The organism is Gracilibacillus thailandensis (assembly GCF_010994055.1).
GTDB classification, from domain to species: Bacteria; Bacillota; Bacilli; order Bacillales; family Amphibacillaceae; genus Gracilibacillus; species Gracilibacillus lacisalsi.
Genome location: NZ_WJID01000001.1, coordinates 173015 through 230685 on the forward strand (window position 1 = coordinate 173015; position 57671 = coordinate 230685).

Consider the following 57671-nt stretch of genomic DNA (forward strand, 5'->3'; position numbering starts at 1 on the left):
TTCTCCTACTCCTGGCTGGTGACCTGTAAAGCCAATTTTTAACCAGCCACTGTTATCAAAAACTGCATGAGATGATAACGTTCTTTTTATAACAGCTGTTAATGCTGCTCTCACTTGCCCAGCAGCTAACTCAGACGGTAGTTCATGTCGAAGTACTTGATTGGCTAAATGATGAAAAGCACCAAAGCGATATGCCAAAGATCGACCAATCGGCGGAAATGTTCCTTCAGGGGAAATCATCCGTTCTTGAATTCGAGCATATTGAACAGCTCTTTTTCGGATTTTTTCAGATTTACTCGACCAATCACTGTATGTATGTCCGCTTGTTTCTACGATGTCCAACAACATCGGATGGATAACGTAACTATTGTAATAATCAGCATGAAAAGACTTACCATCGCTGTACAAGCCATCACCGACATACCATTGTTCAAATTGGTTAAGGGCATAATCAATGCGCATTGGATCCCAGTCTTCCTCACCTAACTTGTATAAAGCTGTCTCAATAATAGCGGAGAATAGTAACCAATTAGAAAAGTAAGGTTTCCTGCTTCTTGTAGCTTTCAATGCGTTGATTACATTCTTTTTAACATTATCCTCCAACTCAAACCATAAAGTCTGTGGAGCTCTTAATATTGCTTGCGCCAAAAAAGCTGTATCCACGATGGGTTGATCACCCTCAGAAAAATTCATATAATCTTTTGATTCAGGGTTTGTCGCATGATCCATGCATACTCTTACTCGTTGGACATATTCCCTTCTACATTTCTCCTCTGCTTCATTTTCAGCATACGTTTCTAACCATGGGGCCATCCCATTTACTAAGCGAGCAAAAGCTTCTAAATGAGAATATGCTCCACGGTTAGTGTTTTTTTGTTGTTCGACAGGCATTTGTTTCTTAAGTTGTTCATTCTCCAATGCGAAAAGGAGAGGCTCCGCAATTGCTAACATCGTTTGGAGCCAATAAGATCGATCGTCCGTCATTCATGACTCACCTTCCATATAAAAAGAAATTTTATTTTCGATTTTTTTCAAAGATTGATAGGAAAACCACATCGTGATAAAAGTTAATCCACTTCCTGCAAACACAAATACAACACCAGGAAAGTAATAACCAATAAAGAAAAAGGCTCCTATATTGATCAAAATTAGTAACGTATTTAATGGGGATACAAGCGCAACGACAAACGCATAGGTTAAATAATCAAAGAATGTAGCTCTAAAATGAACAAATGTTGGGAAGATATACACAAAAATAATGGATACTAAAAATGCTAAACCAAATAACAAAAACAACAGTAACAACCGGAGCCAATGATCCAACGATTGAACAAGTGTTATATTGACATATAATAACATTAGCAAAAAGGTGAAAAAATAGCCAATTACATTTGCCTGTATGAAATGATCTTTAAACTCCGACCAAAATTGTTTGAATAAAGGAAAATCTTGATTACCACGAATCCACTTCCTCTCAATGGACAGTGCAGCAACTACCGAAGGAAAAACGCCCAAAAACAATAACCCTATCATACTAAAGAGTAGCCACAATATATTTAGATAAGCAAGACGCGAAATCCATACCATCGTCTTGTATAACAGCCCCTCATAATACATTTTTCGTTCACCCCTCTTTCAGTTGATTTGCTTTTTCTTAAGTACTATTTAGCGACTTAGGATAAAAAATGCTAAGTCGATTTACTATTCCTCTGAAATATATCGACTCTTAACCACCACTCCGGCTGCCCACTTCCCTTTCCGTGGGGTTTTCCCTTCAGCTAACTTTTTCGAGCCAAACCCGCTCGAAAAAGTGGATCTTCAGGCCAAACGATTCCCACAGGAGTGAAAGTGGGCGGCCTTCGCTAGGATCTGCTCTACAACGCAAGCAGGAGGTAACACGATTTTTTTACTCACAAATAACGATTTCCAACTTGACTATTACTTACGACATGAATTGTTGCAACTTCTCATAGCGAAGACTCCTGTGGGAATAGCACGATCCGAAAATCCTCTTTGCAAAGTTAGTTGAGGCCATGCTCGCGGAAAGCGAAGTAATTAGTCGTAGTTAGACAAATTCCCAAATTCTATTTTTATGCTTTCTTTCCATACGAAAAAGGAGGCTTCTCCTCCTTTTTCGTCAAAATCACTTTTAATTTCGGTTTTCTAACCATTCTTCACTCTCTTTTTGTGCTTTTTCCACTGCCTCTTTCGCTGACCTTTCACCAGTTAGAGCAGCTTCCACTTCAGATGTTAATATAAAGCGTGGTTGTGACGATGCCCATGGATATCTAGGAGTCCACGGTGTACTCATCGCTTCCATTGTCGGTGCCATTAAGTTTTCTACCTCTGCATAACTTTCCCACGATTCTGCTGCTTGGATTGCCGGCATGCCATTCGCTTCTTCAAATATATATTGTTGAACCGTTTCACTCGTTGCAAACTTCATCCATTCCCAAGCTAATTCTTTATTGTCGCTATCCTTTGCCATTGTGATCGGACTTCCTGCGAACATACCTCCTACACCTTCATCGTTTTTAAACTCTTGGACAATTCCAATTCTTTCCCCTAGTCCTTGAGCATATGCCGGCATAATGGTGTCACCTGGACCTTGATTAAGCATAATCGCAATATCGTTATCTTGTGTTAACCATTTTTCATTACCTTGATCACTTACTAACCCTTCCGGTGCATACTCTTGCATCTCTAATAGCCATTCTAGGCCGGATTCCATTTCAGGACTATCAAAATTAAATTCAATTTCATCCCAAGCAAAGCCAGAACCCCAGCTGCCATTTTGACCTTCAGCAAGATTAATTAACGTAAAAGCAGAAGACCAATCACCACGGAACCAGATACCATAGTTTTGTTCACCTGTTTCAGGGTTCGTTCCGGTCATCTGCTTTGCTTTTTCTGCTACTTCTTCCATCGTAGGATATTCTGAAAGGTATTCTACTCCCCATTCATCAAATAATTGCTTATCATATGCAATAAAGCGAGCATCACCTAAGAAAGGTAAGCCCCATATCCCCAATTCATCACTATCAGGACCTAGCGCTTTCCAACCTTCCACTTGATTATCAATAAATCGATCCAAATCGAAATCTGGGTCCTCTTCAATATAAGGCTCTAATGGTTCTAAAACTCCTTGTGCCGCAAAATCAGCAATACCTGGCATTTGATAGACGTCCGCTTCACCAGAGGTTATCATTGCCTGTGTTTTTTCTGTATAACCTTCCCATGGCATAATCGTAAATTCAACAGTAGCACCTGGATGCTGACTCTCAAATTCATCTTTAATTACTTGAAGACCTTGCGTTTTTTCTCCAGTAATAGGGTCAGTGGAGTCCTCCATATCAAAGTCACCAATTAATTGTACATTGATGGTTTGCCCTTCCCATTCCCCTTCCACAACATCATCATTCGATTCACTATCATCCCCGTCTCCGGCTGTATCATCAGGACTACAACCTACTGTAACGATAGCCACCATTAGTAAAAACAATAACATCAACAAGAAATGTTTAACTTTTTCCATAGTTCTTACCTCCTTATTGAATTAAAAATCATTCACCTTTGACACCACTTAGTGCAATACTTTGAATAATGTATCTTTGCAAAAAGAGATACAATACAACAATCGGTAAGATACTGACGGTAGCAAGTGCCATCGTTAATCCACCTAGGCTTGTTCCGTTTTCAAGAGAGAAGCTTGCGAGGTATAACGGAACCGTATGGAGATCTTGATTATTTAATACAACTAACGGCCACATGAAATCATTCCAGCTCCAAATAAAGGAAAGAATAACCATTGTTGCGGCAATCGGGCCAGCTAGTGGTAAATACACAGTGAAAAATATTCTAAATTCCCCTGCTCCATCAATTTGTGCTGCTTCTCGTAACGTTCCAGGCAATTGATCAAAGAATTGTTTACAGAGAAAGATCAGCATACCATTAATAACAGTTGGCAAAATCAGTGGCCAAAAAGAATTTAATAAGCCAACACTATTAAACAACGTGTATAACGGAATAAGTCTCGGTTCCATTGGGATCATTAACGTACATAATACTAAAACAAAAAGCAGTCGTTTATATTTGAAGGTACCTTTTGAGAAGGCGTATCCAGCTAATAATGAGGCGGATACTTGTAAAAAGACTGAACAAGTCGTCACAATACCAGAGTTAATATAAGATTGAATCAATCTACCATTCTCAAAAACGATGCCAAAATTAAAGCTTGATATCGTTTCCGGTATTAGTCGTGGCGGAAAGGGCATCGTAATATTTGCTGTTCGATCAAACCCAACACTTACCATCCAAATAAACGGCATCATCAGTAATATCCCACACACTAACAAGACAATAAACTTTACGCTGTTCGAAATTCTTTCACTTGTTTTCTGATCCATGTTCACCCCTCCTTCTTGCTCAAACGCTATAATTGCATCTTTGAAACTTTCAAATTAATGAAAGTAAATATTAAAATAATGACAAACATAATGTACGTTGCTGCTGAGGCTATCCCGAATTCAAAGCCTGTAAAACCTCTTTCATAGATAAACGCCCCCATTGTTTGAATCGATCTTGCTGGACTACCATTGGGTCCTCCTAATACATACACTTCATTAAAGCGTTGCAAGCTCCCAATCCAACCAGTAATTAGTAAGAAGGCGAATGTTCCAGACATGTTAGGAATCGTAATAAATAACCATTGTTGAAGTCCGCTAGCCCCGTCAATTTTAGCCGCTTCATACATTTCCGGGGAAATAGCTTGTAAATTTGCTAGACAAATAATGATGACGAAACCGATCCAATGCCAGACTGCTAGTAGAATCACGCCCCATTTGGAAGTAGATGGATCAGAAAACCATGTAGAAGTAGGTAAGCCAATCGCATCTAATGCATAATTGACAACACCCATTTCAGGATGTAGTACGAATTGGAAAATCATAGCTGCTGCAACAATAGATGTTACATTCGGTAAGAAATAAACTACTTTGAAGAAATTTTGACCACGTCTAATAGAATTGATTAAGGAAGCAAAAATAAACCCTAGTGGTATGGTTAGAAAAATTTGAAAGAACCCGATAAAAAAGGTGTTCCATACCGTATTCCAAAAAGTCTTAGAAGTTAAGACCAATTGAAAGTTACTTAAACCGATAAACGTTTCAATCGTTCCATTTGATCTAAAGAAACTCAGACGAAATGACTCCACAATCGGATAGACCATAAATAATAGAATACCGATAAAACTAGGTAACAAAAATATATACCAAGTTAATGTTGCTTTTCTTTTTTTACTTTTGATTGTTTCCACATCATCATGAATATTCACCGTATCTTCTACGCTGTTCTCATTAAGGCTAATCTTACCTTTAACCATTTCTCTCCCTCCTTCTTACCAATATGATAGCGTTTACATTTAATCAAAACTCGCTCTGATGCCTATTACGATCTCATTTAGAAAAAATGATTAATCAATGTATGTTGATCATTATCATCTCGATTCCGATATTCAGTAGGTGTAATTTGATAATGCTTACGAAATTTTCTGCTAAAATGAGAAGCACTTTCAAACCCTGACTCTAATGCAATATCAAGAATCGACTTTTCCGGATGCATTTCCAGTAAGTACTTTGCTCGTAACAACCTGCGTTGCATCATGTACTGCATGACAGTTACACCCGTAACGTCTTTAAAGATTCGCGACATATAATATTTGCTAATATGCAATTGCTCTGCTATTTCGTCTAATGTTAAATTTTGATGGTAATGATAGTCAATCCACGTAATAATTTTATTTACATGCTTCATTTTGCTCGTATTACCTATCGGCGTGCTTGTTAATTTAGATTTACTTAAATCATAGATAATAAATAATAGTTCAATCAATAAAGTGGTAGTTTCTCCTTTGAGCATGCGGTTCTCTATTGACTGTTTCGCTGAATTCTTCAAATTTAATTGCTTTAAATATAGTTTTTGCAGCAATGACTGAATTTCTTCAAATTTCTGTGGCTCGATATCGCGTAATAATATATTACCTAGTTGATCAAAAGGAGTTAATATTTCAGGGACATTTAACTGATGAATAATCGACCGCATCCATTCAGGAGAGAATTCAATGACCGTTCTTTCATACGGCTTGCCCTCTGTAGGTGTCGGACCATGTAATGCGGATCCATTCATCACAATAATATCGTTCTCATGCAATTGAATGACATGGTCATTAATTAAATATTTACATTCTCCCTTATGGAACATATAAATTTCAAAATAATCATGTGAGTGAACAAAAAAATCGCTTTTTCGAAAATCTACATCTATATTCCTGTAGTAGAAATATAGATTTTCAATTGATTTATTCATCATCGTCACTTCTAAAATATTTATTTAAAAATGAATAACTGTCCATCGCTTCTGTTTCAAAATTCCTCCATTCACATTCAATCGATATCCGCTTACGATAATTCACATCCTTCAAATAATGGACAAATGTTTCATAAGGATATGTTCCTGTTCCTGGTGCTAGCCGATCGGAGTCAGCTACATGAATATGTCTTAAGAATGGACCTGCTTCCACAATATGTTGTAATGGCTCCCGCTCGACCTCCATATGATAAAAGTCAGCTAATACTTGAATAGATGGATGATTTACTTTCTTCGCTAATTCCACTGCTTCTGGGACACTGTTAATGATGTTACTCTCTTTTTTGTTTAACGGCTCAATCACAATCGTTATAGCATGTTGTTCTGCATATTCTGCTGCCATTTGCAAAAATCGGATCACCTGTTTTTCCGCTTCTTTTTTGGAAAAATACTTAGGATATGACCTTGCCTCACCACTGCCAAAAACAATGGTATCTGCACCGATTTCTTTCACCCGCGGAATTGCTTTCGCCAGATACGTTTCGATTGCTGTTTCATCTACATCGTTTCCTGTAATCTGTAGGTGACCTGGCAAAAAGACATTGCACACTTCTATCGGCAAATGACTATCTTGATACTTTTGACGAATTGCTTCATATTCCGCATCATTGTCTGGGACAAGAGATACTACGGTACATTCCAGAAAATCAAATCCTGCTTGACCAGCATTATCAATCTGATCGATACTGATGCAACATCCTATTTTCATAGTCCCCTCCTATAGTCTGCTTTTAAGCCAGTCGATATTGTATTGCAATATTTCTTTTGTAGCCTTTTTCCCACTAAAATCCTCTAAACCGATATACCCCTCATAATGAACAGCTTGCAAATCCTCGATCACCTGCTCCCAATCTACAATTCCTTCGTCTACTAGCTCCCAGACTACTTTCCACTTTTTGCTTGCTGAATCTTGCACCCATTTCGCATTCTTCACATGAACATGCGCTAAATATGGACCTAATAATTCCAACCCCATACGATGATTTTCATATCCTTCATGAACCATATTTCCAGGATCATATAATACACCAATTGCCTCTGGATCAAGGTCTTTTACTAATCGATAAGCAGCACTTGCGCTTGCTGCAATGGTTTGATGATGTGTTTCAACAAGACCCTTTACACCATAGCTTTTGCACAATGCTTCACACTCTTTTAGATAACGCTTACAACTATCGAATAAAATATGAAAATTCGCGGAGCGATCATATCTTGGTACCCCTAGTCGAATAAAACTTGCACCAAATGCTTTTGCAACTTTGAGGACTTGTTCTGTACCTGCTAAATCACCTGAAGTTAAATACGGTGTGATACTTACAGTTTCAATATTTGCCGTTTCACTTATTCTTTTTAGATGATTGATTTGCTCTTCTGAAATCTCTGGGGTGAGTGTACATTTGTTATTTCCCCAAAAACTAATTGGCTCTTTCCTTAGTTCAGTCGGAATATGCTTATAACGCCACTCTACACCATCAAACCCTTGGTGCTTTAACTCCTCAATCAATTCTTCTGGTTCAAAATCCGGTGCCATTACTGTAAAAACAGATAACTTCATGATTAATCACCCTTAGTATATGAATATTAAAATGCTCTTTACTAAATTCGTATACTAATCATAACACTTACCTTTTCATCCTTCTATAATATGATTGATTGCTTTTTGTCTGAAATTGCTTTTTATGATCAAGGTAAATGACTGTACCCCCTAATCCAGCGCATATGTAGCCATATCATGAATGAAATACACAACAATTTTAATCAAGAACATGTATCTTCACTAAAAAAAGAGCTAGACTACTGATAAGAAAATTTGGAAAGGACATGATGAGATTGAAGAAAATTACCATTATCGGAGGATCAGGTACAGTTGGTGATATCCTTGTTGAAGGGCTACATCATAGCTATGATGTTCTAGTTTTGGACAAACATATTCAGAATAATACAGCAACAAATCTCTACGTGGATGCTACTCATTATGACGAGCTCCGTTCTACAATCCCCAAGGATACAGATGTTATTATCAACCTGCTCCGAATAGATACTGCTCAAGCCATTGAACCTGTTGAAGTGTTTGACCAAATGACAGACGTCTTTTTTAAAGCAACCTATTATATTATGTTAATTGCAAAAGAACTCCAGATACCTAAGGTCATTTTTGCCAGCAGCAATCATGTTACGGATTATTATGAGGAAAATGGCTACTCCAAACTGCAACGTGAAATCACAACGAATGATTATCCATATCCTAAGGGATTATATGGTGTATTGAAAATCGCTTCAGAACAAGCTGGCTTTATCTTTTCTCTGCATTCCGACCTATCTATTATTAATATTAGGATTGGCTCTGTACCAGCCCAAAATGAAAAAGATGCTTTAAAAGAGAATGATCGTTTAACACGAACCTTGTTATCAAAAGAGGATCTTATCGAGCTTTTTTCGGTTGCAATTGAAGCAAAAGTAAACTTTGGTACTTACTACGGAGTATCCAATAACCCTGACAAACCTTGGGATATATCCAATGCTATAGAAGAGCTTGGATATTCGCCAAAAAGGATAATAAAGTGAAACTAAGTTCTGGGTGAGCGCGTCTGTTTTCCCCACTTAACTTCTTTGTGTACTTGAAGCTTGAAGTGGGGAAAAACAGACTGTTAGCAATAGTTGCGAGTATGAGGGTTATCCCCTATATATTTTAATGTTGTGCTTCATTTTTTAATTCGAAATACCTATGTCTAGCGGTTTGTTTAGGTATTTACAATCAATAATACTTTTCCAGCAGTAATCAGAGTTGAAACTATATTACCCTTTAATGTCTATTAATGTCGAAAGTATGGATAATTATGTAATGACATGGTATTTTATAATTTGTATGCAATTTTTTCTATAACTCTGGAACTTTCATTCTAGGTCTCTATGAATATTTTTTAAACAAATAATGATGAGTTATAGATATAAAATTGTAGATTCATTCATTGAGGAGGAACATTTAATGCAGGAAGCAGTACAACAAGAAGAAGTGAAACAGAAGAAAAGCAAATGGATACCAATAATCGCAGGTATTGCGATTATACTGATAGCAGGCATTGTGACAGTTCAAGCTTTTCTAAATACTTCTGTTAAAGAAGACTATTTCTTAGCCGAGAAGAACACTATAGAACAGCTACAAGAAACGTTCGAATCAAGATTTGAAGAGGAGCTTGCTTGGAAAGACCATACCGATGAACATGCGATTGAATCGGTTTATGAAATAACAGGACAAATGAATGACCCGAACATGGCTGGAATGGGATTTGACCAAATGATCAACAATGCTAATATTACGGTTGAAGCAGCCTTGGATAAAGCAAACAAAGTATCATCGACAAATATTTCCGCTGGAATGGCTGGTGTTGAAATAAGTGGACTTGAAGCATATATTGATAATAATGACTTATATGTTGGTTTACCATTCTTAGATAATATCATTCAACTAAATGGTGATGATCTCGGAAGAATCTTACAGGAGATTGACCCTGTTACATTTTCCGGGGAAGAAAACTTTGATTTCAGTACACTTTTCAATGAAAACCCAATCCCAACAGAAGATATCGACTACATGAAAGAAGAATATGCAGAATATCTATATGATGAACTTCCAGAGGATGCATTTGAAGCAACATCAGAAGAAGTAACAGTAGGCGACAACAGTGTTAATGCCGACAAAATCTCCTTTAGCTTATCTGAAGAAGAAACCAAATCACTCCTGAAAAACGTGTTTGATAAAATGGCGGAAGATGAAAAACTAAGAGAAATTATCATTGATCAAGCTTCTTATATGAGTTTTGCTGAAATGGAATTAGCAGAAGATGATATCGCTAATTTTGAAGAAGAGTTTGTAACAGCTATGGAGGAAGCATCTGCTAATGTAGATGACTTAACACTTCCAGATGGTTTTAACTCTACGATTTGGGTTGATGATGATATCATTGTCAAAAGAGAGCTATCCTTAGCAGTGGAACGTGAGGGAGAAACAGCAACGTTCAACATCGATGGAACGAATGAGATAACGGACGGAGATCAAGTCATTGACTATAAATTTACAGTAAGTGATGGCTCTTCCGAAGAAACCGTTAATATTCATGCAGATTTTGCTGAAAATGACGGAGAAACAAATGACACGATTTCACTTACCGCTGCTGACGTAGCTTTTACTATTGAATCAAACCAAAGTACTCAAGAGGAAGGTAGTAAAAACTTTGAACACAGTCTTTCTTTTGAAGAACAAGGTTTGCAAATGTTTACCATTCATTGGCTAGGTGAAGCTCAATACGAAGAAGACCAAATGACCGTAGACCATACCTTCTATGCAGAAGATGGATATACTCTTAATCAAGATGCATTATCCATTTATGTTACAGAAGAAGGTTCAACGATTGATCAGGTAGAGATTCCTAGCCCTGAACAAGTACAGAATTTAAGCGATATGAGCGGAGATGAAATTATCGAGTACTTTGAAACAGATGTAGCGAACCAGTTTCAATTATGGATGGGCAATATAATGGGGCCTGGTGGCTTCTAATTGATTTTGTAAATAAAGTAGGTGGCATGCATGCAATCTCTTAAACATATAGCCTTGTTTACAAAAAATAATCTGATCCAACTCGGGAGGAAGTGGTTATCACTTCCTCTTCTTTTGCTGTCTCCGCTTATACTCATCGGACTGTTAGCACTCACTGTGATTTCCATGTTAGATGTGACAAGCACAGATACTATAGAAGTCGGACTTGTCGATCTTGACCAATCAGAGGAAACAGAAATGATTGTCGAATTACTAGAAGAATCTTCACAACTCGGCAATCATATTGCTATGGAGAAAGTTGAAGAAAACCAAGCTATCGAAGCTATCGAAAACAACCAACTCAGTTCCTATATTATGTTTCCAGATCATTTCTTTCAAAAACTAATGGACGGGGAACAGTCTCAACTTTCCATTATAGGCAACCCCAAGCAACCAGTTGAGAGCCAGCTTATTAAAGAATTAGTCGAGACTGTTACCCGGCATATTCGAGGTTCCCAGGCAAACATTCTGACGATAAATCATTATGCAAAGCAATTAAATATGGATAATGAAGAAAGAAACACCTTATTATTTGAACAATTCACCAATTATTTCTTTTATGTACTAGGCGGTGATCAAGTAGTCAGAGAGGATCAAGTCACAAATAACGCAACTGCTTCGCCAATTCTTTATTTTAGTTTAGCAGGCTGGTTTACTCTAGTAACAATCTGGTTATTTATTATTTATACGATGTTACACCAAGATAACAGCTTAAGAATGAGACAACGGATGAAACTCTATGGTGTTACCGATCTCCAGCAAGCTATAGCAAGTGGTGTTCTGACCCTTTTAGTAACGGCAGTTTTGACTGCCCTCTCCTTCGCTTTTCTTCCATATTTCTTTGACGAAGTAATCATTACAGGGGAGAACTATATCCGAATTAGTTTGTTACTACTGTTACACAGTATCATCTTTTTACAATGTATCATTCTCATAGATTGGTTGATTTCATCTTCCAAATTAACAGTCTTGGTGCAGACATTATTCACCGGAATCACCATCTTATTCAGTGGCGCCATTATTCCAAAAATATATTTTCCTATCTACTTGGAAGATTATTTTTCCGCTAGTTTTTCTCATCAATCTTTTTATTGGATGGAACAAATTATCTTAAATGGTCGTTTCTATGCGGAATTACAACCATTAATCTTGACAGCAATTATCGGTGGGTTACTACTGGCTACATTCTCATTCGGAAAGGAGCGTGTTCATAAGTGAAAGAAATTATTTACACACGCTCCCTATTACTAAAAAAACAATGGCTCAGCCTTAGTTGCTGGATCTTACTTCCGATACTGATCGCAATTGGATTTGTTTCCACTGCTGAAACGGTACAAGATGATTTCAGAGTTCCAATCGGAATGGTGTTAGAGGAAGAGTCAGAATCAGCCTTTGCGCTATTGGAAGAAATCAACGACTCCTCCCTTGTTTCTGCTTTCCAACTATCAGAAAGAGAAGCAATACGGAAATTAGAGCAGCATGAACTAGATAGTGTATTTATTATTCGACAAGGTTATCAAGATAATCTGCAGAGCGGAAATAGAAGAAACCTGTTAGAAAGTTATTATTCTGACCGTTCTTTCGCCTATAATCCTGTAAAAGAGATGATAGTATCGATCATTCAACAAGAAACAGGACGGATTAAAGCGGCCAACACCGTTATTAACTTAGAAACGCAATTAAGCAGTGATCAACATTGGACGATCGAGGAGATTATTGCAAAGTCCAGAGAAATTCAAAAAGAAGAAGATTTATTACATAACCAATTTCGTTATCATGGTGATTCAGACCTGACAGATAACTCAGGTGTCCAATGGAATCCATGGATGGTTTGGGCCTTTGCAAGCCTACTAGTCACGATCTTCATTTTCGATTGGGTTATCAAAGAACGAAAAGCAAGTGTCGCTGTTCGCTTTCCGTTTATGAAAATAAAATACCCCACATATATGCTTGTAAATGTATTGGTTTATATACTGTTGCTACTCATTATTGATTTGGTAACCGCGGGTATTTTTTACTTGCTTTATCAGGAAACGATCAATATCTTATCACTCGTATCATTTCGGATTATGGTCTGTTTGTTTGCCTTTTTATTTGTAAGCATGATAAGGAATGCCTATTTCAGTTATGTTGCCGCCATTATATGGACACTTGTGGTGATTGTGATCAGTGGTACAGTATTACCATTCGGAGGCCTCGGGAATATTGGAGGCTGGATCAATCTCTTCAACCCGTTATACCGCTTCTTAACTGGCGAATGGACAATTGGCTGGCTCGGCTTTTGCATCATTGGTATGGTGATTTGGTATGTACGAGAGGAGAGAAAATATGCTTAAGGTAGAAGGATTAAATAAACGTTTTCATAAAAAAACGATACTAGACCATTTATCTTTCAACATCAATCATGGTGAAATAGTAGGATTAGTTGGTGAAAACGGAGCTGGTAAATCTACGTTGCTTCAAATATTGGCTACAACGATGAAGCCGACTTCGGGAGAAATCCTTTTAGGCCAACGGAATTACCAAAAAGATAAAGCAAAGATACGCAAACAAATTGGCTTTGTCCCACAGGATATTGCTGTTTGGGAACAGCTTACAGTGGAAGAAAATATGGTTTTCTTTGAAAAATTATCGTGGACCAAGAAATCTAACGCTCAATTAAAGGAAATCTGTCAGGATATGAATTTAGACCGATGGAAAGAACCTGTGAAGAATTTGTCAGGCGGCATGAAACGGAAGCTCAATTTAGCAATAAGTTTAATTCATGATCCATCGTTGTTATTACTGGATGAACCAACAGTAGGGATAGATTTAAAGTCTCGCAAAGAAATCGGCGCTTATTTACGAAAACAAGCAACTGATCATAACAAAACGATTATTTATACATCACACGATATGGATGAAATACAAGAACTGTGTGATCGAGTAATTACGATTGGCGAAGATTCCTTTTATAAAAACCTATTACAAGAGGCAGATAAAGAGGTTCTTTCCTTTTAATATCTGCCTCTTTTTTATACGAACTAATGATACATCTATGTTGCGTTTTCACGCTTGTTATGTTCAAGTATATAATACATGAGAAATCGAAAAATTATAGGGAGAAGAATATAAATAGGAAATGAGTAAATCGATTTCCAATAAAATGTTTTATAAATGCCCATTTTGGTTAAAATAGGCTCTGTTATAAATGCAGCTAATATGGCAATAGCTACGTTAGCAAGGATAAAATGCTTCCACTTTGGGAAATAGTAATAAGCAATCATATAAGCTACTGGAATAAACGAGAAATTATACGGATTCAACCCTCTGTTTAATTGTGTTAGCTGGTATGAATAAGCCCATGCTCCTGAATTAATTCCTATTTCATCTAATTGACTGGCTAAAAAACCTAATAAAAGACCATATGATAAACACTCTGCTTTCTTTTCCTTGGGAATGACCTTGTACCAAATTACCCACGGAATAATAAACACCAAAAGTAATAGCCACCATTGCCATGTAAATAAATCATGCTCAATCCAATATTGTTTTCTATATTCAGCTAATTTGTACTGCAAATCCAAAATTTCTTCAAAAGGTGGATAATTCATGGTTTTCCTCCTATCGGTAATGGCTATTTATTTTTCCTCCGACTCCATACTTATATACTATTTACTGAAAAAGCAGATATTTACATACTCTATGTACATCACCAAATGATGATAAGTGCTGAACTAACTATAGTTGTGCAAGCCTAATCCTGTTTCATCATTTTGTCTTGCCATTTTTGATACATATAAATGATAACAGCTAGCATAATCATGATGATAAAAATGCCAAACGCCCCCATATTTTTCAGTTCATAAATTTCTAAGGATAGTAAAAAACGGAGTCCAATAAAAGCATAAAGGGCATCTATGATTACATTGGCAAAAAAATAAATCAAAAAAGACTTACTAAAAGTAAAATGAAAAATCCATATAGTACCCACGATAAACACACCATACGTTAAAGGAAAACTAGTGATATGTCCCCATGGTACAATGTTCTCGTGCACAATCCACCACTCAAAAACATAAGCCATTTCAAAAACGATAGTCACTAAAAGAGAAGCAAATATTGCGACAGGCATAAACCGCTTCACCGAATGTTTGTTAATAAAAATAACGATAACCACGGTATAATCATCATAAGCCATAGAATCATTTGCGCCATTAATAAACCTCCTTTGTCTTGATAGCTTTTGAAATTCTGATGAATTTATACTTATAGCCTCTTGGCTTTCTAAGATTTCCCACAAAATTCCTTTTCACTTTATATTAAAAGGCGTTTCTTCATTGGAAGAAACGCCCAAGCAACCTACTCTTTTTTTGCTGTTTAACCTATCCATTTTGGGGATAATTAATTCTGCAGTTGATTTAAAATCAGTTCCAATACATCGTCTTGTGACATATCATTAGTCAGTATCATTTCTCTGTCCACGCCCAAATAATCATTTGGCTTCCACCAGGAGCACAAAGATTCTTCTCCAAATTCCATCTTTTTTGAACTAGAATTGTGACGCTTGACTGTTTCTTTAAAGGATAAATCAAAATAATAAGTATATGTCTTGTGGTTAAAGAACTCGATTAAGTTATACAACATTTCACCATAACGATGTTTATACAAGATTCCTTCCACAATAACAAATTTACAGTTATTTTTACCATATTCAGCGATCTGTCGAATCAAATCAATGGAAAGGTTCCCATCTCTATCGTGAACCTTCAGCATTTCACGACGAATAGTATCCTGAGAAACCAAGAGCGTTCCACGGCCCAAATGACTTTGAAGATTTTTGGCAGTCGTTGTTTTTCCACTCCCAGAATTTCCTCGTATAATAATTAGCTTTGATTCCATATTATCCCCCTACACGAATCTGCCATTTACTTTTATTGTTCAACTAAAGTACCGTATAATGGTTGAACAAGACATCCTACCTATTTAATAAAATATTATAAAACAAAGAAAGAGAATCAATTTTTGAAGATTCCCTTTAGCTGTTCATATTCATTTCAAGTTTAAGTAAATCTATATTAAATCTAGCTTTCATTAATAAATCTAATCCAAGTAATCCGTATCGACTAAAAGCAGTCCATATTCATGTCTGATTTTCATGATAGTCGAGTCTCCTAAGACCTACATCTTGACGAACTTCAAGTACAATATTTTCATTTGCAGTATGGTACACTAACTCGTCTCCTTTTGATTGAAGCAGCTCTTTAGTTGCCAATTCATCTGACACAGGTTCGATGACCGCAATATCCTCAATAAACTCTTGCCCACTTTCAATGTAAGACGACAGTACTTTTAACTTTACAAACTGATTAGGGTATATTTCTCTAACCTCTGACCATTTCATAATTTCACCGCCTCTATTTTATTACCTTAATTATATCATTGTTTCAGACTCCAATAATATTTTATCTATTAATTAGACAAATAAAGGTTTTATTTTTATCTTGCATATTAGCACCCTTCACTTTAAGTGAGACTCCTCACAATACTTTGCAATTACCTAATAATCATTTAATAAAAATATCTATTATTTCATCTGATATATTCATAAGAGGTAATTCACTTGTTCCCGGAGGGAGGTGGGCTCTTCCAGGGATATTTGCCTCTCTTCCATGGATATCATCGGTTATCCTCGGAAGAGAATGACTTTTCCCCGGAAGAAGATGGGCTCTTCCGAGGATATTTGCCTCCCTTCCATGGAAGAGTCACCCCCGCTTTTTTCCAAGAACTCATCATCCATACACATACTAAAAACAGCTATTCCGCTCATTAGCGAAATAGCTGTTTAGCTTCTAGTTATTTTTTATCCAACGGTTTCTTCCAAAAACCAATCATTAATGCCGAAATAATGGCACCAATAAGAATGGAGACGAGATACATCAAGCCGCTTCCTTCAACCGTTGGAATAACAAATACCCCTCCATGTGGCGCTGGTAAACCAACACCGAATAATAACGAGAGTCCCCCTGCTACCGCAGAGCCAACAACAATCGAAGGAATAACACGACCAGGATCAGCTGCTGCAAATGGAATCGCACCTTCTGTAATAAAGAATGAGCCCAAAGCATAGTTTGTCTTACCAGCATCACGCTCTTCTCGCGTAAACTTATTTCGGAAGAATGTAGTAGCAAGTGCCAACGCTAATGGTGGCACCATACCTCCTGCCATTACTGCTGCATGTGGTCCTAAATTTCCAGCCTCGATCATCGCAATACCAAATGTGAAGGCTGTTTTATTAATAGGACCTCCCATATCAACTGCCATCATACCACCTAAAATAAGACCTAACACCAAAGCATTGGTTCCAGTCAAACCACCGAGCCACGATTCCAGACCTGACATAATCGTAGCGATCGGTTCGATGATTACATACATGACAAGACCAGTAACAAATATGTTAATAACCGGATAAAATAAGATTGTCTTGATACCATCAAACGCTTTCGGTAAACCCGCTAAGAGTTTCTTTACACCAACTGCAACATAACCACCTAAGAAACCTGCTATTAAACCACCAAGAAAACCTGCTCCACCAGTAGAAGCCATAAAGCCACCAATCATTGCAGGTGCAAAACCTGGTCGATCAGCGATACTCATTCCAATGAAACCTGCTAAGACGGCAACCATTAGACCAAATCCGTAATCTCCACCAATAGCTTTTAAGGCAGCTGCAAATGCATTATATTGCTCGTGATCTGGTTCTGCTGAGTGAATACCAAAGAAGAATGAAATGGCAATCAGTACACCGCCACCAACCACAAATGGCAGCATATTGGATACACCATTCATTAAGTGTTTATAGAATCCTGTACGCCCTCCACTTGAACTAGACCCTTCACCACTACCTTCACTTTCATAAAGTGGTGCGTTACCACTTAATGCTGTATTGATTAACTCTTCAGGCTTACGAATACCGTCTGTTACCCCACGACGTAACACTTGCTTACCTGCAAACCGATCTAACTCTACCTTTGTGTCTGCCGCAACAATAATTGCTTTAGCATTTTTGATTTCTTCATCAGTTAAACGATTTTTCACGCCATCTGAACCGTTTGTTTCCACTTTAATGGAGACACCTAACTCTTTAGCCTTATCCTTTAAAGCATCTGCTGCCATATAAGTATGGGCGATACCTGTTGGACAACCTGTTACAGCCAAAATTTCCGGTCCTGAAGCTTGGTTGTTTCCTTTTTCTTCTTCCTCTGCTTGTCCCAGTTTATCTTGCTCTTTTGCATCAATAATATTTAAAATTTCTGTATCGGAATTCGCCTTCATTAATTGGTTGCGAAAGTCTTCATCCATCAACAATGTCGATAATCTTGACAGTGTTTGTAAATGATCATTATTCGCACCTTCACTGGCAGCAATCATGAAAAATAAATGTGCCGGCTGACCATCAAGTGAATCATAGTCTACACCTTCTTTTGATCTTGCGAAACAAATAGCAGGAGTGGAGACAGCACTTGTTTTCGCATGTGGAATCGCTACGTTCTCCCCAACTCCTGTACTGCTTTGATTCTCGCGGTCCCAAATCGCTTTGGTAAATTGTTTTTTATCATGAACATAATTGCCTTCTGCTAATTTATTTGTCATTTCATCTATGATTTCTTCTTTTGACTGAGCGTTTGCTTCTAAAATAATAATGTCACGCTTCAAAAGTTCCGTTATTTTCATAGCCCCTCTTCCCTTCTTTTTATATTTATAGATGTGCTACCTGAACCTGTGAGAGCAATAATTCTACTTCTTCTTTCGTACACAATGTTTTAGAAAATGCGGTAGCACTCCCTGCTGCAACTGCATATTTAGCGGCTTCTTCAGCATTATCTGATTTTTGCCAACTGTAAATAAATCCAGCAACTGCAGAGTCGCCAGCACCAACTGAATGTATGGCTGTTCCTTTTGGTGCACTTAATTTCATTACACCTTCTTTACCAACATAAATAGCTCCTTCTTTCGCCATCGATACTAACACATGATCAATCTGCTGCTCTTGATGAAGCCTGCTAGCTAATTGAACTACATCTTGATCATCCTTTACCTCTGTATCAAATAGTTCCGCTAATTCATGATGGTTCGGCTTAATAAATGCAGGACTTGCATGAATTGCTTCTTCTAAAGGTGCTCCACTCGTATCTAAGATTGTCATGGCTCCTTTTTGTTTCAGCATCGCGACAATTTCTTTGTATACGCTTGTTGATAACGAACTTGGTAAACTTCCTGCCAATACCACGATGTCCCCACTTCGTAATAGGTCAAACTTAGTGAGAAATTGCTTGTACGCTTCCTCATCTATCGTTGGAGAGACACCATTTACTTCCGATTCTTCCCCATCAGCTTTAAGTTTTACATTTATTCTTGTATCTTGTTTTAAGGAAACAAAATCATGTTTAATCTTCATCTCTGTTAAATAATCCGTAATAAATTTTCCAGTAAACCCACCAACAAAACCTAATGCTGTCGATTGAACACCAAAGCGATCCAATACACGAGAAACGTTGATCCCTTTACCACCAGCTTCCTTATAGTCTGACTGACTTCGATTCACTTCTCCTGGGTTGAAGGCATCAAGACTGACTACATAATCAATGGCTGGGTTGAATGTCACGGTATAAATCATAACGGCACCACCTCCAAAGTTGTTTGCTTACTAATCATTTCTTGTTGTTCGTCTGATAAACCGTTTGTCGTAATGATATGAACACTTGCTAAATCGGCTACATTAGCGAAAGATACTTCTCCAAACTTAGATGGATCTGCTAATACATATTTTGATTGGGATTGTGACAATGCTGCTTGTTTGACACTTGCCTCTTCTGGATCCGGTGTTGTTAAGCCTTGTTCAGGATGGATACCGTTAATACCTAGAAAGCATTTATCAAATTGATATTCTTTGATGGCTTCGACAGCTTTCGTTCCTACAAGCGCAGCAGTCCCCTTTTTAGCCTTCCCGGAAATACAATACGTTTCGATCCCGTATTCAATAAGTAATTGCACATGAGGAATTCCATTGGTAACAACCATGACCGATTTATCCTTTAAAAAAGGAATTAATTCTATGGTCGATGAACCCGCATCCAAATAGATGGAGTCACCTTCTTCTATAAAAGAGACAGCTTTTTGCGCAATTGCGCTTTTTTCTTGTTGATTGATCGTCGACTTTTCGAGTAGTGTTGGTTCTTCTCGTTTTTTCTTTAATAATGATGCGCCACCATGAACGCGTTTAATATATTGGAGCTTTTCTAGCTCTGTTAAATCTCTACGAATAGTTGATTCCGAAGCATTGGTAACTTCACACATTTCTTTCACTGTTACGACATCTTTTTCTCTTAATAAAGATAATATGATTTCTTGCCGTTCAATCGTCAACATAAGTCACTTCTCCTATTAATAGGTTAATCGCTTACAATCATTTTACAACCATAAACAATCATTGTCAATCAATTTTGATCATAAACAATCAATAACAATCATCCCCCTCTATTGCACCATATGTTATGATAAGTACAGTACATAAGAAAGAAGGTTCATCTCATGAAGAATCTTTACATCTTTTTTGCTTTTATTTTTCTCTTACACATCATTTCGGTATTTTATCCAAACCCTTATCTATCATACGTATTAGGAACTCTGTCCATCGCCATGCTTGCTATCAGTTATGGAAGAGCCTCTCGCTTGTTTCAAATTTTAGGTTTAGGCTTTTCTATTGTGGGGATATTGTTATTTTTCTCTACTAATTTAACAGTCTGGGAAGTTGTCCCTATGCTTGCGGGGAACTTATCTTTATTAACATTGCTTGCCGTACTACCTTGGATGAACAGTGCCGTTGCAGCGGGACGTTTTGATAAACTAATGCAGCATTTGTTAAGAGGAAATGTGCGTGATTTGGGCCAGTTGTATCAACGAAGCACAACAGCGATGATGTCATTAACAGCTTTTTTAAATGTATCTTCTGCAACGATTGCCCAGGATGTTTTAGTCGATAATTTAAAGCCGATTCAAAAGAAAATAGCTAATAAAATTATTATGATGGCAACGTTGAGAGGGTATTCGCTGGCATTACCTTGGAGTCCTTTAGAAGTGTTACTGGCTATGGGGATTTTTATTACCGGAGTCAATTACGCGACATTATTACCATGGATGATTCTTATCACCGTTTTCATGTATGGTCTCGATAGCTTGTGGGGGCGATTATATTTTAAGCAATATCCTTATCCGGAAGACAATCATACTGCCCTTCACCAACAAAACAATCAAAATCGGTCAAAAATCATTCAATTGGTGATTGCACTATGTTCTTTTCTCCTATTAGTAATCATGATTGGTAATGTATTTGAATTAGAATTTATCTTGACTGTAACGTTATTAGTATTTCCTTTCGCCTGTTTATGGACACTTGCGATCGGCAGGTGGAAAAGCTTTTGGACAATCGGCTGGAATCGCTGGAAGAACAGTATGAATAATATGGATAATTTTATTGTGTTATTTGTCACTTTAGCACTTTTTACTAATACATTAAATGAATCACCTGCCCTGTTGATGTTACAGGATCCGATTTTATTAGTTGCTGATTATCCAATTTTAATTTTAATCATGATTCAATTTCTTTTCGTCGTATTGAGTATGTTTGGTGTTCACCCTGTTGCAACAATGGGAATTTTAAGCGGGATCAGCCCGATGTTAATGGATATTTTAAGCCCGTTAAGTCTTGCTGTGAGTTTAATTATTGGTGGAGTCTCCACTGTACCAATTGGGACATATGGACTTGTCGTTACGATTACATCAATGAGTTTGAAGCAAAGCCCTTATTATATTACCTATTATAATTTGAGTTATTCTTTTGTGTTTGGTGCGCTTGGGATTGTGCTCTCCTATTTGTTGATTTAAATAAAGACTATGTCAAACAAGATGAAAGGTGTTATGATAATTTCAGGAGGGTTTTACCATATGATGGATAGTGAACAAAATGATGTATATATAAAGGGAACTATAACTTATGAAGATTTCAAGAAATATAACCTCTATCATACAAAAAAGGGAAGAAGCGGATTCTTTATTTTCGGCGTTCTCTTTAGTTTATTTTTGGTGCTGTATAATATCGATGAACTTTTATTTCTTATACTTCCTCTTTTTATGATTTTTTCTATCATAGTAACAGGGCTTGCTACTTTAATTATAACTACTGCTGTTCGCATTCGAGCTCGGAGAGAATTTAATAGTGATCCCTTTATCAAAAGTGAAATCAGATACATAATAAACGAAAATGGAATTACTCAACAAATATCGAAGAGGGTTAATAATTATCTGGAATGGGACTATATTTTAAAGGGGTATGAACTTGACGATATGTTCCTTATCTACGTTTCTAAAAATAAGGCTATCATTATACCAAAAAGGTTTTTCGCTTCGAATGATGACTTGCATGCATTAAAAAAAATCATTTCTCGAAATACTAACAGAATAAAGCTAAAGTAAAGAAGAATTCGAGAGAACAGCAGGTAATTTGTCTTATAATCACTACATGAATCTTCTAACATATCACCCATTAAAAAATAGCCTTAACATACTTTTATCCACAGTATGTTTTATTTTGGTCACATTTTATAATGTTTTTTAATTGATTTTACAACCTCTATCTTAATCAAAAATTGCGACTCATAGAATAAACTCAAAAAGTACAGGATAACGGTAATAGGGGGAGCGCCTATATTAATAGAACATTGGGTAGCACATGATCAGAAGGGGGGTAATTAGAAGAAGAATTCATGAAAATGAAAAAAACAAAAGAGACTCTCAAAAATAGATAATAGACTAATACTAATCCGAAGAGGTGTCTCTCTTATGAAACAAATCATATCATACCCCTGGAAAATATTATTAACTCATTAACAGAAATTAAATATTGTAATTTGAATAAATTGTTATAGGGGGTGCTTATTATCTACAAACTAATGATAAAAAATCAATTAAAAACAGAATTAAAATTGTATGGGATTGGTTTTGCTGGTGCATTAATTGCTTCTACTTCTTTTCTGATTCGGCCGTCTGAACCGGAATCTTATTTGTTATATTATTTTTTATGGATGATACCATTGTGTGATACATTCATACATTTTAATGCTTCAGAGCATGTAGCAAAAGTTTATTGGTCAAAATATGCTAATCATACACTATTATACTTTAGAATCCTATTTCTCTTTCGAATGGTACACGCTTTGGTACATATGTTATTTATAAGTATACTGAATCAAGCACATGTTTTTATTTTTGAATCTGATTTTACCAGCAATTTTTGGGGACTTCAAATTTATCTTGCTACCTTTCTTTTATACGGCTTTACTGTTGGTGCAAGTACATCCATTCGGCAAGCTAAACTTTCGCTAAAGAGAATCCAGAAACTCTCGCTAGGGTTGCTCCGTTTAATAGTCCCGATTATGCTGACAATGATAGTATCAAAGATAACTGATATCATATTTGATACAACTGCTTCCTTCACCTTATTAGGGACTTTTTTGAATATTATATTGGTTATTTTAAACTATTACTTTATCAAAACATTCATCGACGAATCAGAAAACATGTAAACAATTATATTATACGTTAAAAAAGGAGCCTTTTCATGTCTTATGCTGATATATTAAAGAAGGAATGGAAAAATGAAAAAAGGTCATACATCATAGGCTTTGTGGGGGCTATTGTACTCTCGCTGTATTTCTTTATCTTAAGAACGGATTCGGTAATGGTATATTTTCTTTTATATCTTTATCCTATGTTATTATGTATACATCCCGTACGCTTACAAAAACCTTACGCACAGACTTTTTGGTCAAAATATGCAGACGCTTTTAATTTTTATAAAGCCAAGGTTACTCTACGATTTATTCAATTATTATTGCACATGCTTTTAGTGACCTTATTAAATCAAATTTACTTTCAATTCACTCATTCAAACTTTACATTTCATTTTTGGAATCATCAACCCTTTTTGATTTTCGTGATGCTTTATTTATATATGATAAACCTCGGTCTATCATTAAAAGAAACAGTTGTGTTGCAATCTAAAATTAAAAAAGTTTTTATTATAATATTCCAATTATTCGGCGTTATCTTTTTGGGAATATTTGCATCTTGGGTATTCGATTTTGTATACTACCTTATAAATTCTTCTTATATTGAAATAAAATTTATGAGGCCACTTATGTTCATTCTATTTTCAATCATGCAACATCATTCAAATAAAATGTGGATCCGTAACTTACCGAAGTCTTTCGATGATTGCTCCTCCAATGGAATAAGAAAAGACGCTGAGTAAATACCCAACGTCTCTTCCGATTCTTATTCAACAAAACTCTCCAACGCATCATCAATCATTTGACTGTTCGCAATCGGACCTGTGTACAACCAGCTGGAATCCTGACCAAATTCATAAATATTATCATTTTGGACAGCCGGAATGTTTTGCCAGATCGAATCTTCTAATGCACTTGATTCACCATCACTATTGACTAAGATGATATGATCTGCTTCTAACTCTGCTAGTTTCTCCATGGAGATTTCTGTCCAGTTTTGTGCTGATGTTTCTGAAATTTCCGATACAACACTTGGTGCTGTTAATCCTAACTCATTATATAATAAATCGCCACTCGACAAATTCTCACTTACAATATAAAAAGTATCGGCAAATAACCATAAAGCAGCAACCGATTCATCACCAATAGCTTCTTGAATTTGCTCTTTGGCATCCTCTGCTTTCGTATCATACTCTGCTAACACTTCATCTGCTTTCTCTTCCATACCAAAGACTTCAGCTATAATTTGAAATTTTTCTCGCCAGTCGTTGACCTCTTCTGTTCCAACAACAAAAGTTGGCGCTATTTTATTATATTGATCATATTTATTATCCTCCACCATTCCGGCAGAATCCATTAATAACAAGTCTGGTTCAAATGAAGTAACTGCTTCATATGGTAACTCACTTGGAATGGTAGGGATGCCGTCTAAATCATCCTGCAAATACTCTTGAATATCCTCACCATCGCGAACAGACCATTGTGCAACTGGCTCTATACCTAAAGCGACTAAATAATCTTCTAGATAAGATCCGATCACTCGTTCCGGATTTGCTGGAACCTCTACTTCATGCCCCATTGCATCTGTTACAGTTCTTGTATCTTCCTCAGCTGATTGCGTATCATCAGTATTTTGATTTTCTGTTGCTTCCCCTTCTTCTCCAGAAGGTTCTGTATTTTCACTATTACCACAAGCCGCTAACAGAAACAAAAATGCAGCAACTAGACATATGAACCAACTTTTTCTATATGCTTTCACTGACCATTTCCTCCTTATGCTATGTAACACGATTTATTCTTTTAAATGATAACAATTTTCATTTTCACTTACAAGTATTATTTTTTGGCAAATTAAAAATAACGATACTACCAATCTCTTGTTTTTTCCCTTATACTAGAATGATAATAGTTCTCAAGTTTATTAAGGAGCATCTTACGCATGTCTTTTTCAGGAAACAACAAACGAACTTCCCGACCACTAATGGCATTTTCCGTCATAATCGGTGGTTTTATTATACTACTACTCTCATTAGTACTTTCCATTATATATGGTGCGGCAGAAGTTGATCTACCAACAACTTGGAAAGCACTAACACAATTTGATCCAAATGAAACGGCGCATCAAATTATCCGTAATTTACGGCTCCCACGTGGATTAGCTGCTGCCCTAATTGGTGCAGCACTTGCAGTCTCAGGTGCGATTATGCAAGGAATGACTAGGAATGCCTTGGCATCCCCTTCTATTATGGGAGTTACCGCTGGTGCTAGTTTTATGATCGCTGTTGCCATGGCGATCACGCCACAAGTTACCTCTTTAGCTATGATGATCTGGGCATTCGCCGGTGCTGGATTAGGTGCTGGTATTGTCTTTGGTGTAGGTTCTATTTCGAAAAGTGGGCTTACCCCTGTAAAATTAGCATTGGCTGGGACCGCTGTGACATCGATGTTAAGTACACTTTCTTCAGGAATTGCAATTCATTTTAATATTGCGAAGGATATGAGCTTCTGGTATGCAGGTGGTGTGGCTAGTGTTCAATGGATTCATGTTAAATTACTGGCACCAATTGTTATTATCGGACTGATTATCGCTCTTCTACTAGCCAAATCGATTACTGTATTAAATTTAGGGGAAGATGTTGCGAAAGGGCTTGGACAACGAACGGCTATTCTAAAGATTACGGCAATGATGGTTGTGCTGTTATTAACAGGAGCCGCTGTTGCTGTCGCAGGAACGATTGGATTTATCGGCCTTGTCATTCCACACATTACCCGTTTTCTTGTCGGAGTGAATTATCGCTGGATTATTCCGGCAGCAGCTGTCTTAGGAGCTCTATTACTTGTCCTTGCTGACACTGCTTCACGCATGGTCAATCCTCCATTCGAAACACCAGTAGGAACAATGACTGCATTAGTAGGGGTTCCCTTCTTCCTCTATCTTGCTAGACGTGAAGGGAGAGGATTGTAATGGTATCACCAAAAAGAAAAACAGTATTATTAGTGAGCGGGCTTCTCCTTGCGATTATGGTAACCCTATTAATTTCACTTAACACCGGAACAATGACAATCGGCCCTTTAGATGTATGGAAAACATTAATAGGGCAAGGCAGTGACCAGAATGAACTTGTCTTATTTGATTTTCGTTTGCCACGAATGGTGATTGCACTTCTAATTGGGGCTGGCATGGCAATATCCGGAGCGATTTTACAAGGAGTAACCCATAATGAATTAGCCGATCCGGGTATTTTAGGTATTAATAGCGGGGCAGGTTTTGCTGTTGTATTATTTATCTATTTATCACAAGGAAGTACAACCTCCCAAGTATTTATACTTCCATTAGCTGCACTTGCAGGAGCGGTGCTAGCTGCGATATTAATTTATTTGATCTCCTGGAAAAATGGTGTCTCTCCAATTCGATTGATATTAGTTGGTATTGGTATTAATGCTGCTTTTTCGGCTTTAATTATTGTCTTTCAATTGAAAATGGACCCGAATAATTTTACGCAGGCACAGATTTGGCTATCGGGTAATATCGCAGGAACGGATTGGACGTATACTCTCGCCTTATTACCATGGATTCTAATTCTTCTGCCAATTACCTTTTATAAAGCAGGAACATTAGATACGTTACACCTTGGTGATGAAACCGCACAAGGTCTTGGAACACATGTGGAAAGAGAAAGGTTACTGTTACTTTTTATTGCTGTAGCGCTTGCCGGTGCCAGTGTTGCTGTTGGAGGAGCAATCGCATTTCTCGGTTTAGTTATTCCACATCTGGCACGAAAATTAGTCGGAGCACGACATAAACATATGTTGATTACTTCTGCATTATTAGGGGCACTGGTATTACTCGTAGCGGATACATTAGGTCGAAATATCCTTGCACCTTCTGAAATACCTGTTGGGTTAATCGTTTCCCTGATAGGTGGCAGTTATTTCGTCTACCTTTTAATGAAATCTTAATCGTTATTAAATGAAAAATGAGAGATAATTTGTTATTTTTAATGTAGTACGTACTATTAAACAGGAGTTGATGAACGGTGTATCGTAAAGTAGATGATTTTATTACTGATTGGAACAATGGGGCACAAGGTACTATCCAAGTACTCGAATCATTAACAGATGAGAAACTGGACCAAGCCATTGTAGAGGGACACAGTACACTTGGCTGGATAGGCTGGCATTTAGCAACAGCTCCTGCCTTTTTCGCGGGAATTGTCGGTTTAAACGTGAAAGCTTCCGGGAACCCAAGTGAAGTTCCAACAAAAGCTGAAACGATTGTCCAAGCATATAAGACAATAGTAGATGATGTACAAAAAGAAGCTGAACTTTTAACAGATGAGCAATTAGCCGAAGAAATCGAAAGCTTCGGCAATAAAACGACTCGTGGCGCTATGCTGCGTACGTTAATTGATCATCAAACACACCATCGCGGGCAAATGACGGTACTGCTTCGCCAAGCAGGATTAAAGGTGCCTGGTGTAATGGGGCCTACCAAAGAAGAAAGTAACTAGTAAAACAAGCACTTAAGACCTATCTTAAGTGCTTGTTTTATATTTATTCTGTATATTCTCTATGTGCTTCTGTTGTTAACTCAATTCCACCGCGCGCTGTCTGATAAACGGTAACTTTTACTGAGGCAGGTTCGATCGCCCACACTATATCATCCGCTATTTGAGCTGCTAATGATTCACAAAAAGCACCGTGATCACGGAAAGACCACAAATAAAATTTCATCGATTTTGACTCTATACACTTGTGACGTGGTGTATAGGAAATTTCCACCTTTCCGAAATCTGGCTGACCTGTCTTCGGACAAACCGCAGTAAATTCTAAGGCGCGAAACGTTATATTTTGTACATTTGGTGCATCAAATGCTTCTTGTTTTAAAACTTCTTTTCCTTCTTCGACGCTACTTGGTCTAGGCATTGGACCTGACCTTGGTAAGTAATAATTCTCTGACATTTAGATTCCTCCTAGTTTTGTTAAAGCAGGATGGTTGCGAACTGCTTAAATTAGTCTAAAGAAGCATTATAGCAGAACTTATGGGAATTGCCAATCTGACCATTCCCATCTAATTCTTGGAGGAATCTCTACTACGCTATAGCAATTTACTTTTACTGATGTTCTTTTTCAAATTTTTGCATAAAAGTAATCAAATCTTCTACACCTTGTACAGGCATCGCATTATAAATACTTGCACGCATACCACCTACAGAACGATGGCCTTTCAACGTTTCTAGCCCCTCAGCTTGTGCTGCTTTAATAAATGCAGCATCTAGGTCATGATCTGGAATGACAAAAGGAATGTTCATAAGTGAACGACTATCTTCTTTTACTGGTGAACGGTAAAAATCAGATTGGGCAATATAATCATAAAGTAATCCCGCTTTTTTTTCATTACGAGCTTGCATTTCTTTTAACCCACCTAGTTCTTTCAACCATTCGAAAACAAGCTTTGCTATATAAACGCCAAATGTAGGTGGTGTATTATAAAGTGAGCCACTCTCACTATGTGTCTGATAATCCAGCATGGTTGGACATTGTTCAGAAGCGTTGCCGATTAAATCATCACGAACGATCACGACAGTCAAACCAGCAGGACCGATATTTTTTTGTGCACCAGCATAGATTACGCCAAATTTAGAAACATCGATCTCTTCAGATAAAATATTAGAAGACATATCCGCAACTAATGGCACATTACCAGTATTAGGAATCTTGCGGAATGCTGTACCTTCAATCGTGTTATTGGTTGTAATATGCACATAATCCGCTTCTGGATCAATGGTGCTTGTACTAACTTCAGGAATATAAGTGAAGTTCTCGTCCTCAGAAGAGGCAATCTCTTTTACGTCAATGAATTTCTTCGCTTCTTTCATTGCTTTTTTAGACCAAGAACCAGTATTCACATAATCTGCCTTACCATTTTTCTTTAAATTCAATGGAACTGCAGCAAATTGCTGAGAAGCACCACCTTGGACAAACAGTACTTTGTAATTGTCAGGGATATTCATTAATTCACGCAAAAGCTTCTCTGCTTCGGTAATAATATCGGTAAAAAGACCTGATCGGTGACTTAATTCCATCACAGACATGCCAGAGTCTTGGTAATTTGGTAATTCCGCTTGTGCTTTTTCTAAAACTTCTAATGGTAACATGGAAGGCCCTGCTGAGAAATTGTGTACTCGTTTCATCTTTAACCACACTCCTAATTAAAATTAAATAGAAAGAGGTAAGGAATAATTCCTTACCTTTGCCCAGGCGAGCGGCTATCGATACTACGTGCTCCCTTGCGGTTGATCCGCACCCTCGCCAGTTACACGCAGCCTTTAACTTTGTGAAAATTATAACAATATTCACACAATTTTTCAATTAAATTTTTCGTAAATTTTCAAAATAATACTTAGCTAAATTCTCTAACAAAAAATAAGTAAGAAAATCGTAACAGTTTCCGTTTGAAAAGTGTGATAAAATGGCTAAAGGAGAAAAAACGCTAGGAATGATAACATGCAGACAATTATCTTTGATGTCGATGACACATTATACGACCAGTTACAATCTTTTCGTAATGCTGTTTATCAACAATTAAGCACATCTTTCACTGAGTCCGAAATCGGACCTTTATATAAAGCCAGTAGAAAGTATAGTGATGAGGTCTTCGAACCATATATGAACGGCGAAATCACTGTACTTGAATTACAAACCTATCGCATTACGAAAGCCTGTGAAGATTTTGGAATAAAGCTTAGTTATGAGCAAGCGATTCGGTTTCAAGAGGTTTATTTGGCGGAACAGAGAAACATACAATTATTGGAGCCCATGAGACAACTGTTAGACCAATTGTGCGAGCAAGATAAACAGTTAGCAGTTTTAACCAATGGTGAGCTTAATCACCAGATGATGAAAGTCAAGCAACTGCAACTCACCAACTGGATTCCTGCTGAACATATTTTTGTCTCAGGAGATATCGGGCACTCGAAACCGAGTATTGAAGTCTTTGAACATATTGAAAGAAAACTACATTTAAATAAACAAAAAACACTGTATATAGGCGATTCATTTGAAAATGACATCTATGGCGCAAAACGAGCAGGTTGGAAAACCGTTTGGATGAACCATCGAAAACGAAAAGTACCACAACAGGATATAAAGCCTGATTATATCGTGGAAAGGCCAGATGACATTTTAACAATTGCCAGTCAGTGGCAAAATTAAAAGCGTGTAAAATATCGTGAAACATCATGATTGGTGGCTTTCATTTTTGGAGTGAGATTGTTGAATTCAAAAAAAGTATTAGGTATATTGTTTGCCGTCATGTTCTTTGTGATGGTTGGATTTGGGATTATTATTCCTGTCTTGCCTTTCTATGCAGAGGAACTTGGCGCATCACCATTTGAGTTAGGTTTATTAATGGCAACTTATTCTGTCATGCAATTTTTGTTTGCCCCGATGTGGGGGAGAATTTCTGATAGAATTGGACGCAAGCCGGTATTAATGATTGGAATCGCCGGTTTAGCCTTATCCTTTTTCTTACTTGCTTTAGCAACTCAATTATGGATGTTATTTGCTGCCCGTATTATCGGTGGCTTATTATCCGCTGCCAACATGCCGACTGTAACAGCATATGTGGCAGATATAACGAGTGAAGAAGATCGTGGAAAAGGAATGGGAATTATCGGTGCAGCTGTAGGGCTTGGTTTCATCTTCGGACCTGCAATCGGAGGAGTCTTTTCTTCTGGCAATTTAGCTATTCCGTTTTATTTATCCGGGATATCTTCCTTAATCACCTTTTTACTAGTTGCAGTTGTGTTAAAAGAATCCTTAACGGAAAAAGGCGCTTCTCAGGAGAAAAAGCGTCCATCCTTACTGGAAGCATTCAAATCACCAAATGCGAATCTTTTTATTTTGCAGTGGTTTGTATCCATATCGCTAGCAGGGCTTGAAGCGACATTTGCCTACTTCGCATATGACCGCGCCGGTCTTGGCACTGTAGAACTTGGCTATATCTTTATGATTATGGGGTTGGCAGGCGCAATTGTTCAGGGCGGTTTAGTTGGTCAAATGACGAAAAGATTAGGCGAAGGAAAGGTTATTCAAATCGGTATCATAGGCTCTGCTGTCGGTTTCACCCTTATTTTATTTGTACAGGATTTCCTTACCGCAGCAATATTTCTAACAGTTTTCGGTTTAGGAAATGGATTGATTCGCCCAAGTGTATCTTCCTTATTAACAAAAAAAGCAACATCTGGCTATGGACAAGTTACTGGTCTGTTATCGTCCTTCGATTCTTTAGGTCGAATTATTGGACCACCACTTGGCGGAATGTTGTACGGCATTGCAATTTTTATGCCATACGTATCTGGAATCATTTTATCCGTTCTTGCTTTAGGCATTTATTATCTTTATATGAATCGTACAAATGCTCTAGAAGGACACGCATAATACGGAAAGCATGTTATCTGAAAGGATTACATGCTTTTTTTGTATTCAACTTGAGTCCAATTAAATGTATAATAAGAGTTATAGTAAGGAGGGATTCAAATGTCTATCCCAAAACCACTTGTCCAAATGAATCAAGCATTTATACTGATCACGGCTTTGTTAGGATTGTTCGTTCACCCAGTCATTCTCATACTGCCCTTTATCACCGGTGTACTTACATTAATAACGAAAAACAATCCAATAATATAGGAAAAAACTTTTTAAAGAAGCCAGCCAGTTCTTATCCACCTGAAGATAAAGCACAACAACTTTTCAATCAGTGGATTGCTACAATTTGTATCGGCTTATCGTTATTATTCTTCATCCTGCAGATCAACTGGCTAGCTTACACCTTCAGCATAATGGTTGCTATAGCATCTGGGCTCGCCCTTGCTGGATACTGCATTGGGTGTACGGTCCGTTACCGGTACATGATGTGGAAACATAGAAGCAGGTCAGAGAGACAAGGTTAGCTGTCTGTTTTTCATCCAAGCATGCTTGCAATATAAGATGGCATGCTTATTTCTCATTGCCTGTTGTACAAAGATATTTCTTCTACCTGAAGCAACGAAGAGAATATCCTCATAAAGACCTCATAACGATCTTCTTCATCATAGAGTTGTTCCTGGTAATGTCTTAAATGTTGGGCAACATCTTCTCTAGCACTCATATCAAATTGATAAAACAATCCAATCGGGAAATATAAAGAATCACAAAAGGGTAGTAACGTACTAACTGCGATGGAACCTGGCTTTGGAGCAGGAAATGTGGGTAGTGGAAGGAAAATTTCTAATGTTTTCTCTGTCTCAATATCGACTGCAACAAAGGCATTTGCACCAAATTGATTACCGATAAAGTAATATTTTGGCATTACCGTTCGCCACTCCTGAAACCATGATCTTAAAATGGGCCATTTTTGAAAGTATCGCTTATTTTCATTGACAAAGTCTTGGAAACAATTAAAGGAAGGATTTAACTTTACTTCATAGGCGAGGCGCCACCAAAATAAATTTTCTATAATAGGATCTTGTTTATGGAAGGGGACATGATAATCATTAGCAAATTCTTCGAAAGCTGGGATAAGGTCTGGCAAATATTTTTCATACGCGTATTTCACAAACTTCAGATAAACATTCGTTAGTAATTCTCCCCGAAGTTCTTCTGACATTCCTTTGTTATGCCGGAACTTAACAGTCCTTGCTCGCGATTGTGAAAACTGGATGCCATCTTTTTCATTTTTATCAGGCATTTCATCAATCCTCTCTTTTAATATTTTTATGCACACATATATTATTCGAGGTAATCTTGCAAATTCCTGCAAAAAATATAAAAAGGTAGAGTTGATTATATCTCCTCTACCCCATTTCCATCCAACACTCTCAGCCGATAACTATTTTTAGCGGTTTGCCCGAGTTGATCGAGAAGATTATAATTGGCGTAAGCTCCAACGATTGCTCCTAAACCTGGTACCATTTGCAGCAATTTAACGAGGTCGATGTAGTCTCGGTATTCCTGCTGAAAGACACGCCAATCCATATCTGCCAAGCGGTCTTTCTCTTCCTCCCAATGCTTAATCAAATGATATACCTCTCTCCTTTTATCATCATTGGAAAAAGCTAGTTGAAATACATGTAAGATAAACAGCCTTTCCTCATAATTCGATGTATCAAAGCCATAAATTGTTGCTACTTCAAATAAAAATTTCATCTTAATGGATAGTAATAGTGGAAAATCCGCCAAACCTAAAAAGATACCACCTGCTCCAGTTCCGGCACCTTCAATCATAGCGGTCTTGCGGTAGTTCTCTAGTTTCTGTTGCATTAATTTTTCCTTATCCTCTAACAAAATCCCAGAATCCTGGCTCTTTCTTGTGGTAAAATCTGAACCAACCAATGTTGTTTGAACCATATGCTTAATCGCTTCTGTCATGATTTGATGTGCTTTCTCCGGTATATAACTGTTGATTTTATTTTGGGCTTTTTTCGATAATTGTTGAAAGGTACTTTTTTTCTTTAAAATTTTTAATTCCCAATCAAGCATTTCTTGGTATGCTTGTTGTTCATATTGATTCATGTCGCATCTCTCCATTTTTATTCTTAGTCATTCATACGCACAGATGCTCAAAAAGTTTCAAAAACCTCTTGACCCTCCCGTTACGTTATAGCTTAAGCTTTACTTGAAAGGGTGATCAGTATGCAAGTGAAAGAAGTCGCTGCATTAACTGGTGTAAGTGTGCGCACCTTACATCATTATGATGAAATCGGACTATTATCGCCAACTAAATCCGCGGAAAATGGCTATCGGATCTATTCCGATGAAGATCTGGCAACCCTTCAACAAATTTTATTTTTTCGAGCATTAGATTTTCCTTTAAAGAAAATCAAAGAGATCATGTCTAGTTCACATTATAACCGATTAGAAGCACTAGAGATGCAACGAAATATGTTATTGGATAAACAAAAAAATATTACAACTATGCTCGAAACCATTGAAAAAACGATTGAGAATGAGAAAGGAGTTTACCACATGAGTCAAGAGGAAAAGTTTCAAGGCTTTGATTTCAGCCACAATCCCTATGAAGAAGAGGCAAGAAAACGCTGGGGAGATAAAAAAGTAGATGAAGCAAATCAACAAGTAAAAAGTATGACGAAGGAACTGCAAGATGAAATGAATCAGATCTACAAAGACTTAGCGGATATCCGCCATTTAGATCCCACTTCAAAAGAAGCACAGCAAACTATTAAGAAGTGGTATGATTTCTTAAATAACCATTTCACTACCTATACACCTGAAGCTTTTGAAGGATTGGGCCAGATGTATGTTCAAGATCAACGTTTCACCAAAAATATCGATCAATTTGGTGAAGGTCTAGCTCAATTTATGAGCAAAGCTATGACCGAATTCGCAGACAAGCAAAAATAAGCTAAACATCCAATCCATTCTGATCTAACAGAGTAAACACTTATTTGGTGTTTACTCTGTTTTTGCATTCTACAACATGTATTTATTGATAAAGCATGGAAAAGATAACCTTAAATCTTACTTATTTGAGGTGTTTGTATATGTCTGATCTTCTGATTATCGTTGGCAGAGTGCTTACCATACTCCCTTTACTACTCATCGTCACTCTCTTCATGGGAAAAAGGGCAATTGGAGAGCTTCCTGTATTTGATTTCCTAGTAATCATTACATTAGCCTCTGTTGTCGGAGCAGACATTGCCGATCCAAACATTGATCATTTCCCTACTATCATCGCTGTGATTTTGATTGGCCTTTTACAAAAAATCGTATCCTATGTCAAACTTGCGAACAGACAGGTTGGCAGATTAATAACATTTGAACCAACCATCGTGGTATATGAGGGTACATTTCTTCAACGAAATCTAAAGGATACCGGCTTTTCCATCGATAACATATTACAAATGCTAAGAGATAAAGGTGTTTTTGATGTCAATGAGGTTGAAATTGCGATTATCGAGGCAAATGGTTCATTAAGTGTGTTAAAAAAACCAGAGAAAAATCCTGTAACTGCTGAAGATTTACAAATTAACCAACCACCCTCTAAAATTTCCTATCCAGTTATAGTGGAGGGAGTCATTCATAGTAAAGTGTTAGAAGCAAGAAATCTTAATGAAGAGTGGCTGCAAGCAGAACTCCGAAACAAAGGTATAACAAATCCAAAAGATGTGTTTTTTGCCTCCATAAACCTCTTAAATGAAATTGAAATTTCGACTTATGAAGATCAGTTTAACGAGATACCTCCCATTCAACATTAAAAGCCCACATCACCTAGTGGGCTTTTGTTGATGTTTCACATAGACATCTTTTAATTCTTTTGTACAACTAACTGCTGTTCCTCTTGTTCATACATGACTTGATTTTTGCCATTTCGTTTTGCTTTGTACAGTAATTCATCTGCTTGTTGAAAGAAGAGCTCTTTTGAAATATCTGCTGTTAAATTTTTCAACCCGATACTTACAGTAATATTTTCGTCTAATTCTTCATGGTATTGATTAGCTATGTACAAGCGAAGACTTTCAACCATTTCATATGCTTGTTCTAAGCTTTTATTTGTAAGAAGAATGGCAAACTCCTCCCCACCATAACGTGCCACAATATCATCTTCCGTCACCTGTTCTGATATTGCATCTGCCACTCGTTTCAACACTAAATCGCCATTACTATGACCATAAAAATCATTAATCATTTTGAAATTATCAATATCAAGTAAAGCTAGTTGTAGTGGCATTCCTTGGGAAACACTTTGTTCATACAAAAAATCTAAATATTCATGGAATGTCTTATGATTATAAAGACCTGTTAACGCATCAACCTTTGATAATCGCTCCATCATAGCACTTTTTACAATTAATTCTTTTTCTTTTTCTGCTGCCCGCTGTAGGAATTGGAACACTTCATTTCCTCTTTCAATAATGATGAGATAGGTCATGTAGCCAGCCAATAGTACGAAATGATAGGAGAAATACTCATAGAAAGTAATTGCTTCTCTTATGGATGGTATTGCAATTAGAGAGGTTAAAGCGACTAAATTAACCATTAAACTAAAGCGAAGTTTCTTTTTGTCAAAGTAAATTAAAACAACTGCCATCGATAATAAAAAAAGAATTTGTAATCCATTCACTTCAGGATGGCTAACAATGGTTACGAGTGCCACAACTGTTCCGGAAATCGTTAATAGTTTTGAACTGTATATTTGTTTATGATTCATTAAATAATGCATAGTCCATAAAATCCCAACTTGAATAGAGGAAGGGATGATCATTCTATGTATAATAAAATAACTGATATAATCAGGGTGATAATAAATGGTTACACATAAGCCCATTATTTGGCCTAAAAATGCCATTATCACCATTAACCAATAGATATAAAGGATTTTCTTTGTCCACAGCTTATTATTTAAGCGTGTCGGTCTAGTGCCTACCATTCTTTACCCACCTTTGTCATACCCCAGTTAATTCTATTATACACAGATTATTAGGACTATTCACCCATTATTTTCAAATAGTTAAGATTTTTTGGAAGACTGCCTAACAATACCTACAAACTTTCCAGCAAAACACCCCTCTGACTCAAGACCTAATTAAAACACATCTTTTTCCATTGATCAATATAGACATTACAATCAGTTTTCAAATTCACCATTTATGTTTAGTTAAGTTTTCTAAAGGTTATCGTCAAATAGAGGCAACTAAACTTTAAAGGAGGTTATATTCCATGAATGTAATGAGAGCAAAAGAAATTAAAGATGATCCGGTTATGAAAGATGTCGTCTATAATGGTAAATATGTTTATATTGAGGATGTCAATGATGAAACGCAAAAGGCTCTAGTGAGATATACCAAACATGAAGAAGGACATTTTGAAGTAGATGTTACCAATTTAGTCGAGAAATAAATGGAGGTAGATTATGTTACCAAGTAATATGCAAAAAGAAGGCACACCGAGGCAAAAACAAACAAAGCAGCCGGGTTTGGAATATTTAATGGAGCCATTACCACATCAGCCATTAAATTATACCGGATCTGGTAAATTATCTGGTAAATCAGCATTGATTACTGGTGGTGATAGCGGCATTGGCAGAGCAGTTTCAATCACCTATGCAAAAGAAGGCGCTAATGTGGCTATTTCCTATTTAGATGAACATGAAGATGCTCAAGAAACAAAGAAACTAGTAGAAAAAGAAGGCGTTCAATGTATCCTACTACCTGGTGATATAAAAGAACCAGAGCATTGCGAAACGTTAGTAAAAGAAACGGTTGAAGCCTTTGGTCAACTCAATATTCTAATAAACAATGCTGCAATACAATATGTAAGTGAAAACGTGGAAGATATCTCGAATGAACAATTGGAAGAAGTATTTAAAACAAACTTCTTTTCACAATTTTATTTAACAAAAGCAGCGGTTCGTCATATGAACACTGGAGATTGTATTATAAACACTTCCTCTATTAATGCTTATAAAGGAAATGGCATATTAATGGACTACTCAGCTACAAAAGGAGCCATTACTGCTTTTACAAGAAGTATTGCCCAAAGCCTTGCCAAGAAAGGTATAAGAGCTAACTCAGTAGCGCCAGGACCGGTTTGGACACCGCTAATTCCTTCTTCTTTTGATGAGGAGCAGGTTGAAAACTTCGGGCAGGACGGGTTAATGGGACGACCAGGTCAACCGTCAGAACATGCTTGGCCATATGTCATGCTTGCTTCAGACGATAACTCTTATATGACAGGACAAGCCATTCATATCAATGGTGGTTCATGGACATCCTCTTAACAGAGAAAGCTGAAACACTTCATTAAGGTGTTTCAGCTTTCTAAATTTACTTGTATTACAATTTCATTACAATAGTTTAAATTTCTCTTATTCAAGATTAAAACTTTAATTTAGTGGTATTTGATAGTTAACATATTCATATAGATGAATTTGTAAGATAACTATCGGAGGAATCCTCAAAATCTTACACAGGTATTATTGGATATGTTATTATTTAAACGAGTGGAGCTTAATAAAAAGCATCTCACAACCAGTATCAACTACCCTAAATAGTTATTGCTCCAAAAAAATTAAGGAGGAATTCTGTATGAGGTGTAAAAGTTGTAATGGTGAAGGGCTAATTCGTTGTCCGGAATGTTCAGGTGAAGGAATTGATTATGGTATTCACAAATGCGAAACTTGTGCTGGTGAAGGAGAAATGGCTTGCTCAACATGTCAAGGAAGTGGAAAAATAGGCTTATTTGAAAGACTAAAATCAAAAGTATAGACATAAAAAACAAAGCCCAAGGTAAATTGAATGCTACCTTGGGCTTTCACTTTATAATTTCAAACCACGTCTCTGTTCCAATGTCTGTGTGCTGCTATAGCATTGATCAAATCCTTGGAAAAGTCAGATGAATGCTTACTTAGAACAACTCCTGGACTATCTTTCATATCATCGACACCTAAAAGATTCTCTCCGATTTTAATAGCACCAATCGGTTTGAAATGAGAGTAAGCTTCATGTACAAATAAAGTTGCTTTCTTATAAAAATCTTTCTTTTCTTTGTTACCTCCAGCGATTAAAACAGCATCAAATAATACTGAATCTGCTGTTAAAAAAGTATGATGAACTTCAATTGTTTCACCATTTTTACCTTTTATGGATCCTAACTGATTACTAATAAATTCTATTTTAATCTTCTGTTTTTTCAGTTTACCAAGTATTTCCTTTAATTCTGTTTCATCAAATCCTTCACCAATAATCACAGCTACTTTTCTTGTTGCCACTGATTTTACAGTGTTTTCTTGGCTAAGAGCTGGTGAAGATTTCTTCAGATTAGTCTCTTTCAGCTCAGGAAGTTTAACACCTATTGCTTTTGCAACATTCTGTGATAGTTCTGTACTTACATTGGAAAACATCTCGACAACCTGCTTCTGAACAGATTTACTTTCTACTTTCCCTAATTCAAAACTAAACGCATCAATCATATGTTGTTTTTCAGCGTCACTCATACTATTCCAAAATAAAGTTGCTTGTGAAAAATGATCCTTAAAGCTCTTGCTTCGGGCGCGTATTTTATATCCATCTACTTTTTCTTCGTAATGCTTATAGCCACCTTCTAGCTCTGTTGATGTTTCTGGTGTATTCCGAGCCAATGAGTTGTTGTGGTAGCTGACTGATCCCTGGTTAATTGTTTGTCTACCATATCCATCGCGTTGGTTATTATGAAACGGACATACCGGACGGTTAATTGGTATTTCGTGGAAATTAGGGCCACCTAAACGAATCAATTGTGTATCTGTATAAGAAAACAAACGCCCTTGTAACAATGGATCATTGGTAAAATCAATTCCCGGAACAACATGACCAGGATGAAATGCGACTTGTTCCGTTTCAGCAAATACATTATCAACATTTCGATTCAATGTCATTTTCCCGATAATCTTTACGGGCACGTCTTCTTCCGGCCACAACTTGGTTGGATCTAATATATCATAGTCAAAATTAAACTCATCTTCTTCCGGTATCATTTGAACCCCTAACTCATATTCAGGGTAGTCTCCATTTTCAATGGATTCCCATAGATCACGTCGATGAAAGTCTGGATCTTTACCGTTTATTTTTTGCGCTTCATCCCAGACTACAGAATGCGTACCTAATACTGGTTTCCAGTGAAATTTAACAAAATGGGATCTTCCCTCTTCATTGACAAAGCGGAATGTATGCACACCAAAACCCTCCATCATTCGGAAGCTTCTTGGAATCGCACGGTCTGACATTGTCCACATTACCATATGAGCTGATTCTTGGTTATTAGCCACAAAATCCCAGAATGTATCGTGAGCAGAAGCTGCTTGTGGCATTTCATTATGTGGTTCAGGCTTTACGGCATGTATTAAATCTGGAAACTTCATCGCATCTTGAATGAAAAAAACAGGTATGTTGTTTCCGACCAAATCATAGTTTCCCTCTTCTGTATAAAATTTAGTCGCAAATCCTCGTGCATCACGCGCTAATTCTCCCGATCCTTTACTACCTGCTACAGTTGAAAACCTTACAAATACAGGAGTTTTTTTGGAAGGATCCTGTAAAAAATCAGCTTTTGTAAATTCTTTCATAGAGTCATACACCTGGAATTCCCCATGAGCAGCAAATCCTCTTGCATGTACGATTCTTTCGGGAATTCGTTCATGGTCAAAGTGTGTCATTTTCTCCCTGAAATGAAAATCCTCCATTAAGGTTGGACCACGTTCACCAGCCTTAATGGAGAATTCATCGTCATGAACTTTTACACCTTGATTTGTTGTCATCTTTTTGCCACGGTCATCTCTTGTGAATTGTTCTAACTGTTCCTGCTTATTGTTATCACTCTTCACTCTAAATCCTCCTTGTGGAATTGATGAGAACTCTTTACAGAAAACCTCTTCCCCTGATAATAAAAGCTAAAAAATTCAAGATACATAAGGTCTTTGTCTTATATGGCATCACCAGCCACACCACTTCAAAATTTATTGATTAGTTAATAATTCACCGGATTATTTTAGATATTTAGCTCATCAAGTTGTTCGAGAAATCCTCAAAAAAATGGACTAAAGCACTTTTGCTCTAGTCTTCTCTAACTTCCTCTATATACTTGATAACCCCATGGGGAAATAAGTAATGGTATATGATAGTGGGATTCTAGATTTTGTACTCCGAATCGTACAGGGACAAATTCGAGAAAATAGGGCTCTTGTTGTTCTATGCCTTGAACACGAAAATACTCTCCAATATGAAACAGGAATTCGTATTCTCCTGTTGTTACTTCTTCTCTCGTAAGCAATGCCCCATCAACTCTACCATCCCGGTTGGTCACCACTGTTTTCAAGTACTTCTTTCCATTTTTAGTTATCTGATACAAATCAATTTTTATATGACTTCCCGGTTTTCCATAGGTTAAATCTAAAACATGAGTAGTTATCGCCATCTTTTTTATAACTCCTTTACATTATAATTTGTTCCTCTAAGCGGAACCGGGCAATTTGATATATCTCTTTTAACGCCTGTTCAAATTCAATGGCTGGATCTTTTAAGATTCGCTCACACATATAATTAAAAATTTCTTCCTTTGTCCTCCCTTTTACAGCTATGATAAAGGGAAACTCAAACTTCGTACTATATTGGTAATTAAGTGTTTGGAATTTTTTGTATTCTAGCTCATCTAAACTTTGCAGACCTGCTCCTTGCTGCTCTTTTACAGAATCATCACTCATTTTTAAACGTTCTCCTAAATTAGGGTGTGATCGAATCAACTCCAGCTTTTCTTCTCTCGTCGAGTCACGTACGATTTCGACCATTCGTTGATGTAAATCCTCTACCGAATCATATGGTCTGTCTTCTACTGCTTTGATAGCTATCCAAGGGGATTGTTCAAAAACTGAACCTAAGGTTTCTACAAACTCTTCCTTACTCATGGCATTCAAATCTTCTATTCTCATCACGACGCCACCTCATTACAGTAATTACTTTTATTGTAAAGTGAAAGACTGAACATGTCATGATGCAAGATATACAAAAAGTTCCTATCTAATTAGCATTTTCGATAATTCTGAGCAAGATTATTAATCACGGTATACGGTTAAAGATCTAACACCTTCTTAATTCTGAGTGCAAGTCTAATTTGAATCGTTACGTCTGGATCACTCAGGCTTCGACCAAGAATCTCCTCACATTTTTCTAATCGATAAACTACTGTATTTCTGTGTACGAATAGACGTTTAGCTGTTTCTGAGATCTGGCTATGTGTTTCTAGATACACAAATACTGTTTGAAGCAATGTATCATCATCTTCTTCCATTCGGACTAATGGATGTAATATATTTTGATAGAACTCCAGTAAATCCTCCTCCGGAATAATTCGAAGCAACTCTATAACATCTTTTGTCTTATAACTCTGAATAAATCCAACTTTCCCTGCCATACGTCCAGTCTCTAAGGCATCCATTGCTTCTTTAAAACTATTTTTTACGTTCAGAAAATTTCTAGCAAGATTTCCTACACCAAATGAAATGGTACAAGCAAATTTAGATTGCACCTTTTCTTGAATCAGTTCTAAAGATGAAATAATATAGTTATGGACTTCCTCATCATAATGAGCCTTCTCAAATAAAAAAATACATTTATCACCTCTCGTAAATAAATGAGTAGATAATGAAAAACTGATCAGTTCATCCTCAATATATTCATACATTTCATCAATTTCTCGCTGACTTTGTGTATAACTGCCAATCATTCTGTTCCTTTGTTCCAATTTACCTGTGGCACAGATATAATTAGTATTATTTTCGATCGAAAACTCTTTTGCTCGGTTGATGACTTCTTCATCTGAAGTAAACATTCCTTCCGTAAAATTATAAAAGAACTCATTCTTTACCCGTCTAGAATACTGTGTTAACGCATTCTCTTTAACCAATTCGAAGGAAATAACATTAGTTGCCTGTTCTATTGTTAATGTTGTCGCATGATCACTTGGTATTATTTCTCCAAGTATTACAAGATAACCAGCCTTCCGATTATGAGTATATACTGCAAAGACAGAATACGATTGTTGATCGTGAATAGTCGAGAAACTAAAAAATTTGATATCTGGAAAATATGACACAATATCTTTAACATAGAGTTTTTCTACAATATTGGCTGCTTGCCTGTTATAAATGGAAGAAGCAATCGGCTTTAAGTATGGATCTAATAGAATAACAGGATATTGAACCATTTTCGATAAATTTTTCAATAGACTTTCAATTCCTTTCCCACTCATCATGTGGTTGGAAAATTGTCGGTGAATATCAATAGCGGATATCAATTCGTTAGTTCGTTTATCCAATATTTTGCTTAATGTTTGGTTGACAATATCACCAAGAGAACTTTGAACGGGAATTTCGATAATCGGAAATGAAAAAGCTTTTGCTAATTGAAGTACTTGTTGAGGAATTTCTGATAAGAACCTTTTTGTTTTGATGCCTAATGCTGCACATCCCTGTTCGTGCATTTGCTTCACTAATTTCCCTAATAATTCTGGATGATCTTTCATGTGATAAGCCGTAGTTACTAGCAATTCATTCGGTTTCAAGAATTTTGCAATATCCGGTGCATCCATCATGTTGACATATTGCACTTCGCGATCCAATCCTTCATCTCCAGCAATTATTTTACATCCTTCTAAGGACGGTACATTAATTAACTCAGACACTCTCATGTAAAACTCTTCCCTTCTTTTTTATTTTAGATGTTTGAAATAATTATGACACGACCTTTAGTGGATTTGCACAACAACTGTTAATAAATATGACAATATTGCTAATGAACACTTGGAATGCAATTGGTAAACTTAGGTATAACTTAAACGGATAACGCAAAGTAGGATTGAGGTGCATGGATTTGATAACAGAAAAAAAAACTGATCTATTTCAAATAAGAGATGTGGAAACATTAGTAAACTGGTTAGCTTCATTCGGTCAATCCGATACTGGTGGTGCCAATCGTTTACTTTACTCAGAAGCCTGGCTTGAAGCTCAACTGGCATTAAAGAATATGATAAAGGCTAATGGCTTTACTGCATACTTTGACAGTGTTGGTAATCTATTTGGAAGATTAGAAGGAACAAAGCAAAAAGATAAGACGATACTAACTGGTTCTCATATTGATACAGTAATAGACGGTGGAAAATATGACGGTGTTTTTGGAATTATCGCTAGTTTTTTAGCTACCAAAATATTGTATCAAAAATATGGTCGCCCACATAAAACTATTGAAATTGTTTCCTTATGCGAAGAAGAAGGTAGCCGATTTCCACTTACATTTTGGGGGTCAGGAAATATAACAGGAAAGTATACCTTGAAGGATGCATTAAGTATAAAAGATACGGAGGGGATTTCCTTAGCGACAGCCATGAAAAAAGCAGGTTTTGACCCCGCTAAATACCGCTCACCTCAAAGAAAGGATATTGATGCATTTATTGAAATGCATGTAGAACAAGGGTTGGTATTAGATTACAGTAACACATCGATAGGGGCTGTCGACTACATTGTTGGTCAAAGAAGGTTTACCATTTGTATCAAAGGTGAAAGCAATCATGCAGGAACAACCCCTATGCCATACCGGAAAGATGCTATAAGTCTAGCATCTCAATATATTTATTATCTGACAGAGAAAGCGAAACGTCTAGATAAAGACCTTGTCGTTACAGTTGGAAAAATAAATGCGAAACCAAATGTACCAAATGTCATTGCTGGTGAAGTTGAATTTTCACTCGATGTTCGTCATTATAACGATCCGTTGTTAGATCAATATTGTGACGATCTAATTCAATACTTTACGTCCATTTCTGAAGAACTTGATATGCCCATTGACATCCATCCTTGGATGAAAGTAAAACCAGTAGCGATGGATCCAAAGCTGACCCTGTTATCCAAGAAAGTTGCAATCCAACATAATATTTCTGTTCGTTCTCTTGTGAGTGGTGCGGGACACGATGCGCAAGTGTTTGGAGAATTTTGTCCAACTGCTTTACTTTTTGTACCAAGTCAAAAAGGAATCAGCCATTCACCTATGGAATTTACCAAAAAAGAAGACTTAGAGAATGGTGTCCATGTATTAATCAATTACTTATATGAATTAGCCTACACCTAAGGGAGGGTTGCAATATGAAGTATACGGACTTAAATACACCAATGCGAACGATTATGACTCCAGGACCTGTCGAAGTTGATCCTAGAGTATTACGTTCCATGAGTACTCCTATTGTCGGTCAATTTGACCCAGCCTTTACGAATATCATGAATGAAGTAATGGAAATGCTGCGCGAAGTTTTCCAAACAAACAACAAATGGGCCTTTCCAGTTGATGGAACCTCAAGATCAGGGATTGAAGCATTATTATGCAGTATCATTGAGAAAGGTGATAAGGTTTTGATCCCGATTTTCGGCAGGTTCGGGTACTTGCTGACAGAAATCTGCGAACGATATGGGGCTGATGTTCACACAATTGAATGTGCATGGGGAGAAGTATTTGATCAACAGGACATTATTGATGAGATAGATAAAGTGGAACCGAAAATTCTAGCACTTGTACATGGCGAGACCTCAACAGGTTGTATGCAACCTCTTGATAAAATTGGTCCAGCTTGCCGAAAAGCGGGTACGCTTATGATTGTAGACGCGGTCGCATCAATTGGTGGGGTCAACATCAAGGTAGATGAATGGATGATCGATGCAGTCATTGGTGGTACTCAGAAATGTTTATCAGTACCTGCTGGAATGGCTCCAATTACGTATAATGATCGAGTGGAAGACATTGTTCAGCAACGAAAAAAAGTAGAGTTAGGGATTTCAACCAACGAAGATAAACAACGAGAACTTAATAGAAGTCTGTCTTTTATACAAAGTAATTATCTAGATATTAGTATGTTACAGGATTACTGGAGCCCACGCAGGTTAAATCATCATACCGAAGCAACCTCGATGTTATATGCCCTCCGTGAAGGTTTGCGTATTATCCTTGAAGAAGGATTGGAACAACGATTTAATAGACATCTATTTCATGAGCAAGCATTAATTACTGGCATTGAAGCTATGGGATTGGAATTATTCGGAGATCGATCAGCGAAACTGCCTACTGTTACATGTATTAAGGTTCCAACTGGGATAGATTCTGAATTGGTTCGCTCCATGCTTTTGCAGCAATTCGGTATCGAAATCGCCAAATCTTTTGGACCGTTAGAAGGTAAAATATGGCGGATTGGTACGATGGGCTATAGTTGTCGTAAAGAAAATGTTTTATTTGTTCTCGGTGCATTGGAAGCTACTCTATTATATCATCATGCAGATATCAAGCCGGGCAAAGCAACAACAGCTGCATTAGATTTTTACACACAAAATATCCAACCGTCTGTATCAGTTGTCTAATTCTTTCGAAAAGTGAGGAGTTTCTATGAGCAATCAATTAGATTTAGTGATCAAAAATGGAAAAGTTGTCTTCCCTGATGGTGTAAAAACGAAAGATATAGGAGTAAAAGCTGGAAAAATTATTGCGATTGATGATCAAATCAATCTACCAGCTACACAAGTGGATGATGCCCAAGGTCTGTATATATTTCCCGGAGCAATCGATGTTCATGTACATTTCAATGAGCCCGGACGTGAGGATTGGGAAGGATTCACAACTGGCTCTTATATGTTAGCTGCTGGTGGCTATACTTCCTATTTCGATATGCCGTTAAACGGAATACCATCAACGACTAACCTTCGTGCCTTTCAAGAAAAAAATGAGCTAGCCAAAAAGAAATCAGTTATAGATCACTACCTATGGGGAGGTCTTGTTCCCGGTAACATAGAAGATTTATCCAACCTTGCCTCAGCAGGCGTAGTAGGGTTTAAAGCTTTTATTTCTGATTCTGGAAACGAAGAATTTTCAGCTGTAGATGATGATACGCTTATTCAAGGCATGAAAGAAATAGCCCGCTTAGATAAAATACTGGCACTTCACGCCGAAAGTAGAACGATCACAAATTTCCTGACTGCTGAAAAAATCGCTCAACAAAAGTTATCCGCAGATGACTATTTAGCAGCAAGACCAATAGTTGCAGAAGTAGAAGCTGTACATAAAGCTCTTACTTATGCAGAAGTAACAGGCTGTCCTTTACATTTTGTTCATATCAGTAGTCCACAGGCTGTCGAAAAGATTCGTGAAGCAAAACGAAAAGGGATCGATGTAACCGTTGAGACCTGTCCTCATTATTTATTATATTCCCATTTGGCCTTACAAACAAAAGGTGCTGTTGCTAAATGTTCACCACCGTTACGCTTGGAAAAAGAACGAAAACAGCTAATCCAACTGTTGTGTGACAACGAATTTGACATCATTGCTTCTGATCATTCCCCAGCCCCTTTTGCGCTGAAGGATCCTGTCACTCACAATATTTTTAGTGCTTGGGGAGGAATTAGCGGTGGCCAATTCACCTTACTTTCCATGTTGGAACTTGTCAAAAAACACAATATTCCCTTGGAAATAATCGCGGATTGGACCGCTTTAAATCCAACAAAAAGATTCTCATTAGATGGAAAAGGGAAAATTGACATTGGTTATGACGCTGATTTTGCGATTATTTCTTTAGATAAAGAGACAATCGTCTCACCATATAATTATTATGCGAAACATAAACACAGCTTATATGAGGATCATTGTTTTCCTTGTAGTGTGTTGAGGACATACAATCGTGGTAATGTTGTTTTTGATGAGTCGAAAGTTAGAACAACTTCTTGCTAAAGAGATCCCCACCTACTTGGTAACGGGTTCGGTTTTGGAGTACAAAATTACAAATAACAGTCTATTTAGCAGCCCAAATCACATATGATTTGGTCTTTTATATTTACTGCTATGACATATGTGCTGCGCTAATGATTAATGTGAATGATAATGCAACGAATTCATTCATACAGAATATACGAAGAAGATTTGGAAATTTTATGTTAAAATGTTAAATATAAGATTCAGAAAGTTAAGTTCTTCAACTAACGGGGAAGGTTAGTTGAAGAAACAATATTAATCTTGAAGTTAAAGGAATATCGCTAAGAATGTATCTATAAGTAACTTATGGTATAATGTCTCATTATGCATTACGAAAGAAGGTAAGTACTATTGAATTCTAATAGTGGTAATTCTGAAAACACATTCCAACGGGGAAGACCAAGAAGTAGTGATGTTGATAAACGTATTCTTGATGCAACACTAACTCTTCTTGCAGAAGTTGGTGTTGAAAAAATTAGTATGGAAACTATTGCTACGAAAGCTGGAGTAGGTAAGAGTTCTATTTATCGGAGATGGAAAAATAAAGATGAGTTAATTCTTGCTGCACTGGAACAGTTGAAACCAGAATTTAATATCTCTATAAAAGGGAAGTTAGAGGATGTCTTATTTGAACTCTCTCGAAACTTCACAGAGCAAATGAATAACCCTCTTGGTAAACAAATGCTCTCCCTACTAATGTCAACATTATCAAGTAATTCACAGATTTCCGAATCTTATTGGGAAAAGCATTCACTGCCTAAAACAAAGGAAATTTCAAATCTGCTTCAAAAATATCTTGAGGAAGAGAATATTCGTAAAGAAGTAAATTTAGATCTAGTTTCCGAATTTTTAATTGGTTTTATTATTTATCAACTTTTACTCAAGCCATCTACAACAGATTTACAACCTCATTTAAGGGCTGGAATTGATATGATTTTGAACGGGATAAAAGAAAAATAATTTTAACCTTGCATTTAAAGCGAGGTTATTTTATTGACATAATACGATACGATACTGTATCGTATTATATATAAGTATTAATAAGGAGGAAAATTTTATGAGTAAAGAAAAAAAGACTGTGATTATAACTGGAGGGAATACTGGATTAGGGTATGAATGTGCTAAAGTGATTGCAAAAGCTAATAATGATTGGCACATAATTTTGGCTTCGCGTAATAAAGAAAGGGTAAATACTGCTGCCCAAGAATTGATTCAAACAACAGGGAATCAACATATCTCAGGAATGGTAGTGGATTTAGCCTCGTTCTCATCCATACATCATTTTGTTCATCAATTCAATGAAGCTGATCTTCCACCTTTGCATTCCATTATTTGTAATGCAGGTGTTCAATTTGTACAAGGAACTCAGGCTACAGTTGATGGAATAGAAGCGACATTTGGAGTTAATCATCTTGGTCATTTTTTACTTGTAAGATTATTACTTAACCAGATTCAAGATCGTGGTTCTATAGTTGTTGTAAGCAGTGATACCCATGATCCACTTATGAAAACAGGTATGCCTGCACCAATTTATCTCCACCCTAGTATTATGGCTAATCCACAAAAATCGGATGAATCATTAGCAAACCTTTCATCTCTTAATAGGGGGCAAACGCGTTATACAACCTCGAAGCTATGTAATCTCTATTTTAGCTACGAACTAGCTCGACGTATTGAGAAAGCCAATCGATTAATTACTGTAAAAGCATTTAATCCAGGAATGATGCCTGGAAGGGGATCTAGTTTATCTAGAGATTACAATCCTATACTTAAATTCATGTGGAATAATGTACTACCACTAATGCGTTTCTTTCGTTCCAGTATACGGACCACGCAACAATCTGGAACTGATCTTGCAAATTTAATATTGAATCAGCGTTTTTCAAGTAGTGGACAATACTTTGATGGACCAAAAAAAATAGCCTCTTCCAAGGAATCTTATGACATTGATCGTGCTAAAGAGCTATGGAGCTGGAGTTCCGATATTCTTGGTTTAAATGAGAATATTTAGATAATATAAAAGAAGAGGGCGTTTGTGATGAACGACCTCTTCTATTAATAATTCTACTTTCAAGTAACATAGAAAGAAGTTTCTTCATCTTACGTTGAGGATACGAGGGCGAAACAGGAGAGGCGGTTAGTGCCAAAAGAACTGGATCCATCCTTAATTACTTTAATGATTTCTAGTCTGACTATTTATCCACTCCTGAAGGATGAATTGAATGAAAGTTAATGTTAAAATTTTGCTATGCAATTGTACTAACGAGGCAGTTTAATTCAATAAATATTCGATTTGTTAACCCCGATTTATTAAAATGACAGAGTAAATTATTTAGGAGGCATTAGATGAAACCACGAATTTCAGTTATAACATTGGGTGTAGATGATTTGGAAAGGTCATTGAAGTTCTATCAGGAAGGACTTGGACTATCAACAGAAGGAATAATAGGTCAAGAATTTGAGCATGGTGCTGTTGCGTTTTTTGATTTACAATCAGGCGTAAAACTTGCCATTTGGAATCGTAGGGATATAGCTCATGACACAAGCATAAATCAGACACCAAAAAGCCCTACTGAATTTACAATTGGTCATAATGTTAGGAGTAAAGAAGAGGTTGATATGGTAATGGAACAGGCAGATAAAGCTGGTGCGATTATAACAGTTCCAGCACACGATACCTTTTGGGGAGGATACTCTGGATACTTCCAAGACCCTGACGGACATTTGTGGGAAGTAGTTTGGAATCCAGCTTGGGAAATTACTGAATAAATTTTATATAAATTCATCTTCAATTAACGGGTGCGTTAGTTGAATAAGAGGTCATTAAATTCATAACAAAAGGAGCTTGTTAACCAAGCTCCTTTTTATTGTGTTATTTTAACTGTTAATTTTGATGTCAATTGCTGTGCGATTTGTAGTGCAATTCACTTGTCAATTAAGGGTTTATTTCATATGTTTTTTTTGTGTTTTGCACTCCAAAACCGAACCCGTTACCTACTTGGAAGGGGCGCTTTTTTGCTTCGTTGGCCTGTCTCTTTTTCATACAACTTGATATGTTCACCGCTTACTCCATATACTATGCCACTATTTATCCAACCATATTTTTCGTAATAGCCTTCAAGGTCTGTTGATAGATAAAGGTTCTTATAACCCTTTTTAGCAGTCTCCTCTAGGGCATGTTCTAGTAGCTTATATCCAAATTGGTTGCCTCTATGTTGTTCTTCAACATATAAGCAAGCGAGCCAGGGGCACAAATCTTGGCGACTATTCAAATCATTTCTAATTAATGCATAAGTTCCTATGATATTCCCTTCTTTCACAGCCACATAGAATCTTGGAATAGCTGATTTAGTTGTGCAAGAGTGAACCATCGCATCTTCATAGAACGTATAGTTATGCTCGTTTCCCCATTGTTTCCAAAATACTTGAAGTGCTTCTTCAAAAAGATTATTCCTTTCTTGCAACTCGATAATTTTCATATTCCCCCCAATAAATTTCACCTTGAAATCTGATTTTTACTTCGCTTTTCTTAAATACCTAATTGATACTTGGTTTTCCCCGGTTTCAGTAGTTGTAGTCCTTTTCTCCCTGTAGACAAATCCTCTAGCTTCATAAAACGGAATAGCCCTATAATTATCTTCTTGCACTGATACCCATTGTTCCGATACACCTTTTTCTATTTGCTGCTTGGTCAGCGCCGTAAGTAGTTGTTTTCCGATGCCTTTATACCGATAGCTTTCATCTACATAAAGCACAAATACTTCTCCTGTGTCTGGTTTTGTCATACCACCGCCGATAACGCCAACAACCTTTGAATTATCTAATGCAACATGAGTATAAGTTCCTTGTGTAATGTCCTTTTTAACACGCTCATGATTATACCAAAATGCGATATTTTTCTTTTGATATTCCTCGCTTAGCTTTCCCGCTACCGTTTGTTTCCAACCTGTGGAACAGATATTAGCAATTGCTTCTGCATGTTCTTCTCTAGCTTTTTCAATGATGATATTCAAGAGTTTATCCCCCTTTTTTCAATGAACTGTCGCGATGCTAATATATAGTTGCATCCAATCAATCTAGCATGCAACATTGTTTAGAAAATATGAAAACTTATTTCTATGAAAATTACTAATCTTATCTATTCTTTAAAATATCATCTACAAATCTCTTCTTTTCCTTTTTATAAAATTTTTCATCTTTTGGGTATCTCGTTGCTAAGTTCTGTTTTAACACATCGTATTCGTTCGCCTTTTTCAGATTGCCATTCAGATAATCTCTAAAATAAATATGTTCTTTCCACCAGCTGCCGTTGTATTCAACTATATGCATATTATGAGTTTTGGTTAGGCTTTCCAGATCAGAAAATCTGGCAAAAACTACTTTTCCATCAAGTTGCACTTTCGATAAATGATAATAGCCTATTTCTTTTAATCTTTTTCTATCAAATTTTCTAACGTCCTCTAAAGTTTCCACACCAACCAATATATCAATAACAGGTTTGGCTTTAATACCTTCAATTGCTGTACTTCCGAAATGTTGAATATCTATTATGTTTTCCCCAATAATTGATTGCAATAGTTGCTTCTCATCATGAAATAATTTTTTCCAATCAGCCGAGTGATTCACTAGCTTTACTTCTCCTTTATTAACACCTAACATTTAAATCACTCACTTTCACGAAAGTGCTATTTCATATTTTAATTAAAAATATCATATTTACAAGCCGTTCTATTAAAATTTAATTAACTCAAATGCCTGCAATATTTTATACCTATCAACTAACAAAACCCCTGTCCAATACCTTCTAGCAACAGCAAATTCTTCTGGATAACTCCCCCATTCCCAGGAAATATCCCAAGTACCTTCCTCAGATAATTGGTCTATATAAAAACTTAGGTTCTGCTCTACTAAATCGCTCATATTTTCATAAAGTGGATGAGCAGGGCTATCCATAAAATCAAGTGGAAGAGGTTTGTATCCTGTCGCCCATTCTGGCACATTTTTGTCAACAGTCTGCTCAATTAGTGTATTTATTTTGTTCGAAATATCATTTAATAACGGCTCATCAGCATGCCTCTTGAGAATTCGGAATAATTGTTGGTAATTATTGATCTCATGACTATCCATTTTATCACTATTCATCAAATGGTCTATTGCCTTTGCCATCACCATCCATCCTAACTGTGATGCTTCACTATTGTCTCGTGACCAATGAATAAGGAAGCCTGCTAATTCGGCACTAGGGTTAAACATCCAGTTATCTTGAACTCCCTCTTTCCAATGCCACCATGGTGCGTGTGGATGTTGATTATTTTCAGGCAGTACGGTAGCCCACATTCCTATATTTTCATTATAGCTGTCTACTAAATACGTAAGCATAGATTGTACAATTTTTTCATTTGCGCTTGCTTCTATTTCCATTAATATTTGACCAGCTGTCCATGTAGCCATTGGAGATGAATCCGGTGTCCAAAAATCAGGTTCAATGCCATGACCAAATCCTCCGTCTTTATTTTGAAAAGCAGATAAATAATGAATAACCTTATCTCTGGTTACTCCTTCAAAAAGATAGCTCCATCTGGCAGCTTCTAAAGGCCTGGCATTTCGTTTGATCCAGGCACTCGACTTGTCGAATGATTCTTTTGATATTTTCATCTATAAAACCTCCTATTTTTACAGATTAGGTAACATTAAGACGTTAACTAGATATAAAATATTAAATCTTTTATATTATTCAATTGATATATATTTCCTTTGTTATCATTAGAACCAATACCTATTCCAAAGCCTTTTATTCCGATATTAATAGCTAAATTTACATCATCAGTGAATCCCCGATCATAAAAGAATCCTCTAAATTAATTTTCGGGTATTTTTGAATTGCCTGCTCAATCATTCCAGTATTTGGTTTAACACAATGGCACCCCTCTCTTTTACTATGTGGGCAATAGAAAATATCAAGTATTTCTATATTTTGATGTTTTAATCCATTTATCATTTGATTGGTTATATCGTGATACTGGTCGATCGTAATATGCCCTTCATGAATAATGTATTGATTGGTAATAATTATTATTTGGTAACCCTTTTTTAAAACTTCTTTTAGAGTATTTATTGCTCCCATTTTAAAAACTGGATTCTTAATTCTAGTCCATTCCTGGTCCGGATAATCCTCAATGATGGTGCCATCTCTGTCCAAAAATGCAACTTTCACCTCCGTCTCCTCCCTGATCAAATAAAATTTTTATCGATGAACAAAGAACTCTCGTAGCTGTTTATAGAATAATAGTATTCATTTTTATTTATGATAATCTCCAGGCTGGAATTAAAGAATGAAATTGAAAAAAGTAACTCATGATGAGGTGAATAACGGTATAGAGAGCTAATATCGTTACATATGTAAGAAGCCAAGTAAGAAATGGTTGGTTTAAGAATAGATAGAGTAACAGCATACCTACTGGAAATGGTATTAGCACAATTAACCATATAGGTGCGCCTAAAGCTTCGGTAAGTGCACCTAAAGAAACTACTGAAAATCCGATGATAAGGGCTTGCCAGATAGCTAGATCATTCTTGAGTAACTGAGAGCCAAAAAAATAGGATAAAGCTGTGAGTACAACTGATAATACAAAACTTAGTAAATAATTCATTTTTCCTCTTCCTTTTCAGTTTATGATTAATTTATTTGTATTTTACCATTTAAAACCTAAAAAGTGGGGATAAACTATTACACATAAATTGAAAGGCAGAGGATGAGTGATAAATTTTTATGCTAGTTTTGGCTACATAAAGGGCGAAAGTGAAATGTTGTTTATTTATTATCAACTTTTTGGGGGTTACTGACAACTTCGTGGCTTTTACTATCAACTTTTTTAATTTACTGGCAACTCGCCAAACAAAAAAAGGACACAATGAATTGCATCCTTTTTATTGATAATCAATTGCTGCTTTTTTTACTGCTCTAATAATCCCTCCATATCCTGTACAGCGGCAGAGGTTACCGGATAATGCTGTTTTAATTTGGGCATCTGATGGATCGGATTCTTTATCTAGCAATGCTTTTGTTGCCATTATCATTCCTGGTGTACAATAACCGCATTGAAAGCCACCTTCTTCGAGAAAAGCTTGTTGGATAGGGTGAAGTGTATCTTCATCAAATATTCCTTCAATTGTCGTTATACTGGATCCATTTACTTGATAAGCCATTACTAAGCAGGAGTTTGCTAAGGTTCCATTTATCAAAATCGAGCAAGCTCCACACCTACCGATACCACAGGATATTTTCGTTCCTGTATAATCCAGTTCATTCCGAATAATATCAACGAGTCTTGCTGTTGGATTTACTTGAATCGTTACAGGGGTATTATTAATCGTGAAGCTGATTGTTGTCTTCTTGGTTACTGTGGTTGCTTTGCTCTCTACCATGTATGCTTCCCCCTCTCGGTTAATGCTGTTAATATTTCTTCTGAAGAAATTGGCAGTTTGGCAGGCATATATCCGATCGCATTATGAATTGCCTTCGCAATAGCTGGGGCAACAGCTACCGTCCCAATTTCACCAACACCACGTGGACCATATACATCACCCTCGTCTAGATCTTCAATTGGCGTAACATGCATAGTTGTAGGTACATCCTTGATACTTGGAATTAAATAGCCGTCCAGATTCTCTGTTACGTACCTACTCTCTTTCATCATAGCTTCCTCCATTAATGTATAGCCTAATGACATGACGCCTCCACCTTCTATTTGTCCAACATACCCTTTCAAGCTGACAACAGGGCCAGCTGCAATGGTTTGATCTAAATCAATGACGGTGACCTTTCCTGTTAAAAGATCAATCTCCACTTGGGCAAATACTGCAGAAAATGTATATAAAAAGTGGCCACCATCTACTTCGTCGGGAGTGGTAGGAAAATCAAATTGAGTAGAAGTAATAATCGGTTTCTGTGATGATTTCCTAGCAATTTCTCGATACGTTATCACCAGTTTACTAGCTTGGCTCAACTGATACACGCCACCTGGTCCCAAACGTAATACATCAACAGATAGTCCGATAATTGTCGACGCAATCTGTAATATTTTCTTCTGAAAATCGTTCTTCATTCGATTGACAGCATGCCATACCATGCTTGTTCCTCTCGATGCTGTTGTCGAGCCGGAAGAAGGTACTTTTTTGGTATCACCGATTACTACTTGCAAATCATTAGAGCAAATGTTCAATTCTTCCGTTACAATGGTCTCGATCACATTCAAGATCCCTTGTCCGGCTTCTTCAAAACCAAAGGCAATTTCGATCTTACCATCCTTCGTTATAGACAATTGGCCTCCGGCAGGATCTAATCTACCATATCCTAAGCCACCTCCATGCATCGATATGGCAACCCCCATCCCTCTCACCTTATTGTCTTCTGCACCTTCTTGTTTTACTAGATTCTTTTGATGCTGGTAAATGTGTTCTAGTACTTGTGATGCACCATTAGTAGCCGCAATTCTATGTTTCATTGGACCCGTATCATTCGTTTTTCGGATATTCCTTCTTCTTAGTTCAATTGGATCGATGTTCATTTTTTCGGCTATTCGATCTAACTGCCCTTCTAAAGCAAAAGTAACTTGATTACCTCCAAATCCTCTAAATTCTCCCGCTACTCCGTTATTAGTAAAAACGGAAATACCCTCCACTGCGACATGCTCTATCATGTATGGTCCAACCGAATGCTCAACAGCAAAATCAAGAATTGCAGGTCCTAACGTGGCATAAGCACCTGTATCAGCGACTATATCCACCTTGTGTGCCACTATTTTCCCTTGTTGATTGGCCCCTGTTTTCATTGTAATTTTCATAGGATGACGTTTTAATCCGGAAATGACCGATTCTTTTCTTGTTTGGTGAATTTTCACTGGCAAACCTGACTTCAATGCTAATAGAACACCATATGGCTGAATATTTAATTCATCTTTCCCTCCGAATGATCCCCCCATTGGACTTGATATGATCCGAATTTTCTCTTCTGCAATATCGAGAATCCTTGACAATTGGAAACGATCCTTATAACCATGTTGTGTTCCTACATAGACTGTTACACCACCATGTTCATCAGGTTCCATCACACCACCTTCTGTTTCCATATAAGTATGCATTTGTCTTGGTAATTGATAGGTTTCTTCTACAATAGTATTAGATTTAGCAAAACCTTCATCGATATCGCCCGAATGAAAGCTTGCTCGATGCAAAATATTGCCACACGCGTGAAGTTGAGGTGCATCTGGCATGAGGGATTTTTCTGGTGTATCCAAAATTGGTAAAGGCTCATAGTTTACCTCGATCAAATCAAGTGCCCGATTAGCTATTTCAATCGATTCTGCAGCAACCGCTGCGACCGCATCACCAACATAACGGACAACATCTTCACATAAGACAGGTTGATCTGGTGTCACAATACCGAAGCGGTTTAAACCGGGAACATCTTGATGCGTGATAACTGCTTTTACACCAGGTAATTGTTCTGCCTGTTTAGTTGATATCGATACAATTCTAGCATGTGGATGCTCACTCCTTAACACTTTCCCATACAGCATGTTTGGAAGTGATATATCCGTCAAATATTTTAAGGAACCAGTTACTTTTTCTTTTCCATCTGGTCTGACTCTATCACGATTTTGATACATAATCTCAGCCTCCTAGATATTTCATAAACTTGGAAGCAATTAAATTAGCAGCAACTTGTTGTTTGTAGTGTTTTGT

The 57671-nt window shown here is 36.9% G+C and carries 59 protein-coding genes, 1 pseudogene and 1 riboswitch (2 of these 61 running past the window's edge); of the genes and pseudogenes, 26 read left to right on the plus strand and 34 right to left on the minus strand.

The features are described 5' to 3' along the window. From GH715_RS00735 to GH715_RS00770, 8 genes are all read right to left on the minus strand, one after another. On the minus strand, positions 1 to 984 hold the 5' portion of the coding sequence (locus tag GH715_RS00735) for a DUF2264 domain-containing protein (protein WP_153833745.1). It extends 159 nt beyond the left edge of the window; only the first 984 of its 1143 coding nucleotides appear in the window; the start codon lies at positions 982 to 984; its stop codon lies beyond the left edge, outside the window. Beyond that, positions 985 to 1617 carry a YesL family protein gene (locus GH715_RS00740; RefSeq protein WP_153833744.1) on the minus strand — a complete coding sequence of 211 codons (633 nt, stop codon included), beginning with the start codon at positions 1615 to 1617 and terminating at the stop codon, positions 985 to 987. It abuts the gene before it with no gap. A 532-nt stretch (positions 1618 to 2149) separates the two neighbouring features. Continuing rightward, on the minus strand, positions 2150 to 3535 hold the full coding sequence (locus GH715_RS00745) for an extracellular solute-binding protein (RefSeq protein WP_153833743.1): 1386 nt from the start codon (positions 3533 to 3535) through the stop codon (positions 2150 to 2152). A gap of 28 nt (positions 3536 to 3563) precedes the next feature. Then, positions 3564 to 4406 (minus strand): carbohydrate ABC transporter permease, encoded by an 843-nt coding sequence (locus GH715_RS00750; RefSeq protein ID WP_018931819.1) that lies wholly within the window; start codon positions 4404 to 4406, stop codon positions 3564 to 3566. Positions 4407 to 4432: 26 nt separating this feature from the next. Continuing rightward, positions 4433 to 5380: a carbohydrate ABC transporter permease gene (locus tag GH715_RS00755; protein WP_153833742.1), complete on the minus strand. Its 948-nt coding sequence runs from the start codon at positions 5378 to 5380 to the stop codon at positions 4433 to 4435. Between the two features lie 77 nt (positions 5381 to 5457). Further along, positions 5458 to 6363 carry an AraC family transcriptional regulator gene (locus GH715_RS00760; protein ID WP_153833741.1) on the minus strand — a complete coding sequence of 302 codons (906 nt, stop codon included), beginning with the start codon at positions 6361 to 6363 and terminating at the stop codon, positions 5458 to 5460. Next, positions 6356 to 7132: a sugar phosphate isomerase/epimerase family protein gene (locus GH715_RS00765; protein ID WP_153833740.1), complete on the minus strand. Its 777-nt coding sequence runs from the start codon at positions 7130 to 7132 to the stop codon at positions 6356 to 6358. Before GH715_RS00765 ends, GH715_RS00760 begins: the two co-directional genes overlap by 8 nt. Before the next feature lie 9 nt (positions 7133 to 7141). Then, positions 7142 to 7978: a sugar phosphate isomerase/epimerase family protein gene (locus tag GH715_RS00770; RefSeq protein ID WP_153833739.1), complete on the minus strand. Its 837-nt coding sequence runs from the start codon at positions 7976 to 7978 to the stop codon at positions 7142 to 7144. Positions 7979 to 8253: 275 nt separating this feature from the next. Here GH715_RS00770 and GH715_RS00775 point away from each other — a divergent pair, with 275 nt between their 5' ends. From GH715_RS00775 to GH715_RS00795, 5 genes are all read left to right on the plus strand, one after another. Further along, the gene (locus GH715_RS00775) at positions 8254 to 8988 is read left to right on the plus strand and encodes an NAD-dependent epimerase/dehydratase family protein (protein WP_153833883.1); all 735 of its coding nucleotides are present in this window, start codon (positions 8254 to 8256) and stop codon (positions 8986 to 8988) included. Between the two features lie 421 nt (positions 8989 to 9409). Then, the gene (locus tag GH715_RS00780) at positions 9410 to 10978 is read left to right on the plus strand and encodes a DUF6583 family protein (RefSeq protein WP_153833738.1); all 1569 of its coding nucleotides are present in this window, start codon (positions 9410 to 9412) and stop codon (positions 10976 to 10978) included. Between the two features lie 30 nt (positions 10979 to 11008). After that, a complete protein-coding gene (locus GH715_RS00785; protein WP_153833737.1) occupies positions 11009 to 12235 on the plus strand; it encodes an ABC transporter permease in 1227 nt (408 codons plus the stop codon). Then, entirely contained in the window at positions 12232 to 13353 is a 1122-nt protein-coding gene (locus GH715_RS00790; RefSeq protein WP_153833736.1) for an ABC transporter permease, read from the plus strand. The genes GH715_RS00785 and GH715_RS00790 overlap by 4 nt, the downstream gene beginning before the upstream one ends. Beyond that, complete coding sequence (locus GH715_RS00795; RefSeq protein WP_153833735.1) at positions 13346 to 14017, plus strand: ABC transporter ATP-binding protein; 672 nt, start codon at positions 13346 to 13348, stop codon at positions 14015 to 14017. The genes GH715_RS00790 and GH715_RS00795 overlap by 8 nt, the downstream gene beginning before the upstream one ends. A 35-nt stretch (positions 14018 to 14052) precedes the next feature. Here the strand turns inward: GH715_RS00795 and GH715_RS00800 are convergent, their stop codons facing one another. From GH715_RS00800 to GH715_RS00830, 7 genes are all read right to left on the minus strand, one after another. Next, entirely contained in the window at positions 14053 to 14610 is a 558-nt protein-coding gene (locus tag GH715_RS00800; RefSeq protein ID WP_153833734.1) for a CBO0543 family protein, read from the minus strand. Positions 14611 to 14753: 143 nt separating this feature from the next. Further along, positions 14754 to 15197: a hypothetical protein gene (locus tag GH715_RS00805; RefSeq protein WP_163578369.1), complete on the minus strand. Its 444-nt coding sequence runs from the start codon at positions 15195 to 15197 to the stop codon at positions 14754 to 14756. A 203-nt stretch (positions 15198 to 15400) separates the two neighbouring features. Further along, entirely contained in the window at positions 15401 to 15898 is a 498-nt protein-coding gene (locus tag GH715_RS00810; protein WP_153833732.1) for a kinase, read from the minus strand. A gap of 241 nt (positions 15899 to 16139) precedes the next feature. Next, positions 16140 to 16400: a hypothetical protein gene (locus GH715_RS00815; RefSeq protein WP_153833731.1), complete on the minus strand. Its 261-nt coding sequence runs from the start codon at positions 16398 to 16400 to the stop codon at positions 16140 to 16142. Between the two features lie 452 nt (positions 16401 to 16852). Next, positions 16853 to 18730 (minus strand): PTS fructose transporter subunit IIABC, encoded by a 1878-nt coding sequence (locus tag GH715_RS00820; RefSeq protein WP_153833730.1) that lies wholly within the window; start codon positions 18728 to 18730, stop codon positions 16853 to 16855. Between the two features lie 25 nt (positions 18731 to 18755). Then, positions 18756 to 19673, minus strand: coding sequence for a 1-phosphofructokinase (gene pfkB / locus GH715_RS00825; RefSeq protein WP_153833729.1), 918 nt, complete (start codon positions 19671 to 19673; stop codon positions 18756 to 18758). Continuing rightward, positions 19670 to 20425: a DeoR/GlpR family DNA-binding transcription regulator gene (locus GH715_RS00830; RefSeq protein ID WP_153833728.1), complete on the minus strand. Its 756-nt coding sequence runs from the start codon at positions 20423 to 20425 to the stop codon at positions 19670 to 19672. The genes pfkB and GH715_RS00830 overlap by 4 nt, the downstream gene beginning before the upstream one ends. A gap of 162 nt (positions 20426 to 20587) precedes the next feature. Between GH715_RS00830 and GH715_RS00835 the strand changes: the two genes are divergently transcribed. The 4 genes from GH715_RS00835 to GH715_RS00850 all read left to right on the plus strand — a co-directional run bounded on the left by GH715_RS00835 (position 20588) and on the right by GH715_RS00850 (position 24365). Next, on the plus strand, positions 20588 to 21940 hold the full coding sequence (locus tag GH715_RS00835) for a hypothetical protein (RefSeq protein ID WP_153833727.1): 1353 nt from the start codon (positions 20588 to 20590) through the stop codon (positions 21938 to 21940). A gap of 60 nt (positions 21941 to 22000) precedes the next feature. Next, positions 22001 to 22528: a YcxB family protein gene (locus GH715_RS00840; protein WP_163578370.1), complete on the plus strand. Its 528-nt coding sequence runs from the start codon at positions 22001 to 22003 to the stop codon at positions 22526 to 22528. A 476-nt stretch (positions 22529 to 23004) separates the two neighbouring features. Next, complete coding sequence (locus GH715_RS00845) at positions 23005 to 23637, plus strand: hypothetical protein (protein ID WP_163578371.1); 633 nt, start codon at positions 23005 to 23007, stop codon at positions 23635 to 23637. A 35-nt stretch (positions 23638 to 23672) separates the two neighbouring features. Then, the gene (locus GH715_RS00850) at positions 23673 to 24365 is read left to right on the plus strand and encodes a hypothetical protein (protein ID WP_153833724.1); all 693 of its coding nucleotides are present in this window, start codon (positions 23673 to 23675) and stop codon (positions 24363 to 24365) included. A 23-nt stretch (positions 24366 to 24388) separates the two neighbouring features. Here the strand turns inward: GH715_RS00850 and GH715_RS00855 are convergent, their stop codons facing one another. Further along, on the minus strand, positions 24389 to 25381 hold the full coding sequence (locus GH715_RS00855) for an ABC transporter substrate-binding protein (RefSeq protein WP_163578372.1): 993 nt from the start codon (positions 25379 to 25381) through the stop codon (positions 24389 to 24391). Between the two features lie 180 nt (positions 25382 to 25561). Between GH715_RS00855 and GH715_RS00860 the strand changes: the two genes are divergently transcribed. From GH715_RS00860 to GH715_RS00870, 3 genes are all read left to right on the plus strand, one after another. Continuing rightward, on the plus strand, positions 25562 to 26587 hold the full coding sequence (locus GH715_RS00860) for a FecCD family ABC transporter permease (protein ID WP_153833723.1): 1026 nt from the start codon (positions 25562 to 25564) through the stop codon (positions 26585 to 26587). Then, positions 26587 to 27582: a FecCD family ABC transporter permease gene (locus tag GH715_RS00865; RefSeq protein ID WP_153833722.1), complete on the plus strand. Its 996-nt coding sequence runs from the start codon at positions 26587 to 26589 to the stop codon at positions 27580 to 27582. Before GH715_RS00860 ends, GH715_RS00865 begins: the two co-directional genes overlap by 1 nt. 77 nt (positions 27583 to 27659) lie before the next feature. Then, the gene (locus GH715_RS00870; RefSeq protein ID WP_163578373.1) at positions 27660 to 28133 is read left to right on the plus strand and encodes a DinB family protein; all 474 of its coding nucleotides are present in this window, start codon (positions 27660 to 27662) and stop codon (positions 28131 to 28133) included. A 43-nt stretch (positions 28134 to 28176) separates the two neighbouring features. Here the strand turns inward: GH715_RS00870 and queF are convergent, their stop codons facing one another. Continuing rightward, positions 28177 to 28584 (minus strand): preQ(1) synthase, encoded by a 408-nt coding sequence (gene queF, locus GH715_RS00875; protein ID WP_153833721.1) that lies wholly within the window; start codon positions 28582 to 28584, stop codon positions 28177 to 28179. 152 nt (positions 28585 to 28736) lie between these two features. After that, a complete protein-coding gene (serC, locus tag GH715_RS00880; RefSeq protein WP_153833720.1) occupies positions 28737 to 29816 on the minus strand; it encodes a 3-phosphoserine/phosphohydroxythreonine transaminase in 1080 nt (359 codons plus the stop codon). Positions 29817 to 29870: 54 nt separating this feature from the next. Then, a riboswitch (ZMP/ZTP riboswitch) is annotated at positions 29871 to 29952 on the minus strand. A gap of 177 nt (positions 29953 to 30129) precedes the next feature. Here serC and GH715_RS00885 point away from each other — a divergent pair. The 3 genes and pseudogenes from GH715_RS00885 to GH715_RS00895 all read left to right on the plus strand — a co-directional run bounded on the left by GH715_RS00885 (position 30130) and on the right by GH715_RS00895 (position 32576). After that, positions 30130 to 30837, plus strand: a complete 708-nt coding sequence (locus GH715_RS00885) for an HAD family hydrolase (RefSeq protein WP_153833719.1) — start codon at positions 30130 to 30132, stop codon at positions 30835 to 30837. 60 nt (positions 30838 to 30897) lie between these two features. Continuing rightward, on the plus strand, positions 30898 to 32064 hold the full coding sequence (locus GH715_RS00890; protein WP_153833718.1) for an MFS transporter: 1167 nt from the start codon (positions 30898 to 30900) through the stop codon (positions 32062 to 32064). 99 nt (positions 32065 to 32163) lie between these two features. Then, positions 32164 to 32576: pseudogene (locus GH715_RS00895) on the plus strand (DUF4395 domain-containing protein). 53 nt (positions 32577 to 32629) lie between these two features. On the opposite strand, the gene GH715_RS00900 reads toward GH715_RS00895, so the two are convergent. Together GH715_RS00900 and GH715_RS00905 are read right to left on the minus strand one after the other, a co-directional pair. Beyond that, positions 32630 to 33352 carry a hypothetical protein gene (locus GH715_RS00900; protein ID WP_153833717.1) on the minus strand — a complete coding sequence of 241 codons (723 nt, stop codon included), beginning with the start codon at positions 33350 to 33352 and terminating at the stop codon, positions 32630 to 32632. Between the two features lie 95 nt (positions 33353 to 33447). Next, positions 33448 to 34176, minus strand: coding sequence for an EcsC family protein (locus GH715_RS00905; RefSeq protein ID WP_153833716.1), 729 nt, complete (start codon positions 34174 to 34176; stop codon positions 33448 to 33450). A 120-nt stretch (positions 34177 to 34296) separates the two neighbouring features. Here GH715_RS00905 and GH715_RS00910 point away from each other — a divergent pair, with 120 nt between their 5' ends. After that, positions 34297 to 35025, plus strand: coding sequence for a MerR family transcriptional regulator (locus GH715_RS00910; RefSeq protein ID WP_153833715.1), 729 nt, complete (start codon positions 34297 to 34299; stop codon positions 35023 to 35025). Positions 35026 to 35165: 140 nt separating this feature from the next. Continuing rightward, positions 35166 to 35879, plus strand: a complete 714-nt coding sequence (locus tag GH715_RS00915; protein ID WP_153833714.1) for a DUF421 domain-containing protein — start codon at positions 35166 to 35168, stop codon at positions 35877 to 35879. Between the two features lie 50 nt (positions 35880 to 35929). Here GH715_RS00915 and GH715_RS00920 read toward each other — a convergent pair whose 3' ends face one another. Beyond that, on the minus strand, positions 35930 to 37051 hold the full coding sequence (locus tag GH715_RS00920) for a GGDEF domain-containing protein (RefSeq protein WP_153833713.1): 1122 nt from the start codon (positions 37049 to 37051) through the stop codon (positions 35930 to 35932). A gap of 290 nt (positions 37052 to 37341) precedes the next feature. Between GH715_RS00920 and GH715_RS00925 the strand changes: the two genes are divergently transcribed. The 3 genes from GH715_RS00925 (at position 37342) to GH715_RS00935 (ending at position 38888) form a co-directional block, all read left to right on the plus strand. After that, a complete protein-coding gene (locus GH715_RS00925; RefSeq protein ID WP_153833712.1) occupies positions 37342 to 37521 on the plus strand; it encodes an H-type small acid-soluble spore protein in 180 nt (59 codons plus the stop codon). Between the two features lie 13 nt (positions 37522 to 37534). Beyond that, on the plus strand, positions 37535 to 38401 hold the full coding sequence (locus tag GH715_RS00930; RefSeq protein ID WP_153833711.1) for an SDR family oxidoreductase: 867 nt from the start codon (positions 37535 to 37537) through the stop codon (positions 38399 to 38401). 307 nt (positions 38402 to 38708) lie between these two features. Continuing rightward, on the plus strand, positions 38709 to 38888 hold the full coding sequence (locus GH715_RS00935) for a hypothetical protein (protein WP_018931864.1): 180 nt from the start codon (positions 38709 to 38711) through the stop codon (positions 38886 to 38888). Positions 38889 to 38947: 59 nt separating this feature from the next. On the opposite strand, the gene GH715_RS00940 is transcribed toward GH715_RS00935, so the two are convergent. From GH715_RS00940 to GH715_RS00955, 4 genes are all read right to left on the minus strand, one after another. Continuing rightward, a complete protein-coding gene (locus tag GH715_RS00940) occupies positions 38948 to 40981 on the minus strand; it encodes a catalase (RefSeq protein WP_163578374.1) in 2034 nt (677 codons plus the stop codon). A 239-nt stretch (positions 40982 to 41220) separates the two neighbouring features. Beyond that, positions 41221 to 41571, minus strand: coding sequence for a hydroxyisourate hydrolase (gene uraH / locus GH715_RS00945; RefSeq protein WP_153833710.1), 351 nt, complete (start codon positions 41569 to 41571; stop codon positions 41221 to 41223). A 16-nt stretch (positions 41572 to 41587) separates the two neighbouring features. After that, on the minus strand, positions 41588 to 42082 hold the full coding sequence (uraD, locus tag GH715_RS00950) for a 2-oxo-4-hydroxy-4-carboxy-5-ureidoimidazoline decarboxylase (RefSeq protein WP_153833709.1): 495 nt from the start codon (positions 42080 to 42082) through the stop codon (positions 41588 to 41590). A 140-nt stretch (positions 42083 to 42222) separates the two neighbouring features. After that, positions 42223 to 43839, minus strand: a complete 1617-nt coding sequence (locus GH715_RS00955; RefSeq protein WP_153833708.1) for a PucR family transcriptional regulator — start codon at positions 43837 to 43839, stop codon at positions 42223 to 42225. Positions 43840 to 44015: 176 nt separating this feature from the next. On the opposite strand from GH715_RS00955, the gene allC reads away from it, so the two are divergent. The 6 genes from allC to GH715_RS00985 all read left to right on the plus strand — a co-directional run bounded on the left by allC (position 44016) and on the right by GH715_RS00985 (position 50696). Next, on the plus strand, positions 44016 to 45272 hold the full coding sequence (gene allC, locus GH715_RS00960) for an allantoate deiminase (protein ID WP_153833707.1): 1257 nt from the start codon (positions 44016 to 44018) through the stop codon (positions 45270 to 45272). A 14-nt stretch (positions 45273 to 45286) separates the two neighbouring features. Beyond that, positions 45287 to 46546 (plus strand): pyridoxal-phosphate-dependent aminotransferase family protein, encoded by a 1260-nt coding sequence (locus GH715_RS00965; protein ID WP_153833706.1) that lies wholly within the window; start codon positions 45287 to 45289, stop codon positions 46544 to 46546. A gap of 25 nt (positions 46547 to 46571) precedes the next feature. Beyond that, the gene (gene allB / locus GH715_RS00970; protein ID WP_153833705.1) at positions 46572 to 47906 is read left to right on the plus strand and encodes an allantoinase AllB; all 1335 of its coding nucleotides are present in this window, start codon (positions 46572 to 46574) and stop codon (positions 47904 to 47906) included. A gap of 372 nt (positions 47907 to 48278) precedes the next feature. Then, a complete protein-coding gene (locus GH715_RS00975) occupies positions 48279 to 48887 on the plus strand; it encodes a TetR/AcrR family transcriptional regulator (RefSeq protein ID WP_153833704.1) in 609 nt (202 codons plus the stop codon). Positions 48888 to 48984: 97 nt separating this feature from the next. Beyond that, a complete protein-coding gene (locus tag GH715_RS00980) occupies positions 48985 to 49938 on the plus strand; it encodes an SDR family NAD(P)-dependent oxidoreductase (protein ID WP_153833703.1) in 954 nt (317 codons plus the stop codon). 335 nt (positions 49939 to 50273) lie between these two features. Continuing rightward, positions 50274 to 50696, plus strand: coding sequence for a VOC family protein (locus GH715_RS00985; RefSeq protein ID WP_153833702.1), 423 nt, complete (start codon positions 50274 to 50276; stop codon positions 50694 to 50696). A gap of 221 nt (positions 50697 to 50917) precedes the next feature. Here GH715_RS00985 and GH715_RS00990 read toward each other — a convergent pair whose 3' ends face one another. The 9 genes from GH715_RS00990 to GH715_RS01030 form a co-directional block, all read right to left on the minus strand. Next, positions 50918 to 51406 (minus strand): GNAT family N-acetyltransferase, encoded by a 489-nt coding sequence (locus tag GH715_RS00990; RefSeq protein WP_153833701.1) that lies wholly within the window; start codon positions 51404 to 51406, stop codon positions 50918 to 50920. A 36-nt stretch (positions 51407 to 51442) separates the two neighbouring features. Then, on the minus strand, positions 51443 to 51940 hold the full coding sequence (locus tag GH715_RS00995) for a GNAT family N-acetyltransferase (RefSeq protein WP_153833700.1): 498 nt from the start codon (positions 51938 to 51940) through the stop codon (positions 51443 to 51445). A 121-nt stretch (positions 51941 to 52061) separates the two neighbouring features. After that, positions 52062 to 52586 (minus strand): GrpB family protein, encoded by a 525-nt coding sequence (locus tag GH715_RS01000; RefSeq protein ID WP_153833699.1) that lies wholly within the window; start codon positions 52584 to 52586, stop codon positions 52062 to 52064. Positions 52587 to 52658: 72 nt separating this feature from the next. After that, positions 52659 to 53582 carry a hypothetical protein gene (locus tag GH715_RS01005; RefSeq protein WP_153833698.1) on the minus strand — a complete coding sequence of 308 codons (924 nt, stop codon included), beginning with the start codon at positions 53580 to 53582 and terminating at the stop codon, positions 52659 to 52661. A gap of 160 nt (positions 53583 to 53742) precedes the next feature. Next, complete coding sequence (locus GH715_RS01010) at positions 53743 to 54141, minus strand: HAD-IIIA family hydrolase (RefSeq protein ID WP_240469329.1); 399 nt, start codon at positions 54139 to 54141, stop codon at positions 53743 to 53745. Positions 54142 to 54229: 88 nt separating this feature from the next. Then, entirely contained in the window at positions 54230 to 54577 is a 348-nt protein-coding gene (locus tag GH715_RS01015) for a hypothetical protein (protein WP_153833697.1), read from the minus strand. 277 nt (positions 54578 to 54854) lie between these two features. Continuing rightward, positions 54855 to 55352, minus strand: coding sequence for a (2Fe-2S)-binding protein (locus GH715_RS01020; protein WP_153833696.1), 498 nt, complete (start codon positions 55350 to 55352; stop codon positions 54855 to 54857). Beyond that, positions 55346 to 57595, minus strand: a complete 2250-nt coding sequence (pucD, locus tag GH715_RS01025; RefSeq protein WP_153833695.1) for a xanthine dehydrogenase subunit D — start codon at positions 57593 to 57595, stop codon at positions 55346 to 55348. Before pucD ends, GH715_RS01020 begins: the two co-directional genes overlap by 7 nt. Before the next feature lie 4 nt (positions 57596 to 57599). After that, positions 57600 to 57671, minus strand: partial view of an FAD binding domain-containing protein gene (locus GH715_RS01030; protein WP_153833694.1) — the final stretch only. 807 nt of this gene lie beyond the right edge of the window; 72 of the gene's 879 nt are visible here — the last part of the coding sequence; the start codon falls outside the window, past its right edge; its stop codon occupies positions 57600 to 57602.

Coding starts and splice junctions, on each gene's coding strand:
- pfkB (WP_153833729.1), bottom strand. CDS start 19,673: ATGATTTATACCGTGACATTCAACCCAGCCATTGATTATGTAGTCAGT.
- GH715_RS00830 (WP_153833728.1), bottom strand. CDS start 20,425: ATGTTGACGATTGAACGGCAAGAAATCATATTATCTTTATTAAGAGAA.
- GH715_RS00925 (WP_153833712.1), top strand. CDS start 37,342: ATGAATGTAATGAGAGCAAAAGAAATTAAAGATGATCCGGTTATGAAA.
- allC (WP_153833707.1), top strand. CDS start 44,016: ATGGATTTGATAACAGAAAAAAAAACTGATCTATTTCAAATAAGAGAT.
- GH715_RS00930 (WP_153833711.1), top strand. CDS start 37,535: ATGTTACCAAGTAATATGCAAAAAGAAGGCACACCGAGGCAAAAACAA.
- GH715_RS00915 (WP_153833714.1), top strand. CDS start 35,166: ATGTCTGATCTTCTGATTATCGTTGGCAGAGTGCTTACCATACTCCCT.
- GH715_RS01000 (WP_153833699.1), bottom strand. CDS start 52,586: ATGTTAGGTGTTAATAAAGGAGAAGTAAAGCTAGTGAATCACTCGGCT.
- GH715_RS00990 (WP_153833701.1), bottom strand. CDS start 51,406: ATGAAAATTATCGAGTTGCAAGAAAGGAATAATCTTTTTGAAGAAGCA.
- uraH (WP_153833710.1), bottom strand. CDS start 41,571: ATGGCGATAACTACTCATGTTTTAGATTTAACCTATGGAAAACCGGGA.
- GH715_RS00920 (WP_153833713.1), bottom strand. CDS start 37,051: ATGGTAGGCACTAGACCGACACGCTTAAATAATAAGCTGTGGACAAAG.
- GH715_RS00910 (WP_153833715.1), top strand. CDS start 34,297: ATGCAAGTGAAAGAAGTCGCTGCATTAACTGGTGTAAGTGTGCGCACC.
- GH715_RS00935 (WP_018931864.1), top strand. CDS start 38,709: ATGAGGTGTAAAAGTTGTAATGGTGAAGGGCTAATTCGTTGTCCGGAA.
- pucD (WP_153833695.1), bottom strand. CDS start 57,595: ATGTATCAAAATCGTGATAGAGTCAGACCAGATGGAAAAGAAAAAGTA.
- GH715_RS00765 (WP_153833740.1), bottom strand. CDS start 7,132: ATGAAAATAGGATGTTGCATCAGTATCGATCAGATTGATAATGCTGGT.
- GH715_RS00840 (WP_163578370.1), top strand. CDS start 22,001: ATGATGGATAGTGAACAAAATGATGTATATATAAAGGGAACTATAACT.
- GH715_RS00760 (WP_153833741.1), bottom strand. CDS start 6,363: ATGAATAAATCAATTGAAAATCTATATTTCTACTACAGGAATATAGAT.
- GH715_RS00800 (WP_153833734.1), bottom strand. CDS start 14,610: ATGAATTATCCACCTTTTGAAGAAATTTTGGATTTGCAGTACAAATTA.
- queF (WP_153833721.1), bottom strand. CDS start 28,584: ATGTCAGAGAATTATTACTTACCAAGGTCAGGTCCAATGCCTAGACCA.
- GH715_RS00805 (WP_163578369.1), bottom strand. CDS start 15,197: ATGGCTTATGATGATTATACCGTGGTTATCGTTATTTTTATTAACAAA.
- GH715_RS00780 (WP_153833738.1), top strand. CDS start 9,410: ATGCAGGAAGCAGTACAACAAGAAGAAGTGAAACAGAAGAAAAGCAAA.
- GH715_RS00845 (WP_163578371.1), top strand. CDS start 23,005: ATGATAAAAAATCAATTAAAAACAGAATTAAAATTGTATGGGATTGGT.
- allB (WP_153833705.1), top strand. CDS start 46,572: ATGAGCAATCAATTAGATTTAGTGATCAAAAATGGAAAAGTTGTCTTC.
- GH715_RS00850 (WP_153833724.1), top strand. CDS start 23,673: ATGTCTTATGCTGATATATTAAAGAAGGAATGGAAAAATGAAAAAAGG.
- GH715_RS00810 (WP_153833732.1), bottom strand. CDS start 15,898: ATGGAATCAAAGCTAATTATTATACGAGGAAATTCTGGGAGTGGAAAA.
- GH715_RS00770 (WP_153833739.1), bottom strand. CDS start 7,978: ATGAAGTTATCTGTTTTTACAGTAATGGCACCGGATTTTGAACCAGAA.
- serC (WP_153833720.1), bottom strand. CDS start 29,816: ATGAAACGAGTACACAATTTCTCAGCAGGGCCTTCCATGTTACCATTA.
- GH715_RS00965 (WP_153833706.1), top strand. CDS start 45,287: ATGAAGTATACGGACTTAAATACACCAATGCGAACGATTATGACTCCA.
- GH715_RS00745 (WP_153833743.1), bottom strand. CDS start 3,535: ATGGAAAAAGTTAAACATTTCTTGTTGATGTTATTGTTTTTACTAATG.
- GH715_RS00750 (WP_018931819.1), bottom strand. CDS start 4,406: ATGGATCAGAAAACAAGTGAAAGAATTTCGAACAGCGTAAAGTTTATT.
- GH715_RS00905 (WP_153833716.1), bottom strand. CDS start 34,176: ATGAATCAATATGAACAACAAGCATACCAAGAAATGCTTGATTGGGAA.
- GH715_RS01020 (WP_153833696.1), bottom strand. CDS start 55,352: ATGGTAGAGAGCAAAGCAACCACAGTAACCAAGAAGACAACAATCAGC.
- GH715_RS01005 (WP_153833698.1), bottom strand. CDS start 53,582: ATGAAAATATCAAAAGAATCATTCGACAAGTCGAGTGCCTGGATCAAA.
- uraD (WP_153833709.1), bottom strand. CDS start 42,082: ATGAGAATAGAAGATTTGAATGCCATGAGTAAGGAAGAGTTTGTAGAA.
- GH715_RS00980 (WP_153833703.1), top strand. CDS start 48,985: ATGAGTAAAGAAAAAAAGACTGTGATTATAACTGGAGGGAATACTGGA.
- GH715_RS00860 (WP_153833723.1), top strand. CDS start 25,562: ATGTCTTTTTCAGGAAACAACAAACGAACTTCCCGACCACTAATGGCA.
- GH715_RS01015 (WP_153833697.1), bottom strand. CDS start 54,577: ATGAATTATTTACTAAGTTTTGTATTATCAGTTGTACTCACAGCTTTA.
- GH715_RS00885 (WP_153833719.1), top strand. CDS start 30,130: ATGCAGACAATTATCTTTGATGTCGATGACACATTATACGACCAGTTA.
- GH715_RS00755 (WP_153833742.1), bottom strand. CDS start 5,380: ATGGTTAAAGGTAAGATTAGCCTTAATGAGAACAGCGTAGAAGATACG.
- GH715_RS00865 (WP_153833722.1), top strand. CDS start 26,587: ATGGTATCACCAAAAAGAAAAACAGTATTATTAGTGAGCGGGCTTCTC.
- GH715_RS00740 (WP_153833744.1), bottom strand. CDS start 1,617: ATGTATTATGAGGGGCTGTTATACAAGACGATGGTATGGATTTCGCGT.
- GH715_RS00900 (WP_153833717.1), bottom strand. CDS start 33,352: ATGCCTGATAAAAATGAAAAAGATGGCATCCAGTTTTCACAATCGCGA.
- GH715_RS00955 (WP_153833708.1), bottom strand. CDS start 43,839: ATGAGAGTGTCTGAGTTAATTAATGTACCGTCCTTAGAAGGATGTAAA.
- GH715_RS00835 (WP_153833727.1), top strand. CDS start 20,588: ATGAAGAATCTTTACATCTTTTTTGCTTTTATTTTTCTCTTACACATC.
- GH715_RS00815 (WP_153833731.1), bottom strand. CDS start 16,400: ATGAAATGGTCAGAGGTTAGAGAAATATACCCTAATCAGTTTGTAAAG.
- GH715_RS00985 (WP_153833702.1), top strand. CDS start 50,274: ATGAAACCACGAATTTCAGTTATAACATTGGGTGTAGATGATTTGGAA.
- GH715_RS00820 (WP_153833730.1), bottom strand. CDS start 18,730: ATGAAAATAACGGAACTTTTGAAGCGTGACATTATTATTTTAGAAGCA.
- GH715_RS00785 (WP_153833737.1), top strand. CDS start 11,009: ATGCAATCTCTTAAACATATAGCCTTGTTTACAAAAAATAATCTGATC.
- GH715_RS00795 (WP_153833735.1), top strand. CDS start 13,346: ATGCTTAAGGTAGAAGGATTAAATAAACGTTTTCATAAAAAAACGATA.